A 55183-nucleotide genomic window follows, 5' to 3' on the forward strand; every position below is an offset into this window, starting at 1 on the left:
TCCAACGCGACCACTACCTGCCGCTGAAAGTCATCCGGGAGCAGCTCGACGCGCTCGACCGCGGTGAGCAGATCCGTATCCCGGCCCCCACGACGCCCCGGGACCCGGGAGGCGGGACGGCAACCGGTCCGGCGGCCGTCTACGGCGAGGTGGGTCGGGAGCGGCCGACGGCGACCAGGGTGGGTCGGGCGGAGCTGCTCGCCGCCGCGGAGGTGGACGAGGAGCAGCTGGCCGAGTGGGAGTCGTACGGCCTGCTCGGGGAGACGCCGGACGGTGGGTTCGACGCCGGGGCGGTCACCGTGGCCCGGCTGATCGCCGATCTCGGCCGTTTCGGACTGGAGCCGAGGCACCTGCGGGCGATGAAGGCGGCGGCGGACCGCGAGGCCGGACTGGTGGAGCAGGTCGTCTCCCCCTTGCGCCGGCATCGCAACCCGCAGACCAGGGCCCATGCCGAGGCCACGATGAAGGAGCTGGCGGGGCTTTCCGTACGGCTGCACGAGGCCCTCGTGCAGACCGCTCTCGGGGTCCGTCCGCGTTGACCGGAAAGAGCCCGACTACCCAAACCGGTCGGGCACGTCCTAGGGTTGCTGTGTGAACGAGCTCGACGTTGTGGGTGTCCGGGTGGAAATGCCCTCGAACCAACCGATCGTGCTCCTGCGTGAAGTGGGAGGCGATCGGTACCTCCCCATCTGGATCGGTCCTGGGGAGGCGACCGCCATTGCCTTCGCGCAGCAGGGGATGGCCCCTGCCCGGCCGCTGACGCACGACCTGTTCAAGGACGTGCTGGAGGCGGTCGGTGAGGAGCTCACCGAGGTCCGGATCACGGATCTGCGGGAGGGCGTCTTCTACGCGGAGCTCGTCTTCGCGAGCGGGGTCGAGGTGAGCGCACGGCCTTCAGACGCGATAGCGCTGGCCCTGCGGACGGGAACGCCGATCTACGGCAGCGACGGCGTGCTGGACGACGCCGGCATCGCCATCCCGGACGAGCAGGAGGACGAGGTGGAGAAGTTCCGTGAGTTCCTCGACCAGATCTCGCCCGAGGATTTCGGCACCGGCCCGCAGTGAGCGGCGGACAAGCCGCCCCATCAGGGACATTCAGCCCATTCGGTTAGCCTTTCCCCGATAAGGGGCACGGGAAACCACTCTCAGGGTGATTATCACTCGGCGTGCCGAGTGTGGCGATCGTTGACGCACCCCTGGTGACTGCCTACCTTCGAGGTGGGCAGGTCAAGGACGGAGGGTCGGCGTGAGCATCACGGGCGACGGCATGACCGGGGGCATCCCCGCACGGAGTGGTGGCGGGCCGTACCCGCTGCACGGCGGTGCGGCGGGCAGTGCGCGCCGTCAGCCGGAACCGGCGCCGGCCGCACCGGATCGCGAGGCCCCGGCGCCCGAGCAGGTGGGCTACCGGGGGCCGACCGCGTGCGCGGCCGCCGGCATCACCTACCGGCAGCTCGACTACTGGGCGCGGACGGGTCTGGTGGAGCCGAGCGTGCGCCCCGCCCACGGGTCGGGGACGCAGCGGCTGTACAGCTTCCGCGACGTGGTGGTCCTCAAGATCGTGAAACGCTTCCTGGACACCGGGGTGGCGTTGCAGAACATCCGCACCGCGGTGCAGCACCTGCGCGAGCGCGGTTTCTCGGACCTGGAGCGGATGACGCTGATGAGCGACGGCGCCTCCGTGTACGAGTGCACCACGCCGGACCAGGTCGTGAGCCTGCTCCAGGGAGGACAGGGAGTCTTCGGCATCGCGGTGGGCGTGGTGTGGCGCGACGTCGAGAACGCGCTGTCGCAACTGCACGGGGAACGGATCGACACCGGCGAGACGCTGGTCGGCCACAACCCGAGGGACGAACTGGCCGCGCGCCGCAACCGGGCCGTCTGACGCGCCGCGCGCCGCCCGGGGCCCCGGGCGGCGTTGTCAGTGGCGTAGGGGAGCATCGGAGCCGTGAGATCCGCGCCGACCATCCTCCACCTGGACATGGACGCCTTCTACGCCGCCGTGGAGCAGGCGTCGAAGCCGAGCCTGCGCGGAAAGCCGGTCATCGTCGGCGGCCTCGGACCCCGGGGGGTCGTCGCCACCGCCTCCTACGAGGCCAGGCGCTTCGGGGTGCATTCCGCGATGCCGACGGCGCAGGCCAGGAGGCTGTGCCCGAACGGCGCCTACCTGATCCCCCGCTTCACCCTGTACCGCGCCGTCAGCGACACCGTCATGGCGCTGCTGCGGGAGCTGTCACCGCTGGTGGAGCCGCTCAGCCTCGACGAGGCCTTCGTGGACCTGGAGGCGGGCGGGGTCGCCTTCGACTCGGAGACCGCCCGGGCCACGGGGGAGCGGCTGCGCGCCGACATCATGGCCGCCACCGGGCTCAGCGGCTCCGTGGGCCTGGCCGGGTCGAAGATGCTGGCCAAGATCGCCTCCGAGGAGGCCAAGCCGGCCGGGCTGCTGGTGATCGAGCCGGGAACGGAGCGCGAACTGCTCGCGCCGATGTCGGTACGGACCCTTCCGGGCGTGGGACCGGCCACCGGGGAACACCTGCGGCGGGCCGGGATCACCACGGTCGGGGACCTGGCCGAGGCGGGGGAGGACGAACTGGTCCGGATGGTGGGGCGGGCCCACGGCGCGGGGTTGTACCGGATGGCACTGGGCCTGGACGACCGCCCCGTGGTCGCCGAGCGGGACGCGAAGTCGGTGTCCGTGGAGGACACCTTCGACGTGGACCTCCACGACCGGGTGCGCATCCGGTACGAGGTGCAGCGGCTCGCCGATCGTTGTGTGGGTCGGCTGCGCGGCTCCGGGCACTCCGGGCGCACCATCGTGCTGAAGGTGCGGCGCTACGACTTCTCGACGCTGACCCGCTCGGAGACCCTGCGGGGCCCGACCGACGACCCGGTGGTGGTGCGGGAGGCAGCCGCGCGGCTGCTGGAGGCCGTGGACACCACGGGAGGGGTCCGGCTGCTGGGCGTCGGCGTGACGGGGCTGGCGGACTACACCCAGGAGGACCTGTTCGCGCAGGCGGACGCGCAGGCGGACGAGTCGGCCGACGTGCCGGTCGCGGGGGAGGGGCCGCGGGAGGGCGCGGACGACGGCGCGGTGAGCCAGGCGGTGGGGGACGGCGAGGCCGAGGGACCGGGTGGGGCACATGGGCCGGACGAGGCGGCTGCGGCTGGAGGAGTGGCGGGGACGGCCCGGGCGCTCGCGTCCGTCGTCGGGGGTACGCGGCCGCCCGAGCCGGCCGACGAGCGCCGCTGGCCGGCCGGCAGCGACGTCCGGCACGCGGTGTACGGCCCGGGTTGGGTCCAGGGCAGCGGGGTCGGTCGCGTCACCGTGCGCTTCGAAGGGCCCGGGTCGCCGCCGGGGCGCGTGCGGACCTTCCGGCTGGACGACCCCGACTTGGAGTCGTCCGATCCGCTTCCGCTCGTAGGGGAGCCCGTGGGGAAGCCCGTAGGGCAGGAGGAGCCGTCGGAGGAAGGCCCCGGGGGCAGCGGTTAGCCTTCGCCCGCCAGGCTGCCGAAGTCCCGGGGCTGGTTGGTGGGCGGGCGGTGGAAGTCCGTCGGGAGGGTCACGTCCAACCCGTAGTGGTGGTAGAGCTGGAGTTCCTGCTCCGGGGAGAGGTGCCGGCCGACACCGAAGTCCGGGGCGTCCTTGATCAGGGAGCGCTCGAAGGGCACCCGGAGGGTGTCGTCGACCACCTCGCTGGGCTCCAGGGGGACGAAGGCGTCCCGACTGAACAGGCCGGTCCGGACGGCGGCCCATTCCGGTACGCCGGTGGCATCGTCGAGGTAGACCTCGTCCACGGTGCCGATCTTGGCGCCATTGCGGTCGAACGCCTTGCGGCCGATGAGACTGCGGGGATCGATGTCGGTCTGCACGGTCCGCCTCCGATTGGTCGCAACTCCTCCGTAATGACTACAGAAGGGCATATCCGCACGGGGGGCCACTCGAGGGAGCTTCCAGATCCTCGCTGGTAGGCTGGTGGATGGCTGTTGACCCTGTGCGGGAGAGTCCTCCGAGTGAGTGCGACGGAGGCGCCGAAGGAGCAAATCCTCCCCGGAATCTCTCAGGCATACGTACCGCACGTGACGAGGCCACTCTGGAAAGCAGGGGCGGGTACCGGGCGCGCAGTGCCGGTTCCCCTCCTCACCGACGGTGAAAGCCGGATCTCGTGGGTCATCCCCGCGGCTCCGGTGAAGCTCTCAGGTTGAGATGACAGAGGGGGAGGCCGTCCGGGTGCCCGCGCCGTGGTGCCCCTCGCAGGTCGTACGACCAGGAGGCCTCCGTACATGACCGCCAACCGCATTCCGCTCTCTCAGCTGGAGCGAGGCATCCCCTTCGAGCAGCGCCACATCGGCCCGGATGCCGAGGCGCAGGCCAAGATGCTCGCCCAGGTGGGCTACGGCTCCTTGGACGAACTGACCGCCGCGGCGGTACCGGATGTGATCAAGACGGCCGCCGCGCTGAACCTGCCCGAGGCGCGGACCGAGGCCGAGGTGCTGGCCGAGCTGCGCTCGCTCGCCGACCGCAACCAGGTCCTCTCCTCCATGATCGGCCTCGGCTACTACGGCACCTTCACGCCGCCGGTGATCCTGCGCAACGTCATGGAGAACCCGGCCTGGTACACGGCCTACACGCCGTACCAGCCCGAGATCTCGCAGGGCCGACTGGAGGCGCTGCTGAACTTCCAGACCGTCGTCGCCGACCTGACCGGCCTGCCGACCTCCGGCGCCTCCCTCCTCGACGAGGGCACCGCCGCCGCCGAGGCCATGTCCTTGTCCCGCCGCGTCGGCAAGGTCAAGGGCGGTGTCTTCCTGATCGACGCAGACGCGCTGCCCCAGACCATCGCCGTGATCGAGACCCGCGCCGAGCCGATCGGGGTCGAGGTCGTCGTCGCCGACCTGTCCGAGGGGATCCCGGCCGACATCGCCGAGCGCGGCGTCTTCGGCGTGCTGCTCCAGTACCCCGGTGCCTCCGGCGCGGTGCGCGAGATCAAGCCGGTCATCGACCAGGCGCACGAGCTGGGTGCCATCGTCACCGTCTCCGCGGACCTGCTGGCGCTGACCCTGCTGACCTCCCCCGGCGAGCTGGGCGCCGACATCGCCGTCGGCACCACGCAGCGCTTCGGTGTCCCGATGGGCTTCGGCGGACCGCACGCCGGCTACATGGCCGTCCAGGCCAAGCACGCCCGTTCACTGCCGGGCCGCCTCGTCGGCGTGTCCGTGGACGCGGACGGCAACAAGGCGTACCGCCTCGCGCTCCAGACCCGCGAGCAGCACATCCGCCGGGAGAAGGCCACCAGCAACATCTGTACCGCACAGGTGCTGCTCGCCGTCATGGCCGGCATGTACGCCGTCTACCACGGTCCCGACGGCCTGCGCACGATCGCCCGCCGGACCCACCGCTACGCCGCCCTGCTCGCCGCGGGCCTGACGGCCGGCGGGGTCGAGGTCGTGCACGGCGCGTACTTCGACACCGTCACCGCACGGGTTCCGGGGCGGGCCGCCGAGGTCGTGGCCGCCGCCCGCGAGGGCGGGGTGAACCTCTACCAGGCCGACGCCGACCTCGTCTCCATCGCCTGTGACGAGACGACGCTGCGCGCCGACGTCGAGGCCGTATGGTCCGCCTTCGGCGTCACCGCGGACATCGAGGCGCTGGACGCGAGCGCCGAGGACACGCTGCCCGAGGGACTGCTGCGCTCGGACGCGTACCTGACGCACCCGGTGTTCCACCAGCACCGCAGCGAGACCGCCATGCTGCGCTACCTGCGCAAGCTCGCGGACAAGGACTACGCGCTGGACCGGGGCATGATCCCGCTGGGCTCCTGCACGATGAAGCTCAACGCGACCACCGAGATGGAGCCGGTCACCTGGCCCGAGTTCGGACAGCTGCACCCGTTCGCCCCGGCCGAGCAGGCGGAGGGCTACCTCACGCTCATCACCGAGCTGGAGGAACGTCTCTGCGAGGTCACCGGCTACGACAAGGTCTCGATCCAGCCGAACGCCGGCTCCCAGGGTGAGCTCGCCGGCCTGCTGGCCGTGCGCGCCTACCACCGCGCGAACGGCGACGAGCAGCGCACCATCTGCCTCATCCCGTCCTCCGCGCACGGCACGAACGCCGCCAGCGCCGTGATGGCGGGCATGAAGGTCGTCGTCGTCAAGACCGCCGACGACGGCGAGGTGGACGCGGCCGACCTGCGCGCCAAGATCGAGCAGTACCGCGACGAGCTCGCCGTCCTGATGATCACCTACCCCTCGACGCACGGTGTCTTCGAGGAGCACGTCGCCGACATCTGCGCCCAGGTGCACGAGGCGGGCGGCCAGGTCTACGTGGACGGCGCCAACCTCAACGCCCTGGTGGGTCTGGCCAAGCCGGGCCACTTCGGCGGCGACGTCTCGCACCTGAACCTGCACAAGACCTTCTGCATCCCGCACGGCGGCGGCGGTCCGGGCGTCGGCCCGGTCGGTGTCCGGGCGCACCTCGCCCCGTACCTGCCCAACCACCCGCTCCAGCCGACCGCCGGGCCCGAAACGGGCGTCGGCCCGATCTCGGCGGCGCCCTGGGGTTCGGCGGGCATCCTGCCGATCTCCTGGTCCTACGTCCGCCTGATGGGCGGCGAGGGTCTCAAGCGCGCCACCCAGGTGGCGGTGCTCGGCGCCAACTACATCGCCAAGCGCCTGGAACCGCACTACCCGGTGCTCTACACCGGCCCGGGCAACCTGGTCGCGCACGAGTGCATCATCGACCTGCGTCCGTTGTCGAAGGCGACGGGCGTGAGCGTGGACGACATCGCCAAGCGCCTGATCGACTACGGCTTCCACGCGCCGACGATGTCCTTCCCGGTCGCCGGCACGCTGATGATCGAGCCGACGGAGTCCGAGGACCTGGCCGAGATCGACCGGTTCTGCGACGCGATGATCGCCATCCGCGGCGAGATCGACCGGGTCGTGGGCGGCGAGTGGCCGGTGGACGACAACCCGCTGGCCAACTCCCCGCACACCGCGGCGGCCCTGGGCGGCGAGTGGAACCACCCCTACAGCCGTGACGAGGCCGTCTTCCCGGGCGGGGTCACCGCGGCCGAGAAGTACTGGCCGCCGGTGCGCCGGATCGACGGCGCCTTCGGTGACCGGAACCTGGTGTGCTCCTGCCCGCCGCTGGACGAGTACGACGCCTGAGCCGTCGCCGTAGCCGCATGACGTGACAAGGGGCCGGTCCCGGAGCACACGCTCCGGGACCGGCCTCTGTCGTGCGCGGCGTCGCCTACGCGATCGCGAGCGGGCGGTGCGGGGCGATGATCTGACCGTTCGGCAGCAGCTCGCCGGTGTCCTCGAAGAGCAGGACGCCGTTGCACAGCAGGCTCCAGCCCTGTTCCGGGTGGTTGGCCACCGGGCGCGCGGCCTCCCGGTCGGCGGACTCTGATGACGGGCAGGCAGGCTGGTGCTGGCACATGGATGCGTTCTTTCGCTGCGGTGTGGTCTGCGTGCTACGGCTCGATGCGTGGTTCATGGCCGTCCCCCTGTGTTTCATCCCCGCACAGGCGGGGAGTGTGTCGTCAGTCTTCCCCCATGACGGCTGCTTCGCAGGGATTTCCCGGCAGCAGTCCTCATAGATTGATGACGCATCACTCGTGCGGGCGGTTCAGCCAACTCCCGCGCCAATCGGGGTGGTTCCCCGCCGGCCCAAGCGGGCTACGCCACATGGGCCACTCGGGCCATGCGGGTAGAGCCGTGCAGGTCAGGCCGCCGGAGCGGCCACCGGAGGGGGTGTCGGCGGCGCCGTGCGCCGGAGCCGGTGGGTCAATACGGGAAGCAGTTCGGACACGGGGTGCGGCCGGTAGGCGGCGATCCCGGGCGGGGCCGGAGCCAGGGGCACCAGCAGGTCGGCGGCGGCGGGCAGGCCGGCGGAGGCGTCCGCGTTGACGGCCCCGTGCAGCCACAGGGTCAGCATGTACAGCTCCGGCACGGACAGCAGCCGCGGCTGGTAGGCCTGACCGAGCGACTCCGCCTGACGCAGCGCGCGTTCCGTCGCGGCGACGTACGGGCCCTCGAAGAAGTGCGAGAAGGCCCAGCCGTCCGCGGTGAGGCGGGTGTCGGCGGCCGCGACGAACCGGTCGCCGCTGCGGATCAGGAACCGCCAGGCCGTCAGCCGCGTACGGGGCGGCCTGCCGCCGGATGCCAGCGGCGAGGCGTGCAACCGGTCGAGCACGTGGACCGGGAGCGGGAGTTCCGCGGTGACCGGCCCTTGGAGGGCGCGCAGGGAAGGTGTGTGTGCCTCGTTGACGGCGGTGGGGGAACCGAGTGCCGCGAGGACGCTGCGCAGGGCGGGCGCGGGAGCCGGAGGGACATGCAGCGGCATGGTGGGTCGCCTCTCACTTGGGAGACCGGTGCTACGGGAGAAGGTGCGGACGGCGCTGTCGCATTCTGGGGTCAGAGGTGGGCTGTGGGGCAATGGCCGCGCGCCAACTCTCTGCCTCGTTTGCGGAGTTTATACGACATGTGTTCACGCAATGTTTCGGCTAGCTGTCCCGACTATTGTCGGCAAGGCGTTTACCGGTCCCGTTGAACTGACGTACATGTCGGTTCCGCAGGAACACGCAGCGCTGACCTCGGAGGTTACCGGATGGGGGCTCGGCTGGAAAGCGCCGGTTATCCGGAATGGCAAAGTCGACGCGAAATTTGCTGTAGTGGACTTGCCGGGTGAATGTGCCGAAGCGCCCTTCGCGCCAAACCGGCGCGCGCTCCCCGCCAGGAGCGTCCCCTCGGCGTTAGCGATCACGCCACCGGGGCATCATCGACCGTAACGCGGGCCTGGGTGCTGTGGGCCGGGCCACTTGAGGAGGGACACCTCGATGGGGGAGAAGGTCGTGGCGGGCGGATTCGACCTGTCCGATCGGCAGCGGTATCGCAGGAAGCTGCGCGAGTGCCTGGAGGGTCTGGAGCGACTTCTGGCAGAGCAGAGGTTCGATCGTCCCAAGAACATGATGGGGCTGGAGATCGAATTGAATCTCGCGGGCGCCGACGGCTTGCCGAAAATGGTGAATGCCCAGGTCCTGGAGCGGATAGCGAGCCCCGATTTCCAGACGGAGCTCGGAATGTTCAACCTGGAGGTCAACGTACTCCCGCACCGCTTGGAGGGCCGCGTTTTCGACCAGCTCGCCGAGGAACTGAGCGCGGGACTGCACTACGCCCACCGGCAGGCCGCGGAGATCGACGCCGGCGTCGTGATGATCGGCATCCTGCCGACGATCTCCCGCTCGGACCTGGCCCTGGCCAACCTCTCGGCGGTGGACCGCTACTCGCTGCTGAACGAGCAGATCCTGATGATGAGGGGTGAGGACTTCACCCTCGACATCGAGGGGGTCGAGCGGGTCACCTGGACCACCGGTTCGATCGTGCCGGAAGCGGCTTGCACCTCCGTGCAACTGCACTTGCAGGTGACCCCGGCCCGGTTCGCCGACGTGTGGAACGCGGCTCAGGCCGTGACCGCCGTACAGATAGCCGTCGGCGCCAACTCCCCGTTCCTGTTCGGTCGGGAGCTGTGGCGGGAGTCCAGGCCGCCGCTGTTCACCCAGGCCACCGACACCCGGCCGCCCGAGCTCCAGGCGCAGGGCGTGCGCCCGCGCACCTGGTTCGGGGAAGGGTGGGTGGAGTCGGCGTACGAGCTCTTCGCGCAGAACGTCCGCTACTTCCCCGCACTGCTGCCGATCTGCGACGAGGAGGAACCGCTCCGGGTGCTGGCCGAGGGCGGCGTACCGAGCCTCCAGGAGCTGGTCCTGCACAACGGCACGGTCTACCGGTGGAACCGGCCCGTCTACGGCGTCGCCGAAGGGGTGCCGCACCTGCGGGTGGAGAACCGGGTGCTGCCGGCCGGGCCGACGGTGGTCGACGTCGTCGCCAACGCGGCCTTCTACTACGGCCTGGTGCGAACGCTCGCGGACGAACCGCGTCCGGTGTGGACCCGGCTCCCCTTCGCGGAGGCGGAGGCCAACTTCGACGCGGCCTGCCGGTACGGGATCGACGCCCGACTGCACTGGCCGCGCCGGGGCCGGGGCGCGGGCCTGGCGAGCGTACCCGCTGTGCGCCTCGTACTGGACGAGCTGCTGCCGATGGCGGCGGCGGGCCTCGACGCGTGGGGCATCGCCCCGGCCGACCGGGACCGCTACCTCGGGATCATCGAGGAGCGGTGCCGGCGCCGGGCCAACGGGGCGACCTGGCAGGTCGACACCTACCACCAGGCGCTCGCGGGCGGCCTGGAACGCGAGGCCGCGCTCGCCGCGACGACCCGGCGCTACAGCGAGCTGATGCACCGGGGCGAACCCGTGCACACCTGGCCGGTCGGGCTCCCGGAGCGGGAGGTGGACGCCACGGCGACGATCGGCCGCTGACCCGCCGGGTCCGGTGCGTCCCCGGCCCCGCCCACGAGGCAGTATGGGGGTGGCGGACAACGGGACGGCGGGACGGGAGTCGCACGTGCGGGTGGAGCCGGAGCCGGTGGCCGAGGACCGGCGGGAGGACGGCCGCGGGTACCTGCGGGCCGAGACGCTGCTGGTGCTCGCGCTCTCCCTGGGCGCGAGCGCGGTCTCCGCGCTGATCAGTTTCATCGGCTCGCTCACCAGGCCGGGCGGCCTCAAGCACCAGGCCGCCACGCTCAACGGCTCCTACGCGCCCGGGCGTCCCTGGCTGGACCTGGCGTGGCAGCTGTTCGGGATCGCGACCGCGCTGGTTCCGGTCCTGCTCGTCGCCCACTTGCTGACCCGGGAAGGCGCGCCGGGGCTGCGGGTGCTCGGCTTCGACCTCACCCGCCCCGGCCGCGACCTGGCCCGGGGCGCGCTCGTCGCGGCCGGGATCGGGAGTGCGGGGCTGGCCTTCTACCTCGTGTCGCGCACCGCCGGTTTCAACCTGACGGTGGTGCCCGAGGCGCTGCCCGACGTGTGGTGGAAGTTCCCGGTACTGATCCTCTCCGCCGTGCAGAACGCGGTGGTGGAGGAGGTCATCGTGCTGGCGTACCTGCTGCGGCGGCTGGACGGGCTCGGTTGGTCACCGACGGCGGCGCTGCTGGCCAGCGCGGTGCTGCGCGGCTCCTACCACCTGTACCAGGGCGTCGGCGGCTTCCTCGGCAACGTGGTGATGGGCGTCGTCTTCGTCCTGGCCTACCGCCGCTGGGGCCGGGTGGCCCCGCTGGTCGTCGCCCACGCGCTGCTCGACATCGTGGCCTTCGGCGGGTACGCCCTGCTGGCGGGGCACGTCTCCTGGCTGCCGACGCCCTGAGGGTCAAGGGCGGGCGCGCAACTCCCCGTCCAGGACGGTGACCGCGTCGCCGATCAGGAGCGTGCGCTCACCGGCGAGCCGGACCGTGACGAGGCCCGTGCGGCTCCCGCCCTGGCGGCCCACGAGCTCGGTGCGGCCCAGCCGGGCGGCCCAGAACGGGGCGAGCGCGGTGTGGGCGCTGCCGGTCACCGGGTCCTCGTCGATGCCCACGGCGGGGAAGAAGCCGCGGGAGACGAAGTCGTACCCGCGCGCGGGGTCCTCGGCGGCCGCCGTGACGATCACCCCGCGGCGGGCGTAGGCGCGCAGCGCAGCGTGGTCCGGCGTGAGGTCCCGTACGGTCCGCTCGTCGGCCAGCTCGACCACCAGGTCCCCGATGTGGGCGGAGGTGTCGTGGGCGGACAGTGCCGCGGCGCCGAGGGCGCGCTCGACCTCCGCCGGCGTCTCGACCGGCGTGAGGGGGGACGTGGGGAAGTCCATGGTGATCCGGCCGTCCTCGGCGGCCAGCGCGGTCAGTACGCCGCTGCGCGTGCCGAACCGGATCGGGCCGTTCGCGAGGCCGTTCGTCGCCAGGACGTGGGCCGTGGCCAGGGTGGCGTGGCCGCACATGTCGACCTCGGCGGCCGGGGTGAACCAGCGCAGCGCCCAGTCGGCCTCGCCGCCGGCCGGCAGCGGGCGGGCGAAGGCGGTCTCGGAGAGGTTGACCTCGGCGGCGACCTGCTGGAGCCAGTGGTCGTGGGGGAAGTCGCCGTCCAGGAGCAGTACTCCGGCGGGGTTGCCGGCGAAGGGGCGGTCGGTGAAGGCGTCGACGATTCGGATGCGCATGCCCTTGACCGTAGGGCGGATTCCCAATCGCCCGCCAAGGCCAACTCGGGGTGACTGGCCCTGTCGGTGAAAAGTTTCCGATATATCGTTGACGCATCGCGAGTGGTCGGCGATAGTAGAGGCATCGGAGCCCCGGAAGTGGCTTCGGAAGAAGCGATCAGTAGTGATCGACGCATCGACGTCGAGTCGAACGTCGACGTCAACGACGAAATCCACAGCACCGAATGACGAAAGGAGCGCAGTCATGCGTTCACACGGACAGCACGGACATGACCACGGACACGAGCACGGACGGGGCCACGGCCACTGCGGCCCCGACCGTCGGGAGGAGTTCACGGGGCGGCGCGCCGCCTTCGGCCCGTTCGGACCGCCCTTCGGCGGCGGCCCCTTCGGTGGACGCGGGGGACGGGGCGGGCCGCGGGGCCGCGCCCGGCGCGGTGACGTGCGCGCCTCGATCCTGGCGCTGCTCGCCGACCGGTCGATGCACGGCTACGAGATGATCCAGGAGATCGGCGAGCGCAGTGGCGGGGCGTGGAAGCCCAGCCCCGGCTCGGTCTACCCGACCCTCCAACTGCTGGAGGACGAGGGCCTCATCACCAGTGAGAGCGACGGCGGCAAGAAGCTGTTCACGCTCACCGACGCCGGCCGTACCGAGGCCGAGTCGGGCCCGTCGGCCCCCTGGGCCGAGGCGGGCCGCGGGTTCGACTTCGAGGCGATGCACGAGGTCCGGACGGCCGGCATCGGCCTGATGGAGGCGTTCGGCCAGGTCTTCAAGACCGGCACGCCCGAGCAGCGCGAGAAAGCCCTCGCGGTCATCAACGACGCCCGCAGGAAGCTCTACCTCATCCTGGCCGACGAGCACTGAGTCCGGCCGCCCCTCCCGCGACGCGCCGGCGCGCCCCACGAGTCCGCTCGTGGGGCGCGCCGGCGTGCGTGCGGGGCGTGCCCGTGGGGGCCGTCAGGCGACCAGTGCCGACAGCTTGCGCAGCGACTCGTTCAGCGCGGCGGTCGCGGAGTCCTTGAGCTTGCCCGCCATCAGCGATACGGCGGCGCCGGTGAACTCGCCGTCGACGCGGACGGTGGTGGCGTCGCCGTCGGGGACCAGGCTGTACCGGGTGAGGACGGCCACGCCCATCGGTCCCTTGCCGGTGATGGCGAAGAGGCGCTCGTCCTCCAGCTCCGAGACGGTCCACAACACCTCGGCCGGGAAGCCCATCATCTTCATGTTCTCGGTGAAGGTGGAGCCGAGCGAGAGGGTCGCCGGGCCGCCCTTCGGGAAGTCGGTGTGGGTCATGCTCCACTGGCCGTACGCGTCCCAGTCCGTCAGCTGCGCCCAGACCTTCGCGGCGGGCGCCTCGATGCGTGATTCCGCGGTGACTGCGGCCATGGGGGCCACCCCTTCTCGTCGGGTACGTGCGCGGAACGTAGCCCCGGTAGCCGGAACATTCAATACTGACGACCTGTCAGGAAAAGCCGCGTTCGCCGACCCGGCCCGCGGCCCGCACCCGGCCCGAAACCAAGGCCGTTCCCCAGCCTGTCTCAACAGGTGTCATCCGGGTGATACTCCTGTCCGGCCCTGCCATGATGACCCCATGCAAGCGTCAGGGAAGAACGCCGGACTGGGCCTCGCCCTCGTCTCGGCGTGCGCGTTCGGCGGTTCCGGGGTGGCGGCGAAGCCGCTGATCGAGGCGGGTCTGGACCCGCTCCACATGGTGTGGCTCAGGGTGGCCGGTTCGGCCCTGGTGCTGTCCCCGTTGGCCTGGCGCCACCGCGACCTGATGCGGCGCAAACCCCTCCTGCTGGCCGGCTTCGGGCTCATAGCGGTCGCGGGTGTGCAGGCCTTCTACTTCGCCTCGCTCTCCCGCATCCCCGTCGGTGTGGCCCTGCTGCTGGAGTACCTGGGCCCGTGCCTGCTCCTCGGGTACATCCGCTTCGTGCGGCGCGAGCCGGTGACCCGGGCCGCCGCGGTCGGTGCCGGCGTGGCCGTCGTCGGACTGGCCTGCGTCGTGGAGATCTGGGCCGGGCTCAGCCTGGACCCGCTCGGCGTGCTGCTCGGCCTCGCGGCGGCCTGCTGCCAGGCCTGCTACTTCGTCTTCGCGGACCAAGGCAGCGACGAGGGCGACGTACCCGACCCGCTCGGCGTCATCGCGTTCGGCATGCTCATCGGAACGCTGGTCATGACCGCGGTCGCGCGGCCGTGGCGGATCGACTGGCGGGTGCTGGCGGGCGACGCCGTCATGGGCGACATGTCGGTGCCGGCGCCGGTGCTGCTCGCCTTCGTGGTGCTGATCGCCACCGTGTTCGCGTACATGACCGGTGTCGTCTCCGTGCGCAGGTTGTCGCCGCAGGTCGCGGGTGTGGTGGCCTGCCTGGAGGCGGTCGTCGCGACCGTGCTCGCCTGGGTGCTCCTGGGGGAGCGCCTCTCCACCTGGCAGACGCTGGGCGGCGCGCTCGTCCTGGGCGGGGCCTTCATCGCGCAGTCCTCCCGGCCCACACCGCCGGGCGCGGCCGATCCGGCCGTGCTGGACCGCGAGACGACGAACGCCTAGGCTGCGATCATGCCTTCGACCGTGCTTCCGCCTCCCGCCGCCTAGCGCGGGCGGCCCACACGCAGACAGTCCCGGCCCGGGAGTGATCCGGGCGGGTTCGCGCTGCCCGCGAAGCGATGACCTGCCTTTCTCATCCTTCACGCATGCGCGGAGACACCTGTGTCGAACCATTCGCCCGCTGCCGGGCGCAGTCTGCTGTACCTCGTCGTCGCCGGAGCCGCCTGGGGCACCGCCGGGGCGGCCGCCTCACTCCTCTTCCTGGCCAGTGATCTCGGCCCGCTCGCCCTGTCGTTCTGGCGGAGCGCGGGCGGTCTCGTGGTCCTGGCCGGGGTGCTCGCCGTACGCCGCGGGCCCCGTCCGGCGCCCCGACCCTCCGTCCGGTCCCTGGTCGGTACCGGCCTGATGTTCACCCTCTTCCAGGCCGCGTACTTCGGCGCCGTACGGGAAACGGGCCTGGCGGTCGCCACCGTGGTCACCCTGGGCGCCGGGCCCGTGCTGATCGCGCTCGGCGCGCGGTACTGGATGGGCGAGCGGCTCGGTCGGGGCGGGGCCGCCGCGGTCGGCGGGGCGCTGGCCGGCCTGGCCGTGCTGGTCCTGGGCAGCGGCGGCGGTGAGGTGCGGCCGCTCGGCGTCGGCTGGGCGCTGCTCTCGGCGGCGGGCTACGCGGGAATGACCCTGCGCGCCCGGTGGCTGGGGCAGCGCGGGGCCGGCGGGGACCCGCTGGTCACCACCGCCTGGTCGGTCGGGGTGGGCGCGGTGTGCCTGCTGCCGCCCGCCGTGGTGGAGGGGCTGCTCCCGCACACCGCCGATCCGGCCCGGGTGGGGTGGCTGCTCGTCTACGTCGCCGTGGTGCCGACGGCCCTGGCGTACGTCCTGTACTTCACCGGAGCCGCGGCGGTGCGTTCCGCCACGGTGTCCGTGATCATGCTGATCGAGCCGGTGAGCGCCGCGGTGATCGCCGTCCTGTTGCTCGGGGAGCGGCTGACCGGCGCCGTGGTGCTGGGCACCGTACTGCTGCTGACGGCGGTCGGTGCGCTGATCGCCGCCGAGGCGCGACGGCCCGCGGGCGGGCCGGCCGAGGTCCGGCCCGCCCCGGTGGCTCAGAGCGCGGCGAGGTAGCCCGGGACGGCGATGCCGGGGGCCAGGTCGGCGGCCGGGACCGGGGCTCCGTACGCCGGGGCGACCGGGACCACACCCGACCAGAAGGGCAGGCTCAGGTCCTCGGCGTCGTCGTTCGGGCCACCGGTGCGGAGCTTCGCCGACACCTCGTCGAGGTCCAGGCGGATCACCGCCGTGGCCGCGAGTTCCTTGGCGTTGGCCGGGCGGGAGTCGGCGGAGCGGCCCGGGACGACGTGGTCGACCAGGGCGTCGAGCGCCATGCGGCGCTCTTCCTCGTCGGTGACCTGGTAGGCGGTGCCGTGCACGACGACGGAGCGGTAGTTGATGGAGTGGTGGAAGGCGGAGCGGGCCAGCACCAGGCCGTCGACGTGCGTGACGGTCACGCACACGGGCAGTCCGGGGTCGGTCGTGCCCGCCGCGAGCAGCGGGCGGGAGCCGGTCGAGCCGTGGAGGTAGAGCCGCTCGCCCACGCGGCCGAAGAGCGTCGGCAGTACCACCGGTGCGCCGTCGCGGACGAAGCCGAGGTGGCAGACGTACGCCTGGTCGAGTATCGAGTGGACCGTCTCGCGGTCGTAGCGCGCCCGTTCCTTGGAGCGGGTCGGGACGGTGCGCGAGGTGGGCGCGTACGAGTCGGCCGGTGCGGCGTCCGTGGTCGCCGGGTCGGTCGGCTGGTCGGTCGGCTCGGTGACGGGCGTGACGCTCATGGTGCGAACTCCGTTGTACTAGTGCATAATGACGTTTGTGCTAGGAGAGTATCGGATCACGGGGCGTCGCGCATCGGACATCGCGGCCAGCGTCGAAGCGGGCATCGGGTCGGGCGCGCTCGCGCCCGGCGCGCTGCTGCCACCCATGCGGGAGTTGGCCGGGGTGCTGGGGGTGAACCCCAACACCGTCGCCGCCGCGTACCGGACGCTGCGCGAGCGCGGGGTCATCGAGACGGACGGACGGCGGGGCAGCCGCGTACGGGCCCGGCCCGCGAGCGCGCCGCGCGACGAGCTGCGCGCGGTGGTTCCGGACGGCGTACGTGACGTCGCCTCGGGCAATCCCGACGTGTCGCTGCTGCCGGCACTGGACGAGGCCCTCGCCGCCGCGGCCGACCGGTACGCCAAGGCGCCCACCCTGTACGGGGACGACCCGGTGGCGCCGGAGCTCGCCCGCCTGGCCCGGGCCGGTTTCGACGCCGACGCGGTGCCGCCCGGCGCCATGGCGGTGACCTCGGGCGCGCTGGACGGCGTCGAGCGGGTGCTGGCCGCGCACCTGCGGCCCGGGGACGCGGTGGCGGTGGAGGACCCGGGCTGGGGCAGTGTGCTGGACCTCACGGCTGCCCTGGGCCTACGGGTGCTGCCGGTAGAGGTCGACGACGAGGGTCCGCGACCGGAGGCGGTGGCGCGGACGCTGGCCGCGGGAGCCCGGGCGCTGGTGGTGACGTCGCGCGCGCAGAACCCCACGGGCGCCGCGGTCGGCGGGGCGCGGGCGGCGGAGCTGTGCGAACTGCTCGGCCGCCATCCCGAAGTGCTGGTCGTGGACGACGACCACGGCCACGGCATCGTGGACCTGCCGTTGCGCTGCCTGGGCGGGGTGACCCGGCACTGGGCGCTGATCCGCTCGACGGCGAAGGCGTACGGCCCGGACCTGCGGCTCGCGGTGCTCACCGGCGACGCGGTGACGATGGACCGGGTGCGCGGCAGGCAGCGGCTGGGGCCCGGGTGGGTGAGCCGGCTGCTGCAGTACGCGGTGGTCGAGCTGTGGACTTCCGGCGCGGTGGACACGGCGGCGGTGGCCCGGTCCTACGGAGAACGGCGGGACGGACTGGTCGCGGCGCTCGCGGAGCGCGGGGTGCGGGCGCGGGGACGCAGCGGGATGAACGTGTGGGTGCCCGTCGCCGACGAGACGGGGACGGTGACGCGGCTGCTGGGCGCCGGGTGGGCCGTCGCGCCGGGCGCGCGGTTCCGGGTGGACAGCGGCCCGGGGGTGCGGGTGACGGTGTCCGGGGTGGCGCCGGACGAACTGCCGGGCCTCGCGGACGCGGTGGCCGCGGCGGTGCGGCCGGGGCCACCGGTCGTGCGCTACGGCTGAGGGACCCCGGCGGCCCGCCCGGCCGCCGTGGGGCGCGTCAGACGAGGAGTTCCAGCAGCCCGCCCGGAATGAGGACCCCCCGCCCAGCCCGATCACCGTGCCGAAAGGGGCGGAAGAGGGGGAAGAGGCGGGCCGAGATGCGCCGTCCCGCCGGGCCGAGGTTGCCCCGGGCGTGCATGCGCGGCTCGGCGTCGGCATCGCTCCAGCGCTCGAGTGAGGCGGCGGAGCCACGCGGGTTCAGCGCGATCCGGATTCCGGGCAGGGCGCCGGCCGGGCCCAGTGCCATGAGGAAGGTGGCGGGGCTCACGTGATACTCCCGGAGTGGTGATGATCACCGGGACCGCGGCAGCCGTCAGGCGGCCTCGCGGACGGAGGGTCGGGCCTGGGTGAGGGCGGCGCCCGCCAGGACGATCGCCGCGCCCACCGGGGTGTTCCAGTGGAGCTGCTCGCCGAGGACCAGCACGCCCGCCGTGGTGGCGATGACCGGGACGAAGTACGTGACCATCTGCGCGGTGGTCGGGCCGATCTCCGACACCAGGCCGTACTGCATCTGCAGGGCCGTGCCTGTCCCGAGCGCGCCCAGGGCGATCACCGCGAGGGTGGGCCAGAGCGGCAGATCGGTGGGCGCCGAGGTGAACAGCGTGCTGACCAGGAGCAACTGGAACGTCGAGACGATGAGTTGGGCCCCGGTCATCGCCACCGGCGAGCCCGGCGTGCCCGCCAGGGTACGGCGTACGTAGATCCAGCCGATCGGGTAGCAGAGCGAGGCAAGCAGGGCGAGTACGGCGCCCTTCGCGTCGACCCCGGAGAAGCCCTGCCAGGCGCCGAGCACCGTGAGGACCCCGAGGAAGCCCAGCCCCAGCCCCGCGAAGCGGCGCCGGGTCGGACGGTCCTCCGACAGCGCGACCAGCGAGAGCACCATGCCCCACAGCGGTGACGTGGCGTTGCAGATGCCGGCCAGGCTGGAGGGGATGCTCTGCTCGGCGAAGGCGAAGAGGGAGAACGGGGCGGTGTTGAGCAGCAGCGCGCTTACGCCCAGGTGGGCCCAGGTGCGCCGGCCGCGGGGGAGGGGCTCGCGGCGGACCAGCAGCACGGCGAGCAGGGTCAGCGCCCCGAACGCGACCCGTCCGAGGGCGACCTGGAACGGGGCGAAGCCCTGTGTGCCGACCTTGATCAGGAGGAAGCTGAAGCCCCAGATCACCGAGAGGATGGCGAACCGCACGCGCCAGTCGAGGGCGCGGCGGCGGGTGGGGGAGACGGTGTCGGTCGTGGCGTTCGTCGGGACGGACCGGGCGGTGGCGGGTGCGCTCATGGGTTCACTCTGGTATGCGCGAAGCATTAGAACAAGCGATAATTCCTCGTGGCAACGTCGTAGCATTGCTTACATGTTGAACCTGGAGCGCCTGCGCACCCTCGACGCCCTCGCCCGCCACGGTTCGGTGAGCGGCGCGGCGGACGGCCTGCACGTCACCACCTCCGCCGTCTCCCAGCAGATGGCCAAGCTGGAGCGCGAGGTCGGGGAGCCCCTGTTGACCAAGAACGGCCGAGGGGTCCGGCTCACCGACGCGGGACGGCTGCTCGCCGGTCACGCGGCGCGGATCATCTCGCAGGTGGAGCTCGCGCAGGCCGATGTCGAGGCCCGGCGCGGGTGCGCGGTCGGGGAACTGGGCATCGGCGCCTTCCCGACCGCGATGCGCGGTCTGCTGCCGCCCGCCCTGTCCGCGCTGCGCGTCGACCACCCCGAACTGCGCCCGCGGGTACGGGAGCAGGAGCCCGAGGAGGCGATGGCGGCCGTGGTGCGCGGTGATCTCGACCTGGCGCTGGCCATCGACTGGTACAACAAGCGGATGCCGGTGCCCGCCGAACTGACCCGCGCGCACCTGCTCGACGACTCCTGCGACGTCGCCGTGCCGGCCGGGCACCGGCTGGCCGGGCGAAGCGAGGTCTCCCTCGCCGAGTTCGCCGCCGACGAGTGGATCTCCTGGAACGAGGGCCAGTTCTGCCACGAGTGGCTGGTGTTCACCCTGCGTGACATGGGCATCGAGCCCCGCGTGGCGCACATCGCCGAGGAGCACCACACCCAACTGGCCTTCGTGGAAGCCGGTCTCGGGGTGTGCGTGACACCGAGGCTCGGGCGCGGGCCGATGCCGGAGGGGGTCCGACTGCTGCCCGTCCGCGACGCCGTCCAGCGCCACGTCTACGTCGTCTGGCGGGCCGACGCCGACCGGCGGCCCTCGATCCGGGCCGCCGTCGAGGCCCTGCGGGCGGCCGCCCTCGGTCTCTGAGCGCCGCCGGCCCGAGTACCCCCCCCGCCTACAGCTTGCGGAAGTCCCAGGAGACGACCGAGTCGGGGGTCAGTCGGATCCAGGCGTGCCGGCCGTCGTGCGGCATCTCCGCGATGCCGAAGTTCTTGGCCGGGAACAGGCGCTCCGGCTCGTCCAGTTCCGGACAGTGCCCGCCGGTGCGGGGAGCCTCGCCCACGAAGACGGCGTTTCCCGAGAGCTCGACCCCGCGCAACTCGTCGTAGGCCTCGCCCGCGTCCACGACCACCGAGATCCGCGGGTCCTCGCGCAGGTCCGACCAGCGGCGACTGCGCGTGATCGAGTACAGCCACAGCGACCGGCCGTCCCAGGCGAACCACAGGGCGCCCACGTGCGGACGCCCGTCGGGGGAGACCGTGGCCACCCGACAGGTGCGCCGCTCTCGCAGGAAGGCGTCCACTTCCTCGTCGGTCATCATGATGCGCCGGCCCCGCCGCTGTGTCCCGTCCATGCGTCCCGCACCCCTTCACATCTGACTATGTGTCAGGAATCATGGGGGCTCTTCGGCCGTCACGCCAGGGGGAGCCATGTCGGAACCCGCACCCGATGCCGCCACCACCGCACTCCTCACCGTCGAATGCCAAAACGGCGTGGTCGGAGACGAGAGCGTCCTGCCCGAACTGGCGCGAGAGGCCAGGGACTCGGGGATGCTGGACCGGGTGGCCGCCCTGGTCGCCGCCGCGCACCGGGCCGGCGTGCAGGTACTGCACGCGGTCGCCGAACGGAGGCCGGACGGTCTGGGGGCCAACACCAACGCCCGGCTCTTCCGCGCCGCCGGGAAACTGCCGGTGCGCCAGCTGTCCGGAACCCTGGCGGTACGGGTGGCCCCGCCCATCGAGGTCGCCGAGCGGGACCTGATCGTGCGCCGCCTCCACGGCCTGTCGCCGATGGCCGGAACCGACCTCGACCCCCTGCTGCGCAACCTGGGCGTCCGCACCCTGGTCGTCACCGGGGTCTCCTCCAACATCGCGATCCCCAACACCGTCTTCGACGCCGTGAACCTCGGCTACCGGGTCGTGGTGCCCTCGGACGCCGTCTGCGGAGTGCCGGCCGCCTACACGGACGAGGTGATCCGCCACTCGCTCTCCCTCGTCGCGGCCGTCACCACCACCGAGGCGCTGCTTAAACGGTGGGGCCCCGCGCGCTGACCCCCGTAACCTGGCCGGATGCTGTCCGAAGTGATCGCGACCCGTTACGTCACGCCCCTGCGTGAGGGCGGCTCGCTCCCGGGGATCGTCGAGGCCGACGATCTCGGTACCTACGTCATGAAATTCACCGGAGCCGGTCAGGGGCGCAAGACCCTGGTCGCCGAGGTCGTCTGCGGGCTCCTGGCCCAGCGGCTGGGGCTGCGGGTCCCGAGGCTGGTGCGGATGCAGCTGGACCCCGTCATCGGGCTCGGCGAGCCCGACCAGGAGGTGCAGGAGCTGCTCAAGGCCAGCGGCGGACTCAACCTGGGCATGGACTACCTGCCAGGCTCGATCGGCTTCGACCCGCTCGCCTACCAGGTGGACCCGGTCGAGGCGGGACGCGTGGTGTGGTTCGACGCCCTCGTCAACAACGTCGACCGGTCCTGGCGCAACCCCAACATGCTGGTCTGGCACGGGGACGTCTGGCTCATCGACCACGGCGCCACCATGATCTGGCACCACAACTGGCCCACCGCCGAGAGCGCCGCCGCCAAGCCCTACAACGCCTCCGAGCACGTGCTGGCGTCCTTCGGCCCGGACATCGCGGCAGCCGCCGAGGCGCTCGCGCCCCTGGTCACGCGGGAGCTGCTCACCGAGGTCGCCTCCGACGTTCCCGACGAGTGGCTGGTGGACGAGCCCGGCTTCGACTCGACCGACGAGCTGCGCATGGCCTACGTGGAGGCGTTGCTGACGCGCGCGCCCACGATCCACGAGAGGATCTCGATGGAGGCAGAGGTGAGGGCCCCGTCCAAGCCGCCGGGCTGGCTGACCGACCACCTGCCCGAATGGCCCCACGAGACCAAGAAGAAGAGCGACAGCGAGTGATCAAGCGGGACGTGTTCGAGTACGCGCTGGTACGTGTGGTGCCCCGCGTGGAGCGCGGCGAGTGTTTCAACGCCGGCGTGATCGTGTACTGCCGGGCGAAGTCCTACGTCGCCGCGCGCACCCACCTGGACGAGGCCAAGCTCCGCGCCCTGGACCCCGGCGCCGACGTGGCGGGGGTGCGGGCCGCCCTGCACGCCGTCGAGGGGTTGTGCCGGGGCGGCGAGCGTGCCGGTCAGGCGGCGGGGGACGATCCGGGGCGCCGGTTCCGGTGGCTGATCGCGCCGCGCAGCACCGTCGTGCAGCCGGGCCCCGTCCACACGGGGCTGACGGCCGACCCGGAGGCCGAGGTGGAGCGGCTGCTCGACCTGTTGGTGCGCTGACCCGGAGGAAGATCCGTACGACCTGGGGCCCTGGGGCCCGGTGCCGTTGACACCGGGTGCCAGGGCTCCTAGCGTCTCCTCAGCTGAAGCTACTAAGCGGTTGCTCACCCGTGGGCGACCGCTCCAGAGGATTCCGAGCGCGAGGAGACCCAGCATGTCCACCACCGAGCAGCGTGTAGCGATCGTGACCGGGGCGGCCCGGGGCATCGGCGCGGCCACCGCCGTGCGCCTGGCCGCCGAAGGCCGCGCGGTCGCCGTGCTGGACCTCGACGAGGCCGCCTGCAAGGACACCGTGGAGGCGATCACGGCGGCGGGCGGCACGGCCCTCGCGGTCGGCTGCGACGTCTCGGACAGCGCGCAGGTGGAGGCCGCGGTCGAGCGCGTCGCGAGCGCGCTGGGCGCCCCGACCATCCTCGTCAACAACGCGGGTGTGCTCCGGGACAACCTGCTCTTCAAGATGAGCGACAGCGACTGGGACACCGTCATGAACGTGCACCTGCGGGGGGCGTTCCTGATGGCCCGGGCCTGTCAGAAGTACATGGTGGAGGCCAAGTTCGGTCGGATCGTCAACCTGTCCAGCAGCTCGGCGCTGGGCAACCGCGGCCAGGCCAACTACTCCGCGGCCAAGGCCGGTCTCCAGGGCTTCACCAAGACGCTGGCCGTCGAGCTCGGCAAGTTCGGCGTCACCGCCAACGCCGTCGCCCCCGGTTTCATCGTCACCGAGATGACCGCGCAGACCGCCGCCCGCGTCGGCATGGGCTTCGAGGAGTTCCAGGCCGCCGCCGCCACCCAGATCCCGGTCCAGCGCGTGGGCCGCCCCGACGACATCGCGGGCGCCATCGCCTTCTTCACCGGCGAGGCCGCCGGGTTCGTCTCCGGCCAGGTCCTCTACGTGGCCGGCGGCCCGCTCGACTGACCGCACGGGAGCGACACGAGGCACGGCAACCGACGCGGGGCACCGCAACCGACGCGGGGCACCGCAACCGACGCGGGGCACCGCAACCGAGGAGAGGCACGGCGCAATGACGACGACGTACGAAGGAACGGACAGCGGCAAGGTCGCGCTGATCACCGGGGCGAGCCGGGGCATCGGCTACGGCATCGCCGAGGCGCTGGTCGCCCGCGGCGACCGGGTCTGCATCACGGGACGCAACGAGGACGCCCTGAAGGAGGCCGTGGAGGCCCTCGGGGCGGACCGGGTGATCGGCGTCCCCGGCAAGGCGCACGACGAGGCCCACCAGGCCCTCGCCGTGGAGCGCACGATGGAAGCCTTCGGGCGGGTGGACTTCCTGGTCAACAACGCGGGAACCAATCCCGTCTTCGGGCCGATCGCGGACCTCGACCTCGGTGTGGCGCGAAAGGTCTTCGAGACGAACGTGATCTCGGCACTGGGCTTCGCCCAGCGCACCTGGCACGCCTGGCAGAAGGACAACGGCGGCGCGATCGTCAACATCGCCTCGATCGCCGGGATCTCCGCCTCGCCCTTCATCGGCGCGTACGGGATGAGCAAGGCCGCCATGGTCAACCTCACCCTCCAGCTCGCGCACGAGATGGCGCCGGGGGTCCGGGTCAACGCGATCGCGCCGGCGGTGGTCAAGACCAAATTCGCCCAGGCACTGTACGAGGGGCGCGAGCAGGAGGCGTCGGCCGCCTATCCGCTCGGCCGGCTCGGCGTCCCCGAGGACATCGGAGGGGCGGCGGCGTTTCTTACATCTGCACAAGCGGAATGGATCACGGGGCAAACTCTCGTCATCGACGGAGGAATGTTTCTCAATGCCGGAGTGCACTGACCGATAACCGGACGCATTTGCCTCCAAAAGGGAGGCAAATGCGTACCGAATGCGCATGAAATCGGTCAAGTGCCTCACCAAACCTGCCCATTGGATTTGTGAGGCACTGCGGTAGGGTCTGCCGCACCCCTGGCTGATCGAGGAGCGTGCACGTGTTCAACCGGACCAGATGCCTGCAGATCACTGCAGCCCTTGCGTCCATATCCCTGCTCGCCGGATGCGGTCTGCTTTCCGATGACAGCGGTGCCGACAACAAGCCGATCGTGGTCGGTACGACGAGCAAGCCGAGCACCCTCGACCCCGCGGCGGCCTGGGACGGCTCCTGGGAGCTGTACCGGAACATCTACCAGACCCTGCTGGCCTTTCCCACCGGCAGCACCAAGCCCGAGCCGGACGCCGCGCAGGGGTGCGAGTTCACCGACTCCGCCAACGAGTCCTACCGCTGCACGCTGCGCAAGGGGCTGAAGTTCTCCAACGGCGAGGCGCTCGACGCCAAGGCCGTCAAGCACTCCCTGGACCGCATCCAGACGATCGCCGCCAAGACCGGCCCGAAAGACCTCTTCGGCAGCCTGGACAAGATCGAGACCCCGGACCCGCTGACCGTCGTCTTCCACCTGAAGACCCCTGACGCGACCTTCCCCTACGTCCTCGGCTCGCCCGCCGCCTCGCTGGTGCCGCCCGGCGAGTACCCCGCCGACAAGATCCGCAAGGACGGCAAGACCACCGGTTCCGGTCCCTACGTCCTGACGTCGTACAAGGACGGCGAAGCCGTGCTCGGCCGCAACGACGGCTACGTGGGCTTCGCGAACCGGCGCAACGACTCCGTGACGATCCGCTACTTCACGGACTCCAAGAAGATGGTGGCGGCGCTCAAGGGCAAGGAGATCGACGCCACCTACCGAGGCCTGTCCGCCGCGGAGATCAAGGACCTCCAGACCCCCGCCTCGCACGACAAGGGCGTCCAGGTCGTCGACAACGTCGGCTCCGAGATCCGCTACCTGGTCTTCAACCCCAAGGACCCGCAGGTCGCCAAGCCGGCCGTGCGCCAGGCGATCGCCCAGACCATCGACCGCGGCGCCCTCGTCAGCAAGGTCTACCAGGGCACGGCGGAGCCGCTGTACTCGATGGTCCCCAAGGGCGTCCTGGGCCACAAGACGCCGTTCTACGACATGTACGGCCAGCCGAGCGTCGACAAGGCCAAGAAGACCCTCCGGGACGCGGGGATAACCCAGCCCGTGGAGCTGACCTTCTGGTACACCACCGACCGCTACGGTTCCTCCACGGCGGACGAGTTCACCGAACTCAAGCGTCAGCTGGACGAGAGCGGTCTCTTCAAGATCACCCTGCGCAGCAAGCCCTGGGTCGAGTTCCAGGACGGCTACAAGAACGGCGAGTTCCCCGTCTTCGGGCGAGGCTGGTTCCCCGACTTCCCCGACCCGGACAACTTCATCGCGCCGTTCGTCGGCAAGGAGAACGCGGTCGGCACTCCGTACGAGCCGGCCGACATCCTGAACGACCTGCTGCCCAAGTCCCGGCGCGAGAGCGACCGCTCGGCCGGCGTCAAGGAGTTCGAGCAGGCCCAGCAGACCTTCGCCCAGGACGTCCGTCTGCTGCCGCTGTGGCAGGGCAAGCTCTACGTGGCCGCGCGCGACGACGTCGCGGGCGCCGAGCGGGCGCTGGACCCGCAGACCGTCATGCAGATGTGGGAGCTGTACCGCAAGACCAGCTGGTAGCCCCGCTCCCGGCCACGGGTGGATGAGGCGTTGTCAGTGCCTGCGGGTAGGTTCGGGTCAAGTCACACCAAGCAGTCGCACGGACCTGTACGGAGGATGTAGACGTGAGCCAGATGCTGCCCGAGTCCTGGCTCCCCGCGATCGGCGGGGAGCAGGACCAGCCCTACTTCAAAGAGCTCCTGGAGTTCGTCGAGAAGGAGCGGGCCAACGGGCCGGTCTACCCGCCCCACGAGCAGGTCTTCGCGGCCTTGGACGCCACGCCGTTCGACAAGGTGAAGGTCCTGGTCCTCGGCCAGGACCCCTACCACGGCGCGGGCCAGGGCCACGGCCTGTGCTTCTCCGTGCGGCCCGGGGTCAAGACCCCGCCCTCGCTGCGCAACATCTACAAGGAGATGAAGGAGGAGCTCGGCCTCCCCGTCCCCGACAACGGGTACCTGATGCCCTGGGCCGAGCAGGGCGTCCTCCTGCTCAACGCGGTGCTCACCGTCCGTGAGGCCGAGCCCAACTCCCACAAGGGCAAGGGCTGGGAGAAGTTCACCGACGCGGTGATCCGCGCCGTCTCCGCCCGCCCCGACCCGGTCGTCTTCGTCCTCTGGGGCGCCTACGCCCAGAAGAAGATCCCGCTGATCGACGAGGAGCGGCACGTGATCGTCAAGGGTGCCCACCCCTCCCCGCTGTCGGCCAAGAAGTTCTTCGGCTCCCGGCCCTTCACCCAGATCAACGAGGCCGTCGCCGCTCAGGGCCATGAGCCGATCGACTGGCGCATTCCGGACCTGGGCTGACGCCACACCGCGCCTCGGTGCCTGAGCCGGTTGCTCCGGTTAGCGTCTTGACGATCAGACCGGGGCAGGTCTGGCGGAGCAGTCGGAGGTCGCGTTGACGGAGCAGCGGGAGGCGTCGGAGGACGCCGTCATGACCAGGATCGGCCAGGCGGTCATCCTGCTGCACGCCGGCGACCGCGAGGAGGCCCGCAACCGGCTCGGCGAGATCTGGTCCGAGATCCGGGAGGGCGGCGACCTGCTCCACCGCTGCACCCTCGCGCATTACATGGCCGACGCCCAGGACGACCCCGCCGACGAACTGGCGTGGGACCTGCGGGCCCTGAGCGCCGCCGAGGGGATCGCGGACGGACCGCCCGCGCGGCGGGAGCCGCGCCAGGCGGTCCGGGTGTTCTACCCGTCGCTGCACCTGAGCCTGGCCGCCGACTACGTGAAGCTGCGCCGTCCCGAAGCGGCCCGGGCCCACCTCGCGCGGGCCCGGGCCGCCACGGCCGCGTTGGCCGACGACGGCTACGGCAACGGGGTGCGGGCCGCCATCGCCCGGCTGGAGCGGCGGCTCGACGCGGACCGGGGCGACCGGGCCGGGCCGTTCCCCGAGCAGGGCCCGTAGCCCCGTATCCGGCTGCCCCGTGCCCCCCGTGCCCCCGTGCCCCCGTGCCCCGTGCCCTCGTAGCCGCAGGCGGGGGGTGCCGTACGACGTCAGCCGCCGTGGACGCCCGCGCAGATCCGGGCTTCCGGGCTGTCCGGATGCCAGCGCCCGTGGCGCCGTCCGAGGGCGCACACGTCGGCCGGGCGGACCGGCAGCTCCCGCGTCAGCTCGCGGCCGACCGCCGCCTCGCGCCCGGACGGGTCGGGCAGGCCCCCGGGGCGCCCCGCGACCGCCTTCGCGGGCCTGCGGGGCTCCGGGATGTCGATGACCGGCGGCGCGGCCTCCTCCGGCCCCCTGGGGGGCCGGTCCGACGAGTGCGCGGCGGGCCGCCGGGAGTCCCCCGAAGCCGCCGGACGCGTGGACCCCTGCGGTCCCGCCTTCAGCGCCTCCAAGGCGGGAGCCTGGACGACCACCGGCAGGGCCCCCGGGCCGCCGCGCGGCTCGTGCCGGGGCGGCAGCCCGCTGGAGGTGCCCGGCGCGGGCTGCGTCGCGGTGGGGCTCACGTTCACACAGCCGGAGACGGCCGAGACGGCACAGGCCACTCCGAGCAGCAGTTTTGTCGTGGTTCGGGTTGGATGCACCCGCGCAACTCTGCTGTGCGGGGACCCCGTTGCGAAAACCCGGAGCGGATATTGCCCCCGCACGAGTGACGGCCGGCCGCCGGCGCGCGCCGGGTTGACGCCGCCACGGCTCCCCGCGACCCCCGGCGCCGCCTGCCGAACCCCGACGACTAGTCGCCCGTGGCGCCGTCGATGTGCTCGCGCAGCAGGTCCGCGTGGCCGTTGTGGCGCGCGTACTCCTCGATCATGTGGGTGTAGACCCAGCGCAGGCTGAACACCTCGCCGCGGTGATGGCTCTCGGGCTCCGAGAGCAGGTCCAGGGAACGGCCCGCGGCGGCCTGTCGGGCCAGCTCGACCTCCGTCCGCCAGACCTCCTCGGACTCCGCCCAGGTGTCGTCGGCGGTGAAGTGGAAGTCACCGTCGGGGTCTTCGCGCGTGGAGTACAGCTCAGGCAGGTCCGCGCCCAGCATGATCTCCCGGAACCAGTACCGCTCCACCTCCGCCATGTGGCGCACCAGGCCCAGCAGGCTCAGCTCGGACGGCGCGAGCGGAGTGCCGCGCAGCTGCTCCTCCTTGAGGCCCTCGCACTTCCAGGCGAGCGTGGAACGGTGGTAGTCGAGCCAGCCGTCCAGCATCTCCCGCTCGTTCGCGGTGGTGGACGGCTCGTCACGGTGTGATCCAGAACTGGTCATGCCGCCCATCTTCGGCGAACACCGCCCCTGCCACCAGGGATTAAGCTGCGAGCGTCCCACAAGGCAGCAACCAGGAGGTACCCGGTGAAGGTCGGCGTCATCGGACTCGGCGACATCGCCCGGAAGGCGTACCTGCCCGTCCTCACCACCCGCCCCGAAGTCGAGCTGCACCTACAGACCCGGACCCCCGCGACCCTGCGACGGATCGGCGACGTCCACCACGTCCCCGCCGAACGCCGGCACACCACCCTCGACGCGCTCATCGCCCAGGGGCCCGACGCCGCCTTCGTCCACGCGCCCACCACCGCGCACCCCGAGATCGTGACCCGGCTGCTGGAGGCGGGGGTACCGACCTACGTGGACAAGCCCCTTGCCTACGAGCTGGAGGATTCGCGGGCGCTCGTCGAACTGGCCGGTGCGCGCGGGGTCTCGCTCGCCGTCGGCTTCAACCGCCGACACGCTCCCGGCTACGCCCAGTGCGCCGACCACCCGCGCGAACTGATCATCATGCAGAAGAACCGGGTCGGCCTGCCCGAGGACCCGCGCACCCTCGTCCTGGACGACTTCATCCACGTCGTCGACACCCTGCGCTTCCTGCTGCCCGGGGCGGCCGACCACATCGACGTCCGGTCCGTGGTCCGAGAAGGGCTGATGCACCAGGTGGTCCTCCAGATGTCCGGCGCCGGGTTCACCGCCCTCGGCGTCATGAACCGCCTCTCCGGCTCCACGGAAGAGATCCTGGAGGTGTCCGGGCAGGACACCAAGCGCCAGGTCGTCAACCTCGCAGAGGTCATCGACCACCGCGGCCAGCCGACCGTGCGCCGGCGCGGCGACTGGGTGTCGGTCGCCCGCCAGCGCGGGATCGAGCAGGTGGTCGACGCCTTCCTGGAGGCCGTCGGCGCGGGCCGGGTCCTCAGTGCCCGCGACGCCCTGCTCACCCATGAGCTGTGCGAGCGGGTGGTGCGCTCGGCTCTGGAGCAGGCTTCCTGAGCGAACGCGCCGCCTGCGCCGCGCAGTAGGCGGCCAGGGCGGACAGGGCCGCGCCCACCGGCCAGTCCCCGAAGCGCACGTAGAGCGTCGTGCCCCGGGCGAGCGGAACCTCGTACACGGCCGCCGCGCTCGCCGACGTGGGCAGCGCCGACCCGATCCGCTCCCCGGACGGGCCGTGCACCTCGCTGATCCCGGTCAGGGTGGCGTGCACCACCGGGCGGCCGTCCTCGGCGGCCCGCAGGGCGGCGAGCGAAGCGTGCTGCGCCGGGGCCCAGCCGTCCTGGAAGCTGGAGGTCGACGACTGGACGACGAGCAGCGCGGCCCCGTCGCGGGTGAGGTTCCGGCTTATGTCGGGAAAGGCGGACTCGAAGCAGATCAGCGGGCCCAGCCGCACCCCGGGCCGGTCCGGCAGCTTCATCAGGGCCGGCGCGCTCCCGCGCATCCGGTCCTCGTCCGCCGCCTTGCCGACCGAGGTGACCCAGCCGAGCAGGGCCCGTGCCGGTATGTACTCGCCGAACGGCACCAGACGCATCTTGTCGTACCGGTCTCCCGTCGGCCCGTCCGGTCCGATCAGTACGGAGCTCTTGTATATACCGGGCCGGTCACTGCGTCGCCCGTCGACGTTGACCAGCAGCGGAGCTCCCACCCGCGCGGACAGCGCCGCCAGCCGCCGGGCCAGGTCCGGCCGGTCCGCCAGGTCCTCCCCGACGCTGCTCTCGCCCCAGACCACCAGATCGGGACGCCGGTCGGACGGCGCCCCGACCAGTTCCCGGGTCAGCCGCTCACCGGCCGCGAACCGCCGCTCCGTGCTGTCCGGACCGTCCGCGACCGGACCCGGCTGTACGACGGCCACGCGCAGCCCGCCCGACACCTCCGGACGCGGCACCCACAGCCACACCGCCCCGGTCAGCAGCGCGCACCCCGTCACCCCCGCCAGCGCGGGCACCCGCGCCCCCGGCACCGCGACCAGCAGGGCCAGCGCACAGTTCACCGCCACCACCAGCAGGCTCACCAGCCACACGCCCCCCACCGACGCCAGCACCAGCGCGGCCGGGACCTGCCACTGGCTCGCCCCCAGGAGCCCCCACGGCCCGCCCAACCCCTGCCAGGACCGCACAAGCTCCGGCAGCAGCCACCCCGCCGGTACGAGCACCAGCGCGGCGCCCGCCCGGCCGGGCGTCGCGACCCCGCCGAGCAGCTCCCGTACGAGCAGCGCCCAGGGAATCCAGAGCGCTCCGAGCAGGGCCGCCAGCAGGAACAGGAACACGTGAAGGCTGGGCAACAGCCAGTGGTGGACGGCGAAGACGAATCCGGTCCCGCCGAGCCAGCCCTCCAGGGCCGCCCGCCTGCCGGACGGGGCGGACCTCAGCAACAGCATCCAGGGCACGAGGGCGACGTAGGCGAACCACCAGAGCGCGGGAGCGGGAAAGGCGAGCGCGGGCAGCGCCCCCGCGGCGACCGCGGCGGCCGCACGCCACCACCCTGTGTGCTCCGGGACCATGAGGCGCCTCCACTTCCAGTGTGGGACGGCCGGGCCGCGTCAGCCCGCCGGGTGCCGCCACTTCTCGTGCACGGTTACCCCGGAGAGCCGCCAGCCATCGCGCGTGCGGGCCAGGGAGAAGTCGTAGCGGCCCGCCGCGACGAAGTTGGGGGCGGTGACGGTGGGGTCGGACCCGGCGTGGGCCAGCCGCATGGGGTTGAGGAAGTCGGCCCTCACCCGCGCCGTGTCACCGGGCGCGCCGTCGGTGACCTCCAGCCGGACGAGCCGGTTGACGATCAGGTGCTGGCGTACGGGGAACAGCGTCATGGTCCGCGCCAGCCACCCCGCGACCTCCGCGGCCGGGCCCTCCACCCCGCCGGCGGACCGGTAGTCCGCGCGCCCGTCCGGGGTGAACAGAGCCCGGTAGGCGTCCCAGTCGCCGTCGTCCACGGCCACCGCGTACCCCGAGACCACCTCGTCGATCGCCAGCCGGTCCATCACCGTCGCGAGGTCCACACGCTGCGTCATCGGGTCAGTGTGCGGGCGCCCGGCCGCGACGCCAAGAGGCGTGGCGCGACTTGGTCCCGGCCGGTCCGTCAGCGACCGGAACGCGCCTCCCGCCGGCGCACGACGACCAGGAAGGCGTCACTGTCGAGGTCCATCACCACCTCGGCCGGCACGCCCTCCCGCATCCGCTGGGCCGCGTACTCCTCGGCCGGCCAGCTTCCCCTGGGACTTCCGGCCGGAAAACGCTCCAGAACCACTCGACGCATGGGGCACCCCCTGCTGTTCGCTCTCAGGTCTCTCGTCTCTTTACAGGCACAACGACGCGGAGGCCGTCCGGGAACGTTCCCGGACGGCCTGCGGTTCACGCGAAACGGTGATTCAGCCCGCCGATTCGCCCGCGTGCGGGCTCAGCACGTCCATACTGATCAGGACGATCAGGGCGATGCCGAGCAGGATGCGGTAGACCACGAAGGGCATGAAGCTCTTGCTGGAGATGAACTTCATGAACCAGGCGATCACGACGTAACCGACGAAGAAGGCGATGACCGTGGCGAAGACCGTCGGGCCCCAGGACACCTGGCCCTCGCCCAGCTTCGTCAACTCCATGCCGCCCGAGGCCAGGACAGCGGGGATGGCGAGGAGGAAGGAGTAACGTGCCGCGGCCTCGCGCGTGAAGCCCATCAGCAGACCGCCGGAGATCGTCGCACCGGAACGGGAGACCCCGGGAACCAGCGCCATCGCCTGGCATATGCCGAAGATCAGACCGTCCTTGACACCGAGCTCCTTGAGCGTCTTGCGCTCGCGGACCGCGCGGTGCCTACCGCCCTCCTCGTCGCGCGCCGCCAACCGGTCGGCGATGCCGAGCACGACGCCCATCACGATGAGGGTGGTCGCGGTCAGCCGCAGATCACGGAAGGGGCCCTCGATCGCGTCCTTGAGCGTGACGCCCAGCACACCGATCGGGATCGAACCGACGATCACCAGCCAGCCCATCTTCGCGTCCTGGTCCCCGCGCAACGACTTGTCGAAGAGCGAACGGAACCAAGCGGACACGATCCGCGCGATGTCCTTGCGGAAGTAGATCAGCACGGCGGCCTCGGTGCCGATCTGCGTGATCGCGGTGAAGGCCGCGCCCGGGTCCTGCCAGCCGGCGAACGCCGCGGTCAGCCGGAGGTGGGCGCTGGAGGAGATCGGGAGGAACTCCGTAAGCCCCTGGACGAGACCGAGGATTAGGGATTCGAACCAGCTCATGTCGGGGTGCGCTCGTCCTTGTGATCGTCGGGAGGGTCGCGTCCGATGCTAGGGCCCGTGGGGAACGCCGGTGACCACAGGGGGGTGCCGGGGCGTGAGCCCGCACGCCGCCACCGGTTGGGGCCGGGGCAGGAGGCGGTGCCGCTCGCGCCAGGCGACCGCGGCGGCGACCACCCCCGACACCGCGATGAATCCGAAGGACACGAGGAACGCGGGCGAATCCGGGGAGGCGGCGCTCGCCCCGGCGATCACGTAGGCGGCGGTGTTGGGCACGGTGCCCAGCGCGGTCGCGCACAGGAAGGGCAGCCAACCGCAGCGGGACACCGCCGCGCAGTAGTTGGCTGCCGCGAACGGAACCCCCGGGAACAGGCGGATCGCGAGCATCGAGCGGAAGCCGTGCCGGTCGAGCTGCCCGTCGGCCGCGCGCAGCCAGCGGCCGCGCACCAGGGGCCGCAGCGCGCTACGGCCCAACGCCCGGCCCAGGGCGAAGGAGATCCCGGCGCCGAGGACCGTGCCGGCGACCGCCGCGAACAACCCGAGGACGGACCCGAACACCGCCCCGGCCGCCAGGTTCAGCAACGGCCTCGGGACGAACGCCGCCGTGCACAGGCCGTACACCGTCGCGAACGCCAGTGTCGCCACGCCGACCGGGAGTCCCGGCGGCAGCCCCTGAGACAGCAGCCGCTGGGGCTGGTACAGCAGCACGCCCGCGCCCCCGCCCGCGAGCAGCAGGACGAGCAGCGACAGCCGGGCCCACGGCGAGAGGAGAGGGGGCATCCGGGGAGACTAGCCGAAGGGTCCGCCGCGGCGCCGTCCTCCATCCCAAGCGCGGACGAACGGCAGCCGACGCCCACGAGGCCACGGGGCCGTGCCCCGCGCCGACAGTGACGAAGACCACGTCGCGCCACGGGCCGATCCGCCTCCGCGAAAACCGTTCGACGGCCGGGGCGCCCTGAGGCAGGATCAGGCACATGTCCCGGTACGCCTTCCCCGCAGCGCCGTCCGCAGTCGCGGACGCGCCGAAGGCTGCCGTCCTCGCAGAGGCACTTCCCTTCGCCGCGTTCGACGGCGCACGAAGCTGACCCTTCCCGGATCGTCCGGCGGACCCCGCAGGGGGAGGGTCGGTTCGCTCCGGGGGTCCCGTTTCCAGCTTCACGACACACGGGAAGACATCATGGCCAAGACGGCCTTCGTGCGCACCAAGCCGCACCTCAACATCGGCACCATGGGACACGTCGACCACGGCAAGACGACCCTCACCGCAGCCATCACCAAGGTCCTCGCCGAGCGCGGCGGAGCCTCCTTCGTCCCCTTCGACCGCATCGACCGGGCCCCCGAGGAGGCCCGGCGCGGGATCACCATCAACCTCACCCACGTCGAGTACGAGACCGACACCCGCCACTACGCCCACGTCGACATGCCCGGCCACGCCGATTACGTCAAGAACATGGTGACCGGCGCGGCCCAGCTCGACGGCGCGATCCTCGTCGTCTCCGCGCTCGACGGGGTCATGCCCCAGACCGCCGAGCACGTGCTGCTCGCCCGCCAAGTGGGCGTGAACCACATCGTGGTGGCCCTCAACAAGGCCGACGCCGGGGACCCCGAGCTCACCGACCTGGTCGAGTTGGAGGTCCGCGAGCTACTCACCGCCCACGGTTACGGCGGCGACGACGCGCCCGTCGTACGGGTCTCCGGGCTCGGGGCGCTGGAAGGCGACCCGCGCTGGACCGCGGCCGTCGAGGCGTTGCTGGACGCGGTGGACACGTACGTGCCGATGCCCGTGCGGTACACGGACGCGCCGTTCCTGCTGCCGGTGGAGAACGTCCTCACCATCACCGGACGCGGGACGGTCGTCACCGGCGCCGTCGAGCGCGGCACCGTGCGCACGGGCGACCGGGTGAGCGTGCTCGGTGGCGACGGGGAGCCCGTCGAGACCGTCGTCACCGGCCTGGAGACCTTCGGCAAGCCGATGGAGTCCGCCGAGGCCGGGGACAACGTCGCGCTGCTGTTGCGCGGGGTGCCGCGCGACGGGGTGCGCCGAGGGCAGGTGGTGGCGGCCCCGGGCAGCGTCGTGCCCAGCCGCCGCTTCACGGCCCGGGTGTACGTGCTCTCCGCCCGGGAGGGCGGCCGGACGACGCCGGTGGCCTCCGGCTACCGTCCGCAGTTCTACATCCGCACCGCCGACGTGGTCGGGGACGTGGACCTGGGGGCGGCGACGGTGGCCCGGCCGGGGGAGACGGTCACCATGACCGTCGAACTGGGCCGGGACGTTCCCCTGGAGGCCGGCCTCGGCTTCGCGATCCGCGAGGGCGGACGCACGGTCGGCGCTGGGACGATCACCTCGGTCGGCTGAAGGCCGGGATCGGAGAAGCACCCGGTGTGGTGGCGGCGGTCGGGCTGCGTCAGACTGCCGTCACCACACGGGTGCGACACGACGAGGGGCGGGCGACGATGGGCGGCAGGACGGCACTGGTGCTCGGCGGCGGCGGACTGACCGGAATCGGCTGGGAGACCGGCATCCTGTGCGGGCTGGCCGCGGCGGGCACGGACCTGACCACCGCCGACCTCGTCGTCGGCACCTCGGCCGGTTCCGTGGTCGGCGCCCAGCTCACCTCCGGGCTCCTCACGCCGACAGAGCTGTACGAGCGTCAGCTCGGGGACGCGACCGGCGAGGCGTCGGCGAGGCTGGGCGCCGCCATGTTCGCGCGGTACGCCGTCACGATGCTGCGCTCCCGGGACGCCGCGAGCTACCGGCGGCGGGTCGGCGCCTTCGCGCTGGCCGCCGACACCGGGCCCGAGGCGGTGCGCCGCGAGGTGCTCAAAGCCCGGCTCGTCTCGTACGAATGGCCCGAGCGGCGGCTGGTCGTGACCGCCGTCGACGCGCTGACCGGAGAACTGGCCGCCTTCGACCGGCAGAGCGGCGCCGGGCTGCTGGACGCGGTCTCGGCGAGCTGCGCGGTGCCCGGGGTGTGGCCGCCGGTGACCGTGGACGGCCGGCGGTTCATCGACGGCGGCGTCCGCTCCGCGACCAACGCCGACCTGGCCGAGGGCTACGAGCGGGTGGTGATCGTCGCGCCGATGTCGCTCGGGTCGAAGCTGATCCCCTCGCCCGCCGCGCAGGCCGAGCGGCTGCGCAAGGCCGGGGCGGAGGTCCTGCTGATCACCCCGTCCGCGGAGGCCCGCAAGACGTTCGGGCGCAACGTCCTGGACCCGGCGCGGCGGGACCCGGCCGCCCGGGCCGGGCTGGCCCAGGCGGCGGCGCACGCGCGGGAGGCGGCGCGCGTCTGGGGGGCCTGACAATGGTGGGGTGAACGACGAGCAGATCCCGGTGATCCGGGACGTGGGCCAGGGAACGGCCAAGCTGATGCCGGACGTGGACCGGGAGCGGGCCTGGCTGCTGACCGTCGACGGGGCGCCGCAGTCGTACGTCGACCTCGACGACCCGGAGCACCTGGAATTCGAGTACGTACGTCGCCTCGCCCACGTACTGGACTGCGCGGCGGAGCCGGGTGCGCCGCTGGACCTGCTGCACCTCGGCGGGGGCGCGCTGACGCTCCCGCGGTACGCCGCCGCGACCCGGCCGGGGTCCCGGCAGCAGGTGGTGGAGTTCGACGCGGGGCTGGTGGACCTGGTGGCCGAGCACCTGCCGTGGGGCCGGGATCGCGGGATCACGGTGCACGCCGCCGACGCCCGGGCCTGGCTGGAGGGCGCGCCGGCGGCGAGCGCCGATGTGCTGGTGGCGGACGTCTTCGGGGGCTCCCGGGTCCCGGCGCGGCTGACCTCGTCGGAGTACGCGCGGGAGGCGGCGCGGGTGCTGCGGCCCGGTGGACTGTACGTGGCCAACCTGGCGGACGGGGCGCCGTTCGCCTTCCTGCGGGGGCAGTTGGCGAACTTCGGGGCGGCGTTCGCGGAGCTGGCGCTGGTCGCGGAGCCGGGGGTGCTGCGGGGGCGGAGGTTCGGCAACGCGGTGCTCGTGGCGTCGGATCGGGAGATCCCGGTGGCCGCCCTGGCCCGGCGTTGCGCGGGCGACGCGTTCCCGGCCCGGGTGGAGGCGGGGGCGGCCCTCGCCCGGTTCGTGCGGGGCGCGGCTACGGTGGCGGACGCCCAGGCGGTTGCCTCGCCGGAGCCACCGGCGGGGGCGTTCAGCGTGGGGTAGTCCCCGGGCGCACCGACCCGGGCTTCACCGGACGACGGGCTCTGACGACGGGACGGGCTCCGGTGACCGGGCGGGCTCGGGCGAGGCGGCCGGGGCCGGGATCCGGGCGGCGGCCGGGCGGCGGGTGAGGCGGCGGACGTCCGGGACGGCGAGGACCAGGGCGGTGGCCACGATCACGAGCGTCGCACAGCCCCACAGGGCCGGCGTACGCCCGAAGAGCGTCTCGGCCGGGCCGGCCAGGGCGGTGGCCAGTGGGAGCATCGAAACGGAGCCGAACCAGTCGTAGGCCGAGACGCGGGAGAACTTCTCCTCCGGTATCTCCTGGTGCAGGGTCGTCATCCAGCTGACGCCGAACACCTCGATGGCCACCCCACTGACCAGCATCACCGCGCACAGCCCCCAGATCGGCAGCGGCACCGCGAGCGCCGCCGACGGCAAGGCCATGGGAAAGACGCAGAGCGTGCCGACCAGCAGCAGCCGGCGCGGCTTCCACACCGTCATCAGGAGCGCCCCGCCGATCGTGCCGAGGCCGAAAAAGGCCAGGGCCGCGCCCCAGGGAGCGGGCCCGCCCAGCCGGTCCCGGGCGACGAGGGGCCCGTACACCGCCTCCGCCGCGCCCACGACGGCGACGACCACGGAGAACTGGAGCACGATCCCCCAGAGCCAGGAGCGGCTCCTGAACTCGTCCCAACCCTCGCGCAGATCGGCCCACAGACCGCCGCCGGGAGCCCGGTCGGCGATGTGGCCGACCCTCAGGAAGGCCCGTAGCGCGCCCGCGAGGGCGAAGGCCGCGGCGTCCACCGCCAGGACCCAGCCGGGGCCGATCGCGGCGATCATCGCCCCGCCCAGAGCCGCGCCGCCGATGCCCGCGCCGTTCATCGCCATCCGGAACAGGGCGAAGGCGCGGTTGGCGTGCTCGCCCGAGACGCTGGACAACAGCATGCCCTCGGCCGCGGGGTTGAAGAAGGCGGTGCCCGTGCCGCAGAGCGCGGTGAGCAGCATCATCTGCCACAGCTTCGGGTCACCGGCGAGGACGAGCGCGGCGAAGGCGGCCTGCGAGAGGCAGTTGAGGGCGTTGGCCGCCACCATCACCCGGTGCCGCGGCAGCCGGTCGGCCAGCGCACCGCCTATCAGCAGGAAGAGGACGAGTGGCAGGGTGCGGGCCGCCGCCACCAGGCCGACGTCGCCCGTGCTCCCGCCGGCGTCGAGGACGGCGAAGGCGGCGGCGATCAGTGCCCCGTGGCTGCCGAGGTTGGTGACGACGGCGGCGCCCGTCAGCAGGCTGTAGTTGCGGCCGGCCCACGCGGGCCGGCGGCGGGAGGGCGTGCGGGAAGGGGCGGCGGGAGGAGGACTCACCCCGGGACTATCACCCGCCCCGGACCGAGAATCCAAACGGATTGTCGGCCCGGGGGCGGTGGACGGCAGATCAGCTTCCGGTGAGGCGGACCGAGCTCATGATCTTCTCGTAGGTCTCCTTGGAGACCTCGCCGGGGACGCCCGAGGCCGCGTAGAGCACCCAGACGGCGAAGTCACCGTTCGCGATCTTGTACGCGAAGGCGATGCTCTTGCCGTCCGAGGAGCACTTGTTCTTCTTCGGCAGGCCGGTGGCGGTCGCTGTGGAGAAGCTGCCCTTGAGACCGGAGAGGGTCGTGAAGTCCTTGGAGTCCGTGGACTTGACCGTCTCCTTCGGGTTCGGCGAGTCCTGGGCGTAGGCGGCGTACACCCAGTTCTCGGCGGCGATCCGCGCGGCCTCGGCGGTGTCCTTGGCGCCTTGGGCGCCCTTGGCGCCGGTGCCTGCCAGCTCGGTGGTCTCCTCCTTGCCGTCCTTGTTGGAGTCGACCTTGCACCAGTCCTGCTTGTAGAAGGCGGGCGCCGTCATCATGACGAGCGCGGAGCCGTCGCCCTTCTTGGAGTCCTCGAAGCCGCTGCTCAGGCCGGAGCTCGCGACGGTCCAGTCCGCCGGTACGTCGAAGGCGGTGCCGTGCAACGGGTTGATGACGACCTTCCAGCCCGGGATCACCGGCTTGACCTCGCCGCCGGCGCGCGGGTTCCCGCTCGGGGCGGGCGGGGTGGCCGAACTGGCGGGAGGCGAGGAGACGGCGACGGGCTTGTCGTTGGCCTGGACGGTCTTCTTGTCCCGGGTGAGGACGAACGTCCCGGTGACGGCCGCGGTCACGACCACCGCGGCGGCGGCGACGATGGCCACCGTCTTCGTGGAGTACGGGCTCCTGCCGCGAGCCGGTGGCTGCGGCGCCGACTGGGGCCGGCCCCACGGCTGGACGGGCGGGGGCGTCTGGTAACCCGCCTGCGGGTATCCGTAGCCGGGCTGCGGCTCACCGAATCCCGGTTGCGGCTGCTGCTGGTACGGGTTCGGCTGTCCCTGCTGCTGCTGGTACGGGTTCTGTCGCGCGTCCTGGGGGTCGGGCTGTCCCCCGGGCGGCTGCTGCTGTCCTGGCCACATGGCCGGTAACGATAGTGGGAGGGGCGGACAGTGGCCACGGCCGCCCCCTCGTCCGGTCTGGCCAACCGCCCTTACTCGTGGGTAACATCGCGTGTCATGAGCGCAGAACAGATGAACGTGGGCGAACTGCTCGCCGCGACCGTGCCGATGGCCCGCACCCTGAACCTCCAGTTCCTGGAGACGACCCCCGAGCGCGCCGTCGTCCGGCTGCCCGACCAGCCCGACTTCCACAACCACGTCGGCGGTCCGCACGCCGGCGCGATGTTCACCCTCGCCGAGTCCGCGAGCGGCGCCATCGTCCTCGCCGCGTTCGGGGACCAGCTCTCGCGCGCCGTACCGCTCGCCGTCAAGGCCGAGATCGGCTACAAGAAGCTGGCCAAGGGCGTCGTCACAGCCACCGCCACCCTCGGCCGCCCGGCCGCCGAGGTCGTCGCGGAACTCGACGCGGGCGGCCGCCCCGAATTCCCCGTCACCATCGCCATCCAGCGCGAGGACGAGGCCGTGACCGGGGAGATGACCGTGGTCTGGACCCTGCGTCCCAACGCGTAGCTCCCCTCAGCGGCCCGCGCGGGCGCGGGGCACGGCGGCCGGCCGCCGCAGGGCTGAACCTGGGGTCTCCGGTGGCGCGTCCGGGCACGGGCCGGCGGGGCGCGGGCCGACAGTGGGCGCGGGAGCGGTCCGGCGCGGGCCGCTCCCGTCCGCGCCGACGCCGCAGGGAGCCCCATGAGCGAGCCCGTGTCCAGACGTTCCGCGATGCGGATGTTGGGGGCGGCGGGCGCCGTCCTGGGAGTGACCGGCTGCGCGTCCGCGGCGCCGACCGGCGCCGCGCCCCGTACCGAGGCGCCCCCGCCGGCCGCCGGGAAGACGCTGGGCGCGGCCGGGATCGACGCCCTCATCGCCGAACTCACCCTCGACGAGAAGACCGCCCTCCTGCACGGCGCCCAGGACCCCGCCCCGCTCGGTCAGGCCGGCTACGTGCCCGGCGTACCCCGCCTCGGGATTCCCGCGCTGCGCCTCGCGGACGGACCGGCCGGCATCAGGGTCGCCCGGCCCGCCACCGCACTGCCCGCCCCCGTCCTCATGGCCTGCGCCTTCGACCCGGAACTGGCCCGCGAGTACGGCCGCGTCATCGGCCGCGAGGGCCGGGCGCTCGGCCAGGACGTGCTGCTCTCGCCGATGGTCAACCTGATCCGCACGCCCTACGCCGGGCGGAACTTCGAGACGTTCGCCGAGGACCCGCGGCTGACGGCCGACCTCGTGACCGCGGTCGTACGAGGCATCCAGGACGAGGGGCTGATCGCCACCGTCAAGCACTTCGCCCTCAACAACCAGGAGCAGGGGCGGGACACCGTCGACGTGATCGCCGGCGAACAGACCCTGCACGAGACGGAGCTTCGGGGTTTCGAGGCCGCCGTCGCCGCCGGAGCCGGCGCGGTCATGGGCGCGTACAACAAGGTCAACGGCGTCCACGCCTGCGAGAACAAGGCGCTGCTCGACGAAGTGTTGCGCGCCCGCTGGGGATTCGACGGCTGGGTGATGTCCGACTGGGACGCCACCCACAGCACCGTCGCCTCCCTCACGGCCGGCCTCGACATGGAAATGCCCGGCGGCGCCCACTTCGGCCCGCCGCTGCGCGAGGCGGTACGCGCCGGCACCGTCCCGCGCGGCGCCGTGGACCTCGCCGTACGCCGCGTCCTGACCACGATGGACCGCTTCGGGCTGCTGTCCCCGCACCCACCGGCCCGACCGGTGCGCGACCCCTTCGCCGGCGCCCGGACCGCGCGCAAGGTGGCCGCCGCGGGAGCGGTGCTGCTGCGCAACGAGCACGGCACGCTGCCGCTGGTCGGTGCCTCGGCCCGCTCCCTCGCGGTGATCGGGCCCACCGGCCGGGTGCCCTTCGTCAGCGGCGGCGGAAGCGCGCACGTCCTCCCGGAGCGGGCGCCCTCCCCGCTCACCGCGATCACACGGCGCGCCGGCAACGGGGCCGCCGTCCGCTACGCCCTCGGCGAGGACCTGTACGGCCGGGCCCTCCCGCCGACGCTGCTGACCCCGGCCGCGGACCTGGACGACCGGGGCGTGGACGCCGGACGCACCTGGAGCCACGAGGGGGAGTTCACCCTGGGCGCCGACGACGAGTGGACCCTGCTCGTCCACTACACCGGCAAGCGGCCCTCCGTACGCCTCGACGGGCAGGAACTGTTCCCGGTGCGGCAGGGCGTGGCCGAGTACTTCGCGGGCGGACTGCTCGCCGCCGCCCCCGACGGGCTCACCGTCCGCCGCCACACCCTCCTCCTGAAGGCCGGCACCCACCGGCTCGCGGTGACCGCCGAGGGCGGGGAGAAGGGGCAGCGGTTCCGCCTCCGGCACACCACGAGCGCGAGCCGGGCCGCGGACGTCGCCGAGGCGGTGAAGGCGGCCAAGGAGGCCGCCGCCGTGGTGCTGTTCGCCTACGAGGACGCCACCGAGGGCAGCGACCGCCGCTCCCTCGCCCTGCCCGGCGGCCAGGAGGCCCTCATCGAGGCCGTCACCGCCGTCAACCCGCGCACCACGGTGGTGCTGAACACCTCCTCCAGTACGACCATGCCCTGGCTCGCCCGTACCGGGGCCGTCCTCCAGATGTACTACCCGGGGCAGGAGGGCGCGGCGGCCACGGCCGACGTCCTCTTCGGCGATGTCGACCCGGGCGGCCGGCTCACCCAGACGTTCCCGGCCGACGAGCGGGCGACCCCGGTCGGCGGTGACCCGCTGCGCTACCCGGGCGTGGGCGGGCGCCAGGAGTACTCCGAGGGCGTCCACGTCGGCCACCGCTGGTACGACGCGCAGCACGTCGAGCCGCTGTTCCCGTTCGGGCACGGCCTCTCGTACACGACGTGGGAGTATACGAAAGCGGCGGTGCGGCCGCTGCGCGGCGGACTGCGCGTGGAGTTCACCGTCCGCAACACCGGCCGCCGCAAGGGCATCGACGTGGCGCAGGTGTACGTCGGCCCGTCCGGTGAGCTGAAACCGGACCAGCCGGTGCGCGCGCTCGTCGGCTACCGGCGGCTGACCTTGAGCGCGGGGGAGGAGCGGCGGGTCACCGTTGACGTGGACGCGCGGGCGCTCTCGTCCTGGGACCCGGAGCGGCACGCGTGGGTGCGTGGCACCGGTCCCCGTGAGGTGTACATCGGCCGTTCGTCCCGCGAACTGCCGCTGAGAGGGAAGGCTGTCGTGGCGAGCGGATAGGCTGCCTGTTCGGCGTGTCACAGGGGGCGCGCCGGGGACGACTCTGGAGGACGTACCGGTGCACATCCAGGAATGGCTGGAGACGATCCCGGCGATCAGCGTCTATCTCCTGGTGGGGCTGGTCATCGGCCTGGAGAGCCTGGGCGTTCCGCTGCCCGGCGAGATCATCCTGGTCAGCGCGGCCCTGCTGGCCTCACAGCAGGGGCACATCGATCCGGTGGTGCTGGGACTGTGCGCCATCGCGGGCGCCATCGTCGGCGACTCCATCGGCTACGCGATCGGACGCCGGGGCGGCAAGCCGCTGCTTGAGCGGCTGGGCCGGCGCTTCCCCAAGCACTTCGGGCCGCGGCACGTCGCCCTGGCGGAACGCTCCTTCGAGAAGTGGGGCATGTGGGCCGTCTTCTTCGGGCGGTTCGTGGCCCTGCTGCGGATCTTCGCCGGACCGCTGGCGGGCGTGCTGCGCATGCCGTACTGGAAGTTCCTCATCGCGAACGTGCTCGGCGGGATCATCTGGGCCGGCGGTACGACCGCCGTGATCTACACCGTCGGCATCGTCGCCGAGCCGTGGCTCAAGCGGTTCTCGTGGCTGGCGCTGGTGGCGGCCCTGCTGATCGGGCTCTCGGTGACCTTGGTGCTGCGCTACCGGATGCGCAAGGCGGCGGCCGCGGAGCACCTCGTCGAGGACGAGCCCGCGGCCCAGGCGCCGGCGTCGATCTCGGACTGAGAGCGGCGCCGGACACCCGCCGGCCCCGGGTCCCGATCAGTCCCGCGGGCCCACGGACGCGCGGTGCCGCTCGGCCAGCCCCGTGTACATCAGGGCGTTGACGCGGATGCCCTCGCGCTCCTCCTCCGTGAGCTCCCGCCGCACCTTGGCCGGAACGCCCGCGACCAGAGAGCCGGGCGGCACCACCATGCCCTGGGGGACCAGTGCCTGCGCCGCGACGAGCGAACCGGCGCCGATCACCGCGCCGTTGAGGACGGTCGCGCCCATCCCGATCAGGCAGTCGTCCTCGACGGTGCAGCCGTGCACGACGGCGTTGTGGCCGATGGATACGCGCTCCCCGACGCTGACCGGGAACCCGGGGTCCACGTGGATGGTGCAGTTGTCCTGCACGTTGCTGTCGGCGCCCAGGGTGATCGGCCCGCAGTCGGCGCGCAGCACCGCCGAGTACCAGACGCTGGAGCCGGCGCCGAGCGTGACGTCGCCGACCACCACGGAGGTGGGCGCCGTGAAGGCGGACGGGTCGATGACGGGCTGCTTCCCGCCCACGGCCGCCACGAGTGCCTGGGCCGCCTGCTGTGTCATGTTCTCTTCCCTCGGTTCTCTGTGCTCCGCCGGTGCCGCGCTCACAGCACGGTAGGACACGGGGGCGAGGTCTCGGGCGATGGGGTGAAGATCACGGCGCGGTACCGGCACCCGGCGCGCTACGGTGACCCGGTGCCGAAGAACCAGAACACGTTCTCATCCCTGCGCCGTCGCGTGGCCAACCGCGCCGTCCAGGCCGGGTGGCGTTGGATGCAGCGGGCCGGGGCCGTGACCGCCGAGACGCCCGGACCGCTGCGCTTCGGCGCCATCGGCCACGGCACGCGCCTGGCCTTCCCGCAGGGCACCGTCTTCGGCGAACAGTGGATCCGGCTCGGCGACCACTGCATCATCGCCGAGCAGGTCACCCTGACGGCCGGGATGATGCCCGATCTGGACCTCGGCCCGGACCCCGTGCTCGTGCTGGGCAACGGGGTGGTCCTCGGTCGCGGCAGCCACGTCATAGCCGACACCCGGATCAGCATCGGGGACGACACCTTCTGCGGGCCGGGCGTGTACATCACCTCCACCAACCACAGCTACGACGACCCGCACGAGCCGGTCGGCAGGCAGTGGCCGCGCAGCGAGCCGGTGGAGATCGGCCCGGGCTGCTGGCTGGGTACCGGCGCGGTGATCCTGCCGGGGGCGCGGCTGGGTCGCAACGTGGTCGTGGCGGCGGGAGCCGTCGTACGGGGCGAGGTGCCCGACCACGCGGTGGTGGCGGGGGCCCCGGCGCGCGTCGTGCGGCGATGGGAACCCGAGACGGGCTGGCAACCACCGCTGCGCACCCCGGCGCCGATCCCGATCGCCGACGGCATCACGCCGGAACAACTGCGCGGTCTGGCCGCCTTGGCGGAGGCGCAGGCGGACGCGAAGGCGACGGCCCGAGGGAGCGGCGCGGGCGCGGGCGAGGTCGTGTCGCCCGGCGTGGGGTAGGTCCGCGAGCCGGCCCGGTCTCGAAGAGGCCTCCTAACCGGCGGCCAGCAGGACGGTGCCGGCGAGGGCGAGGCCCGCGCCGGCCGCCTGGACCGGCCGCAGGCGCTCCTTGAGCACGGCGAAGGCGGCGAGTGCGGTGATCACCGGATAGAGCGAGGAGAGCACGGCGGCCACCGTGACCGGGCCGCTCTGGGCGGCGACGGAGTACGTGCCGTTCGCCGCGACGTCCGCGAGACCGACGAAGGCCAGCGCCGGCAGGAGTCGCCACAGCAGGCGCGGGCCGTCGGCCGCCGGCAGGGCGGGCGCGCCCCGCCGCACCTGTACGGCCAAGGCGGCGCCGCCCACGGCCACATTGGTCACGCGCTGCACGAACAGGGCCAGGAAAAGACCGATGACGGTGTGGGAGGCCTCCGAGATGAGGGCCATCACCGCGCCGAAGCCGAACGCGGCGAGCAGGGTGAGCAGCACGGCCCGACGCTGTACCGGCGCTCCGCGCAGTTCCGGGCCGCCGGCCAGGATGATGCCGACGACGGCCACCGCGATCCCGGCGAACTGGCCCGGTCCGGGGCGTTCGCCCAGCGCCAGTCCGGCTCCGACGGGGACGACCACGCCGAGCGACCCGAGCGGGGACACCACGCCCATGGGGCCGAGGGCCAGCGCCTTGTAGAAGCTCAGCATCGCGACCGGCCCGACGAAGCCGGCGGCGACCGCGAACCACAGTTGCGCTCCCGCCTCCCGCCAGGCGCCGGTGGCGAGCACGACGGCGCCGAGCACGGCGACGGCGACGACCTGCGAGACCACCACCACCGTCAGCGCTGGGACGCGGCGCGTCAGCAGCCCGCCGCCGAAGTCGGCGAGTCCCCACAGCAGGGCTGTCGCCAGGGCGAAGAGGACGGTCATGCGGGGGCCTCGCAGTACAGTGTGGTGAACGGTGGGGTGCAGCGTCGAGTACACCACACCGTAGTTCAGTCTGCTGGACTGCGTCATCCAAAATGTTGGACGCGAAGCTGGGGGAACCCGTGTCGGACCTGGAGCAGCTCACTCAAGCGCTCGCGCGCAACCTCAGGCGCTGGCGTAGCGAGCGCGGATTCACCCTGGAGGCGCTGGCGGCGCGGGCGGGCGTGAGCCGCGGGATGATCATCCAGATCGAGCAGGCCCGGACGAACCCCAGCGTCGGCACCACCGTGAAGCTGGCCGACGCCCTCGGCGTGAGCATCACCACCCTCCTGGACCGCGACCGCGGCCCGCGGGTCCACCTCGTGCCGCCCGGCCAGGGAGTACGGATGTGGTCCACGGACGGGGGCAGCGGCGCGACCATGCTGCTCGGCGACGACCGGCGCGGGCCCCTGGAGGTGTGGGCGTACCGGTTGCAGCCGGGCGAGGGCACGGCGTCGGACCCGCACCCGGCGGGAACCCTGGAGATGCTGCACGTCACGGCCGGGCGGCTCACCCTCACCGTCGACGGCGAACCGTACGAGGTGCCGCCGGGCGGGGCGGTCTCCTTCGAGGCGAACGTCCCGCACGAGTACCGCAACGACGGCCCGGAGCCGATGCACATGACCATGGCCGTCTCGATCCCGCCGGTCAGCGGGCACGAGCCGGCGCTCGCGCCCTGACGGGCCCCGCTACAGGGCGCGTTACAGGGTGGGGATCTCGATCGCGGGACACCGGTCCATGACCATCAGCAGGCCCGCCTCCCGCGTCCGCTCGCAGGCGGCCTCGTCGATCACGCCGAGCTGGAACCAGACGGCGCGCGCGCCGATCGCCACCGCCTCGTCGGCGACCGGACCCGCGAGGTCGCTGTTGACGAAGACGTCGACCACATCCACCTCGAACGGGATGTCCCCCAGCGTCGCGTACCCGGGCTCCCCGTGCACCGTCTCCGCCTTGGGGTGTACGGGAACCACCCGCTTCCCGAACCTCTGCAGCACGCGCGCCACCCCGTAGGCCGCCCGCCTCTCGTTGTTCGACAGGCCCACCACGGCCCAGGTGTCCCCGACTTCGGTGAGGATCCTGCGGATGGTCTCCTGGTCGCCGTACACGCGCACCGCCTCCTGCTCGCCCGTCGGACCGGCTCCTGCCGGCCCGTACGGGGGGATCAACGGAAAGGGCGCGTATCGGATTCCCCGACAGGGCCTAGGGGACCGGAACTCCCGTCCGCAGGAAGAACAGGCCCACGATCTGTCCATCCGAATTGAAGGTGACGCGGAAATTGCCGGGCCGCTTCGCCATGTGCAGCGGGACGTCGACCACATTCCCATTGCCGGACGCGACCTGTTTCGGGGCCCCGTGCGACTCGAAGCGACCGAACGCCGTCTGGTAGTCGTTCCAGGACTTCGCGAGGAACTCCGGAGTGGCCTGTCCGCGAAGGACCTCGTCGAAGCGGGCGGAGACGGCCGTGAAGTCGCCCCGTGTCACCTCGTCGAGAGTGGCGAGGGCGAGCCGCTCGTAATCGGGCCGAGCCGGAACCGTCATGGCGGTGGGGATCGCGACGTCCTCGGCGGCGTGGGCCTGTGTCACACCCGGGACGAAACCGCCGATCGGCATTACCGCCTGGGAGGCCAGTAGGGCCGCGGGCGCGACCATGAGGAGCCGCCGCCGCATTCCGTCGCGCGTCATGTCCTTGCCGGGCAGCGAAAACATGGATTTCCCCTTCCCGCGTTCGAGAGGGCCGGATGCGTTCACCGTAGGTCGCCCCAATGGCGGGCGCATTTCGGCCGGCGGTCGGAAGCCCGCGTCACCCGGCCGGCCGGATCGTTCCCGACCACCGCTTAGGGTGGAGCGGTGAAGGCGGACCAGTACGTGACGGTGGCCCGGAAGGGCGTGCACGAGGCGGAGATCAACCGCTCGCGGTTCCTGTGCTCGCTCGCGCCCGCCGCGACGGAGCAGGAGGCTCAGGAGTTCATCGCGCGCGTCCGCAAGGAGCACCCCACCGCCACCCACAACTGCTTCGCCTACGTGATCGGCGCCGACGCCTCCGTCCAGAAGGCCAGTGACGACGGCGAGCCCGGGGGCACCGCCGGGGTCCCCATGCTGCAGATGCTGACGCGGCGCGACGTCCGGTACGCGGTCGCCGTCGTCACCCGGTACTACGGCGGCGTCAAGCTCGGAGCCGGCGGCCTGATCAGGGCCTACGGAGGGGTCGTCGGAGAAGCGCTCGACGCGCTCGGCACCGTCACCCGCCGCCGCTACCGGCTGGCCACCGTCACCGTCGACCACCAGCGGGCCGGCAAGACCCAGAACGACCTGCGCTCCACCGGCCGGACCGTCGTCGACCTGCGCTACGGCTCCGCCGTGGAGATCGAGGTCGCCCTCCCCGAAGCCGACCTCCCCGCCTTCGAGGCCTGGTTGGCCGACAACACCGCGGGCAGCGCCACCCTCACCCTGGGCGGGGAGACGTACGCGCCCTGAGCGCGCGGGTCCCGAGGGGCCCGGGGTGCCGGAGCGGCCGTGGCGCCCCCGGCGACGGGTTAGCGTAGTGGGGGCAACGTGCCGGAGGACGAGCAGGGGGACGGGCATGCGCGGCGAGGCCGGCGAGTGAAGTTTCTGCACACCTCCGACTGGCACCTCGGACGGTCCTTCCACCGCGTCAACATGCTCGGTGCCCAGGCCGCCTTCATCGACCACCTCGTCGCGACCGTCGAGGAGCACCGGGTGGACGCCGTCCTCGTCGCCGGCGACATCTACGACCGGGCCGTGCCCCCGCTGCCCGCCGTCGAGCTGTACGACCGGGCCCTGCACCGGCTCGCCGGGCTCGGCGTGCCCACGGTGATGATCTCCGGGAACCACGACTCCGCCCGCCGACTGGGCGTCGGGGCAGGGCTGATCGAGGGGGCCGGGATATACCTCAGGACCGACCCGGCCGGCTGCTCCGACCCCGTTGTGCTGGCCGACGTACACGGTGACGTGGCGTTGTACGGGCTGCCCTACCTGGAGCCCGCCCTGGTGAAGGAGACCCTCGGCGCGCCGAAGGTCAGCCACGAGGCGGTCCTGGGCGCGGCGATGGACCGGGTGCGCGCAGACCTCGCCGGCCGGGCTCCCGGGACCCGCTCCGTCGTCCTCGCCCACGCCTTCGTCACCGGCGGGCAGCCCAGCGACAGCGAGCGCGACATCACGGTCGGTGGGGTGGAAGCCGTGCCCGCCCGCGTCTTCGACGGGGTCGACTACGTGGCCCTCGGCCACCTCCACGGCTGCCAGAAGATCGACGAACGGGTCCGCTACTCGGGTTCCCCGCTGGCCTACTCCTTCTCCGAGGCCGACCACCGCAAGACGATGTGGCTGATCGAACTGGGCGCGGCAGGGCAACTCGTCACCGCCGAGCGGATCGACACACCCGTACCGCGCGCCCTCGGCCGGCTCCGCGGACGGCTGGAGGAACTGTTGCGGGACCCGGCCCTCGACGCCCACGAGGACCGCTGGATCGAGGCCACCCTCACCGACGCCGTCCGCCCCCAGGACCCCATGGCCCGTCTCGCCGCCCGCTTCCCGCACGTCCTCAGCCTCGCCTTCGAACCCGAGGGCCGCGAGAAGGAAGGCGCGGCCTCCTACGCGCAGCGGCTGAAGGGCCGCACCGACCAGGAGATCGCCGAGGACTTCGTCGCGCACGTCCGCGGCGGCGGCCGGGCCGACGACGCCGAACGGGCCGTGCTGCGCGGCGCCTTCGACGACGTACGCACCCAGGCCGTGGGCGAGGAGACCCTCCTATGAGGCTGCACCGGCTCAAGGTCACCGCCTTCGGGCCGTTCGCCGAGCCCCAGGAGATCGACTTCGACGCCCTCTCCGGCGCCGGGATCTTCCTGCTCCACGGACCCACCGGCGCGGGCAAGACCTCCGTCCTCGACGCGGTCTGCTTCGCGCTCTACGGGGCGGTGCCCGGCTCCCGCCTCCCCCACCTCACCAGCCTGCGCAGCGACCACGCCGCTCCCGACACCGTGACGGAGGTCACCCTCGAACTGACCGCCGCCGGCCGCCGCCTGGAGATCACGCGGCGACCCGAGCAGGACCGGCCCAAGAAACGCGGCACCGGCACGACCAGGGACCGCGCCCAAAGCCTGCTGCGCGAACGCCTCGACGGGTCCTGGCAGGGGCTCAGCCGCTCCCACCAGGAGATCGGCGAGGAGATCGAGCAACTGCTCGGCATGAGCCGCGAACAGTTCTGCCAGGTGGTGCTGCTGCCGCAGGGGGAGTTCGCCCAGTTCCTGCGGGCCGGCGCCGAAGCGCGCGGCCGGCTCCTGGGGCGGCTCTTCGACACCCGCCGCTTCGCCGCGGTCGAGACCCTGCTCGCCGAGCGGCGCCGTACGGCCGAGGCCAAGGTGCGCGCGGGCGACGAGCGCGTCCTCGGCGTGGCCCAGCGCATCGCCCAGGCCGCCGGGGACTGCGCCGACCTGCGGGCCTGGCCGCTGCCCCGTCACCAGCCCGGCGACCCCGGACTCGCCGAGGCCGTCCGTGCCTGGGCCGCGGTCGCCCGCTGCGCCGCCCGGGAGCGGCTCACCGTCGCCGAGTACGCGCTGGCCGCCGTCGAGAGCCGGTACGCGGCCGCCCGGCGGGCCGCCGAGGAGGCACGGGAACTCGACCGGTTGCAAAGCCGCCACACGGAGACCCTGCGCCGGGCCGCCCTGCTCGACGCCGCCGGGCCCGAGCGGGAGCGGGTGCGCGCCCTGCTCGACCGGGCCCGCCGCGGCGCCCTCGTCGCGCCCGCACTGGAACTGCGCGGGGCCGCCGCCGCCGCGCACCTGACCGCCGCCCACGCGCAGACGCTCGCCCTCGCCGAACTCCCGCCCAACCTGGCCGAAGCGGGAGCCGAACAGCTCGCCGCCTTCGAGCAGCGGCTGCGGGAAGAGCTCGGAGCGGTCGGGGCGGCCCGGCGGGCCGAGCAGCGCAGTGCCGAGATCGGCCGCGAGCGGGCCACGCTGGACCGGGAGTCCCGGGACGCCGAGGAGCAGCGCCAGGAGTCCGCCGAGTGGCTCGCCCGCTGGGAGGACACCCGCGCCGAGCTGGCCGGGCGCGTCGAAGCCGCCCAGCAGGCCGCCACCCTCGTCGAGCAGCTCGCCGCCCGGCTGGAGCCTGCCCGGCTGCACCTGAACGCCGCCCGGCGGCGCGACGCCCTCGCCGCCGACGCCGAGGTCGCGGACGCCGCGCTGCTGCGGCTGCGCGAGGAGTCCGCCGCCGCGCGGGAGAGCTGGCTGGAGCTGAAGGAGGCCCGGCTCAGCGGGATCGCCGCCGAACTGGCCGCCGCCCTGGTGGCGGGGGAGCCCTGCAAGGTGTGCGGATCGGCGGAGCACCCGCTTCCCGCGCGTCCCGCGCCCGGGCACGTCGACCGGGCCGCCGAAGACGCCGCCCACGCCCGCTTCGAGCAGGCCGAGGAACGGCGCGGCGCCGCCGAGCGGAAGCTGGCCGCCGTCCGGGAGGCCGAGGCCGAAGCCGCGGCCGCCGCCGGGGAGGCCACCACCGCCGAACTCCTGGAACTCACCGGCGACCTGAGCGCCCGGCACGCCGCCGCCCACGCGGAGGCGGCCGGCCTGCACACCGCCCGCGAGCGCCTGGCCCGCGCCGAGCGCGAGTACGCCGCGCGCAGCGCCGACCGGCTCGAGGCCGAGCGCCGGGCCGCCGCCAGGGCCTCGCGACGGGAGGCCCTGGACCGGGAGCAAGGCGCGCTGGAGGCCGAGCTGGCCCTCGTACGGGGCGACGCGCCCAGTGTCGCGGCCCGCGCCCGCGTCCTGGAGGAGCGGGTCCGGATCGTCACCGGGGCCGCGGCCGCGCTGCGCCGCGCCGAGGCGACCGCCGCTCGACTCAAGGAGGCCGACGACCAACTGGCCGACGCCTCGTTCAAGGCCGGGTTCGACACCACGGGAGAGGCGGCCGACGCCGTACTGCCGGAATACGAACGCACCGCCCTCCAACGCCGGTTGGACGCCTGGCAGGCCGAGGAGGCCATGCTGGCCGACCGGCACGCCGAACAGGACACCGCTGCGGCAGCGGCCCTGCCGGCCGCCGACCCGCGGGGCGCCGAGGAGTACGCGGCCGCCGCGGCGGCGAAGTTGCGGGCGGCCGGTTCGGCCGTCGACGCCGCCCGCGTGAGCTGCGCCGAGCTGGACCGGCTCTCGCGGCAGGCGGAGTCGGAACTGCGGGCCCTGGGTCCGTTGCGCGAGGAGTACGACCGGGTGGCCCGGATGGCCGGGCTCACCGCCGGCACCTCCGCCGACAACGAGCGCAGGATGCGGCTGGAATCGTACGTCCTCGCGGCGCGCCTGGAGCAGGTCGCGGCGGCGGCGACGGTACGGCTGCTGCGCATGTCCGGCGGCCGCTACACGCTGGTCCACTCCGACGCGCGGGCGAGCGGACGGGGCCGTTCCGGCCTCGGACTGCACGTCGTGGACGCGTGGACGGGCAGCGAGCGGGACACCGCCACCCTGTCCGGCGGCGAGACCTTCTTCGCCTCGCTCGCCCTGGCGCTGGGGCTGGCCGACGTGGTCACCGACGAGGCGGGCGGCATGCGCCTCGACACCCTCTTCATCGACGAGGGCTTCGGCAGCCTCGACGACCAGGCACTGGACGAGGTGCTCGACGTACTGGACTCCCTGCGCGAACGCGACCGCAGCGTCGGCATCGTGAGCCACGTCGCCGACCTGCGCAGCCGGGTCCAGGCCCAGCTGGAGATCGTCAAGCAGCGCGGCGGCTCGGTGGTGCGCCACCGTCTGGCCGGGCAGGCGGGCTGACCGGCGGCCCTCCCTCACGGACTCGGCGGCCGGCGGGGGAGCGGCGAGGAGCCCGCCTGGGCCACCAGGTCAAGGAGACGCTCGGCGGAAGCGACGGGCCGCTCGTCCCTCGCGGGCGGCGAGCGGCCCGTGCGCGTCGCTCGGCTCAGTTCACAATTTCGACAGCTCGTCCACCAGGTCGTCCAGACCCAGCGAGCCCTGGGACAGCGCCGCCATGTGCCACGCCTTCAAGTCGAAGGAGTCGCCGTGCGCGGCGCGGGCGTTGTCCCGGCCCAGCAGCCAGGCGCGTTCGCCCAGCTTGTAGCCGATCGCCTGCCCCGGCATCGACAGGTAGCGCGTCACCTCGCTCTCGATGAAGTCCTCCGGCCGGCCGCTGTGCAGGCCGAAGAACTCCTGGGCCAGCGCCACCGTCCACCGCTCGCCCGGGTGGAACGGCGAGTCCGCCGGGATCTCCAGGCCCAGGTGCATGCCGATGTCGACGATGACCCGAGCGGCGCGCATCATCTGGCAGTCCAGGTAGCCCAACCGCTGCTCGGCGTCGCGCAGGTAGCCGAGTTCGTCCATCAGGCGCTCCGCGTACAGGGCCCAGCCCTCGACGTTCGCGCTGACCATGCCGACGCCGGCCTGGTAGCGGGAGAGCCGGTCCGCGACGTGCGTCCACTGCGCGAGCTGGAGGTGGTGGCCGGGAACACCCTCGTGGTACCAGGTGGACACCAGGTCGTACAGCGGGAACCGGGTCTGGCCCATGGTCGGCAGCCAGGTGCGACCCGGGCGAGAGAAGTCCTCGGAGGGGCTGGTGTAGTACGGAGCCGCCGCGCCGCCCGCGGGCGCGATCATGGACTCCACCTTCTTGACCCGCTCGGCGAGGTCGAAGTGGGTTCCGTCGAGGTTCTCGATGGCCTCGTCCATGATGCCCTGCAGCCAGGCACGCACCTCGTCGACGCCCTCGATGTGGGTGCCGTGCTCGTCGAGGTGCCTGAGCACCTCCCAGGGACCCGCACCCGGGAGGATCTTCGCCGCCTCCGTCTTCATCTCGGCCAGCAGCCGGTGGTATTCGGCCCAGCCGTACGCGTAGGCCTCGTCCAGGTCCAGGTCGGTGCCGTTGTAGTACCGAGCCCAACGGGCGTACCGCTCGCGGCCCACGGTGTCCGGGCGACCCTCGACGGCCGGGGCGTACACGTCGCGCATCCAGTCGCGCAGCTCCACGACGGAGGCGGTCGCACCGGCCGCGGCCTTGTCCAGTTCCGTGCGCAGTGACTCGGGGCCGGCCGCCGCGAACCCGCCGAAGAAGTCCCCGTCCGCGTCGGTGTCCTGGCCCGCCCAGGTGGTGAGCTGACCGACGAAGGTGGCGGTGGCGCGGGGGCCGGCGTACAGGCCGCGCTCCAGACCCGACCGGAGGCTCTCGCGGTAGCCGGTCAAGGCCTCGGGAACCGCGCGCAGCCGCCGGGCGATCGCCGCCCAGTCGTCCTCGGTCGCGGCCGGGGTGAGGGTGAAGACCTCGCGGACCGCGTGCGCCGGGGAGTGGATGTTGCTGACCGAGCGCAGGTCCTCATCGGCCTCGTACACGGCGATCTCAGCCGTCAGCCGCTCGCGCAGCAGGCGCCCGCAGCGCCGCTCGACGTCGGTGTCCGCGCCGGGCAGCCGCTCGGCGACGTCGAGCCGCGCGAGGGTGACGCGGGCGAGCTCGGCGACGGCGGCGCGGCCGGCCGGGGAGAAGTCGGGGAGCTTGTCGGAGCTGGAGGTGTCGCCGAGGTAGGTGCCCATGATCGGATCGATGGCGATCAAGTCGTCGACGTAGGCGTCTGCGACCTGGCGGGGAAGCCGGGAGGCGCTGTCATTGTGGAGGGTGTCTGACATGCGGCCATCTTCGTACGGGGCACCTCCCCGCGTCATCACCGTTCGCTCTCGGCCTGCTTACAGGTCCTGCTCGCATGTTCGCGGGGCCTGTTCGCGGGGCCGGCCGGTCAGTTCCGGTGGCGCCGGGCCTCGTGCGCGGGACGCCCGCGAGGGACCTCGTACGGGACCCGCGAGGTGACCGGAGTCGCGCCCAGCCGGGCCGTGATCACGAGCGTGCCCTCCTCGATCTGGTAGTCCAGCGGGAGGCCGAGGCCGCGCATGGCGGCGACCATGCCGGTGTTGGAGGCCTGGGTGACGGCGTAGACGCTGTCGCAACCGGCCTCGACGGCCATCGCGATGAGGCGGCGCAGCAGCTCGGAACCGATGCCGCGCCGCTGCCAGTCGTCCTCGATGAGCAGCGCCACCTCGGTCTCGTCGCCGTCCCACAGCAGGTGGCCGAGGGCGACGAGCTTGCCCGAGGCGGTGGTCGCGGCCAGGGTGCGGCCGAAGCGGGGGCTCAGCAGGTGCCCGAGGTAGCGGTCGGCGTCGGCGACCGGGCCGTGGTAGCGCAGGCCCAGGGTCCGC

The 55183-nt window shown here is 72.7% G+C and carries 56 protein-coding genes and 1 riboswitch (2 of these 57 only partly in view); of the genes, 32 read left to right on the forward strand and 24 right to left on the reverse strand.

What is annotated here, in order from left to right; translation table 11 throughout:
* The 4 genes from ftsR to ACV7NM_RS26915 form a co-directional block, all read left to right on the forward strand.
* A protein-coding gene (gene ftsR, locus ACV7NM_RS26900) for a transcriptional regulator FtsR (RefSeq protein ID WP_463412682.1) crosses the window boundary here: on the forward strand, positions 1–539 show its 3' portion. 232 nt of this gene lie to the left of the window's left edge; the window shows 539 of its 771 coding nt (coding positions 233–771); its start codon lies beyond the left edge, outside the window; it ends in the stop codon at positions 537–539.
* 52 nt (positions 540–591) lie between these two features.
* Entirely contained in the window at positions 592–1065 is a 474-nt protein-coding gene (locus ACV7NM_RS26905; RefSeq protein ID WP_007262890.1) for a bifunctional nuclease family protein, read from the forward strand.
* A gap of 202 nt (positions 1066–1267) precedes the next feature.
* Complete coding sequence (locus ACV7NM_RS26910; protein WP_463414081.1) at positions 1268–1885, forward strand: MerR family transcriptional regulator; 618 nt, start codon at positions 1268–1270, stop codon at positions 1883–1885.
* Between the two features lie 63 nt (positions 1886–1948).
* Positions 1949–3490, forward strand: coding sequence for a DNA polymerase IV (locus ACV7NM_RS26915; protein ID WP_463412683.1), 1542 nt, complete (start codon positions 1949–1951; stop codon positions 3488–3490).
* Here ACV7NM_RS26915 and ACV7NM_RS26920 read toward each other — a convergent pair.
* Entirely contained in the window at positions 3487–3870 is a 384-nt protein-coding gene (locus ACV7NM_RS26920) for a PRC-barrel domain-containing protein (protein WP_463412684.1), read from the reverse strand. The two genes, ACV7NM_RS26915 and ACV7NM_RS26920, sit on opposite strands and share 4 nt — an antisense overlap.
* A gap of 115 nt (positions 3871–3985) precedes the next feature.
* Positions 3986–4084: riboswitch (glycine riboswitch) on the forward strand.
* Positions 4085–4281: 197 nt separating this feature from the next.
* Here ACV7NM_RS26920 and gcvP point away from each other — a divergent pair.
* Positions 4282–7167 carry an aminomethyl-transferring glycine dehydrogenase gene (gene gcvP, locus ACV7NM_RS26925; RefSeq protein WP_463412685.1) on the forward strand — a complete coding sequence of 962 codons (2886 nt, stop codon included), beginning with the start codon at positions 4282–4284 and terminating at the stop codon, positions 7165–7167.
* 85 nt (positions 7168–7252) lie between these two features.
* Here the strand turns inward: gcvP and ACV7NM_RS26930 are convergent, their stop codons facing one another.
* Positions 7253–7441: a DUF5999 family protein gene (locus tag ACV7NM_RS26930; protein ID WP_463412686.1), complete on the reverse strand. Its 189-nt coding sequence runs from the start codon at positions 7439–7441 to the stop codon at positions 7253–7255.
* Between the two features lie 285 nt (positions 7442–7726).
* Positions 7727–8347, reverse strand: a complete 621-nt coding sequence (locus ACV7NM_RS26935; RefSeq protein WP_463412687.1) for a hypothetical protein — start codon at positions 8345–8347, stop codon at positions 7727–7729.
* Positions 8348–8840: 493 nt separating this feature from the next.
* Between ACV7NM_RS26935 and ACV7NM_RS26940 the strand changes: the two genes are divergently transcribed.
* A complete protein-coding gene (locus tag ACV7NM_RS26940) occupies positions 8841–10376 on the forward strand; it encodes a glutamate-cysteine ligase family protein (protein ID WP_463412688.1) in 1536 nt (511 codons plus the stop codon).
* A gap of 43 nt (positions 10377–10419) precedes the next feature.
* The gene (locus ACV7NM_RS26945) at positions 10420–11259 is read left to right on the forward strand and encodes a CPBP family intramembrane glutamic endopeptidase (RefSeq protein ID WP_463412689.1); all 840 of its coding nucleotides are present in this window, start codon (positions 10420–10422) and stop codon (positions 11257–11259) included.
* A gap of 3 nt (positions 11260–11262) precedes the next feature.
* Here the strand turns inward: ACV7NM_RS26945 and ACV7NM_RS26950 are convergent, their stop codons facing one another.
* Positions 11263–12081: a PhzF family phenazine biosynthesis protein gene (locus tag ACV7NM_RS26950; protein WP_463412690.1), complete on the reverse strand. Its 819-nt coding sequence runs from the start codon at positions 12079–12081 to the stop codon at positions 11263–11265.
* Between the two features lie 244 nt (positions 12082–12325).
* On the opposite strand from ACV7NM_RS26950, the gene ACV7NM_RS26955 reads away from it, so the two are divergent.
* Positions 12326–12946, forward strand: coding sequence for a PadR family transcriptional regulator (locus ACV7NM_RS26955; RefSeq protein ID WP_463412691.1), 621 nt, complete (start codon positions 12326–12328; stop codon positions 12944–12946).
* A 93-nt stretch (positions 12947–13039) separates the two neighbouring features.
* Here ACV7NM_RS26955 and ACV7NM_RS26960 read toward each other — a convergent pair whose 3' ends face one another.
* On the reverse strand, positions 13040–13468 hold the full coding sequence (locus ACV7NM_RS26960) for a type II toxin-antitoxin system Rv0910 family toxin (protein WP_463412692.1): 429 nt from the start codon (positions 13466–13468) through the stop codon (positions 13040–13042).
* 205 nt (positions 13469–13673) lie between these two features.
* Between ACV7NM_RS26960 and ACV7NM_RS26965 the strand changes: the two genes are divergently transcribed.
* Both ACV7NM_RS26965 and ACV7NM_RS26970 read left to right on the forward strand, forming a co-directional pair.
* Positions 13674–14630: an EamA family transporter gene (locus ACV7NM_RS26965; RefSeq protein ID WP_463412693.1), complete on the forward strand. Its 957-nt coding sequence runs from the start codon at positions 13674–13676 to the stop codon at positions 14628–14630.
* A 159-nt stretch (positions 14631–14789) separates the two neighbouring features.
* Positions 14790–15749, forward strand: a complete 960-nt coding sequence (locus tag ACV7NM_RS26970; protein WP_463412694.1) for a DMT family transporter — start codon at positions 14790–14792, stop codon at positions 15747–15749.
* Here the strand turns inward: ACV7NM_RS26970 and ACV7NM_RS26975 are convergent.
* Positions 15731–16453, reverse strand: a complete 723-nt coding sequence (locus tag ACV7NM_RS26975) for a pyridoxamine 5'-phosphate oxidase family protein (RefSeq protein WP_463412695.1) — start codon at positions 16451–16453, stop codon at positions 15731–15733. The two genes, ACV7NM_RS26970 and ACV7NM_RS26975, sit on opposite strands and share 19 nt — an antisense overlap.
* Before the next feature lie 37 nt (positions 16454–16490).
* Between ACV7NM_RS26975 and ACV7NM_RS26980 the strand changes: the two genes are divergently transcribed.
* Positions 16491–17825, forward strand: coding sequence for an aminotransferase class I/II-fold pyridoxal phosphate-dependent enzyme (locus tag ACV7NM_RS26980; RefSeq protein WP_463412696.1), 1335 nt, complete (start codon positions 16491–16493; stop codon positions 17823–17825).
* Positions 17826–17862: 37 nt separating this feature from the next.
* Here ACV7NM_RS26980 and ACV7NM_RS26985 read toward each other — a convergent pair whose 3' ends face one another.
* Positions 17863–18132 (reverse strand): hypothetical protein, encoded by a 270-nt coding sequence (locus ACV7NM_RS26985; RefSeq protein WP_463412697.1) that lies wholly within the window; start codon positions 18130–18132, stop codon positions 17863–17865.
* 45 nt (positions 18133–18177) lie between these two features.
* Complete coding sequence (locus ACV7NM_RS26990) at positions 18178–19137, reverse strand: DMT family transporter (RefSeq protein WP_463412698.1); 960 nt, start codon at positions 19135–19137, stop codon at positions 18178–18180.
* Positions 19138–19210: 73 nt separating this feature from the next.
* Between ACV7NM_RS26990 and ACV7NM_RS26995 the strand changes: the two genes are divergently transcribed.
* Complete coding sequence (locus ACV7NM_RS26995; RefSeq protein WP_463412699.1) at positions 19211–20110, forward strand: LysR family transcriptional regulator; 900 nt, start codon at positions 19211–19213, stop codon at positions 20108–20110.
* A gap of 28 nt (positions 20111–20138) precedes the next feature.
* On the opposite strand, the gene ACV7NM_RS27000 is transcribed toward ACV7NM_RS26995, so the two are convergent.
* Complete coding sequence (locus tag ACV7NM_RS27000; RefSeq protein WP_463412700.1) at positions 20139–20597, reverse strand: pyridoxamine 5'-phosphate oxidase family protein; 459 nt, start codon at positions 20595–20597, stop codon at positions 20139–20141.
* Between the two features lie 76 nt (positions 20598–20673).
* On the opposite strand from ACV7NM_RS27000, the gene ACV7NM_RS27005 reads away from it, so the two are divergent.
* The 8 genes from ACV7NM_RS27005 (at position 20674) to ACV7NM_RS27040 (ending at position 27450) form a co-directional block, all read left to right on the forward strand.
* Positions 20674–21294 (forward strand): cysteine hydrolase family protein, encoded by a 621-nt coding sequence (locus tag ACV7NM_RS27005; protein WP_463412701.1) that lies wholly within the window; start codon positions 20674–20676, stop codon positions 21292–21294.
* 18 nt (positions 21295–21312) lie between these two features.
* Positions 21313–22158 carry a HipA family kinase gene (locus ACV7NM_RS27010; RefSeq protein ID WP_463412702.1) on the forward strand — a complete coding sequence of 282 codons (846 nt, stop codon included), beginning with the start codon at positions 21313–21315 and terminating at the stop codon, positions 22156–22158.
* Positions 22155–22538 carry a DUF3037 domain-containing protein gene (locus ACV7NM_RS27015; protein ID WP_389658440.1) on the forward strand — a complete coding sequence of 128 codons (384 nt, stop codon included), beginning with the start codon at positions 22155–22157 and terminating at the stop codon, positions 22536–22538. The genes ACV7NM_RS27010 and ACV7NM_RS27015 overlap by 4 nt, the downstream gene beginning before the upstream one ends.
* A gap of 154 nt (positions 22539–22692) precedes the next feature.
* Positions 22693–23454 carry a 3-oxoacyl-ACP reductase FabG gene (gene fabG, locus ACV7NM_RS27020; protein WP_463412703.1) on the forward strand — a complete coding sequence of 254 codons (762 nt, stop codon included), beginning with the start codon at positions 22693–22695 and terminating at the stop codon, positions 23452–23454.
* A gap of 106 nt (positions 23455–23560) precedes the next feature.
* A complete protein-coding gene (locus tag ACV7NM_RS27025) occupies positions 23561–24328 on the forward strand; it encodes an SDR family oxidoreductase (RefSeq protein ID WP_463412704.1) in 768 nt (255 codons plus the stop codon).
* 152 nt (positions 24329–24480) lie between these two features.
* A complete protein-coding gene (locus ACV7NM_RS27030) occupies positions 24481–26061 on the forward strand; it encodes an ABC transporter substrate-binding protein (RefSeq protein WP_463412705.1) in 1581 nt (526 codons plus the stop codon).
* 113 nt (positions 26062–26174) lie between these two features.
* Entirely contained in the window at positions 26175–26843 is a 669-nt protein-coding gene (gene ung / locus ACV7NM_RS27035) for a uracil-DNA glycosylase (protein WP_463414083.1), read from the forward strand.
* A gap of 94 nt (positions 26844–26937) precedes the next feature.
* Positions 26938–27450 (forward strand): hypothetical protein, encoded by a 513-nt coding sequence (locus ACV7NM_RS27040; protein WP_463412706.1) that lies wholly within the window; start codon positions 26938–26940, stop codon positions 27448–27450.
* Positions 27451–27539: 89 nt separating this feature from the next.
* On the opposite strand, the gene ACV7NM_RS27045 is transcribed toward ACV7NM_RS27040, so the two are convergent.
* Positions 27540–28070: a hypothetical protein gene (locus ACV7NM_RS27045; RefSeq protein WP_463412707.1), complete on the reverse strand. Its 531-nt coding sequence runs from the start codon at positions 28068–28070 to the stop codon at positions 27540–27542.
* Between the two features lie 149 nt (positions 28071–28219).
* Positions 28220–28741, reverse strand: a complete 522-nt coding sequence (locus tag ACV7NM_RS27050) for a DinB family protein (protein ID WP_463412708.1) — start codon at positions 28739–28741, stop codon at positions 28220–28222.
* A gap of 84 nt (positions 28742–28825) precedes the next feature.
* Here ACV7NM_RS27050 and ACV7NM_RS27055 point away from each other — a divergent pair, with 84 nt between their 5' ends.
* A complete protein-coding gene (locus tag ACV7NM_RS27055) occupies positions 28826–29731 on the forward strand; it encodes a Gfo/Idh/MocA family protein (protein WP_463412709.1) in 906 nt (301 codons plus the stop codon).
* Here ACV7NM_RS27055 and lnt read toward each other — a convergent pair.
* The 5 genes from lnt to ACV7NM_RS27080 form a co-directional block, all read right to left on the reverse strand.
* Positions 29676–31232 (reverse strand): apolipoprotein N-acyltransferase, encoded by a 1557-nt coding sequence (lnt, locus tag ACV7NM_RS27060; protein ID WP_463412710.1) that lies wholly within the window; start codon positions 31230–31232, stop codon positions 29676–29678. The two genes, ACV7NM_RS27055 and lnt, sit on opposite strands and share 56 nt — an antisense overlap.
* Positions 31233–31271: 39 nt before the next feature.
* Positions 31272–31739, reverse strand: a complete 468-nt coding sequence (locus tag ACV7NM_RS27065) for a nuclear transport factor 2 family protein (protein ID WP_463412711.1) — start codon at positions 31737–31739, stop codon at positions 31272–31274.
* Positions 31740–31807: 68 nt separating this feature from the next.
* A complete protein-coding gene (locus ACV7NM_RS27070; RefSeq protein WP_463412712.1) occupies positions 31808–31984 on the reverse strand; it encodes a hypothetical protein in 177 nt (58 codons plus the stop codon).
* Between the two features lie 112 nt (positions 31985–32096).
* Positions 32097–32969, reverse strand: a complete 873-nt coding sequence (locus ACV7NM_RS27075; RefSeq protein WP_463412713.1) for an undecaprenyl-diphosphate phosphatase — start codon at positions 32967–32969, stop codon at positions 32097–32099.
* A 48-nt stretch (positions 32970–33017) separates the two neighbouring features.
* Positions 33018–33746, reverse strand: a complete 729-nt coding sequence (locus ACV7NM_RS27080) for a TVP38/TMEM64 family protein (RefSeq protein WP_463412714.1) — start codon at positions 33744–33746, stop codon at positions 33018–33020.
* A gap of 397 nt (positions 33747–34143) precedes the next feature.
* On the opposite strand from ACV7NM_RS27080, the gene tuf reads away from it, so the two are divergent.
* From tuf to ACV7NM_RS27095, 3 genes are all read left to right on the forward strand, one after another.
* Complete coding sequence (gene tuf, locus ACV7NM_RS27085; RefSeq protein WP_463412715.1) at positions 34144–35322, forward strand: elongation factor Tu; 1179 nt, start codon at positions 34144–34146, stop codon at positions 35320–35322.
* 98 nt (positions 35323–35420) lie between these two features.
* Positions 35421–36266 carry a patatin-like phospholipase family protein gene (locus ACV7NM_RS27090; RefSeq protein ID WP_463414084.1) on the forward strand — a complete coding sequence of 282 codons (846 nt, stop codon included), beginning with the start codon at positions 35421–35423 and terminating at the stop codon, positions 36264–36266.
* Positions 36267–36333: 67 nt separating this feature from the next.
* On the forward strand, positions 36334–37125 hold the full coding sequence (locus ACV7NM_RS27095) for a spermidine synthase (protein ID WP_463414085.1): 792 nt from the start codon (positions 36334–36336) through the stop codon (positions 37123–37125).
* A gap of 24 nt (positions 37126–37149) precedes the next feature.
* On the opposite strand, the gene ACV7NM_RS27100 is transcribed toward ACV7NM_RS27095, so the two are convergent.
* Positions 37150–38481, reverse strand: a complete 1332-nt coding sequence (locus ACV7NM_RS27100; RefSeq protein ID WP_463412716.1) for an MFS transporter — start codon at positions 38479–38481, stop codon at positions 37150–37152.
* A gap of 70 nt (positions 38482–38551) precedes the next feature.
* Complete coding sequence (locus ACV7NM_RS27105; protein WP_463412717.1) at positions 38552–39586, reverse strand: hypothetical protein; 1035 nt, start codon at positions 39584–39586, stop codon at positions 38552–38554.
* Positions 39587–39682: 96 nt separating this feature from the next.
* On the opposite strand from ACV7NM_RS27105, the gene ACV7NM_RS27110 reads away from it, so the two are divergent.
* The 3 genes from ACV7NM_RS27110 to ACV7NM_RS27120 all read left to right on the forward strand — a co-directional run bounded on the left by ACV7NM_RS27110 (position 39683) and on the right by ACV7NM_RS27120 (position 43532).
* Positions 39683–40135 carry a DUF4442 domain-containing protein gene (locus ACV7NM_RS27110; protein WP_366080101.1) on the forward strand — a complete coding sequence of 151 codons (453 nt, stop codon included), beginning with the start codon at positions 39683–39685 and terminating at the stop codon, positions 40133–40135.
* Positions 40136–40309: 174 nt separating this feature from the next.
* Positions 40310–42808 (forward strand): beta-glucosidase, encoded by a 2499-nt coding sequence (locus ACV7NM_RS27115; RefSeq protein ID WP_463412718.1) that lies wholly within the window; start codon positions 40310–40312, stop codon positions 42806–42808.
* Positions 42809–42866: 58 nt separating this feature from the next.
* Entirely contained in the window at positions 42867–43532 is a 666-nt protein-coding gene (locus tag ACV7NM_RS27120) for a DedA family protein (RefSeq protein ID WP_463412719.1), read from the forward strand.
* Positions 43533–43568: 36 nt separating this feature from the next.
* On the opposite strand, the gene ACV7NM_RS27125 is transcribed toward ACV7NM_RS27120, so the two are convergent.
* Positions 43569–44114 carry a gamma carbonic anhydrase family protein gene (locus ACV7NM_RS27125; RefSeq protein WP_463412720.1) on the reverse strand — a complete coding sequence of 182 codons (546 nt, stop codon included), beginning with the start codon at positions 44112–44114 and terminating at the stop codon, positions 43569–43571.
* Between the two features lie 132 nt (positions 44115–44246).
* Here ACV7NM_RS27125 and ACV7NM_RS27130 point away from each other — a divergent pair, with 132 nt between their 5' ends.
* Positions 44247–45047 carry an acyltransferase gene (locus ACV7NM_RS27130; protein ID WP_463412721.1) on the forward strand — a complete coding sequence of 267 codons (801 nt, stop codon included), beginning with the start codon at positions 44247–44249 and terminating at the stop codon, positions 45045–45047.
* Between the two features lie 33 nt (positions 45048–45080).
* On the opposite strand, the gene ACV7NM_RS27135 is transcribed toward ACV7NM_RS27130, so the two are convergent.
* Positions 45081–45947 (reverse strand): EamA family transporter, encoded by an 867-nt coding sequence (locus ACV7NM_RS27135; RefSeq protein ID WP_463414086.1) that lies wholly within the window; start codon positions 45945–45947, stop codon positions 45081–45083.
* 119 nt (positions 45948–46066) lie between these two features.
* Here ACV7NM_RS27135 and ACV7NM_RS27140 point away from each other — a divergent pair, with 119 nt between their 5' ends.
* Positions 46067–46663, forward strand: a complete 597-nt coding sequence (locus tag ACV7NM_RS27140) for an XRE family transcriptional regulator (protein ID WP_463414087.1) — start codon at positions 46067–46069, stop codon at positions 46661–46663.
* A gap of 21 nt (positions 46664–46684) precedes the next feature.
* On the opposite strand, the gene ACV7NM_RS27145 is transcribed toward ACV7NM_RS27140, so the two are convergent.
* Both ACV7NM_RS27145 and ACV7NM_RS27150 read right to left on the reverse strand, forming a co-directional pair.
* Complete coding sequence (locus tag ACV7NM_RS27145; RefSeq protein ID WP_463412722.1) at positions 46685–47089, reverse strand: CoA-binding protein; 405 nt, start codon at positions 47087–47089, stop codon at positions 46685–46687.
* Positions 47090–47183: 94 nt separating this feature from the next.
* Entirely contained in the window at positions 47184–47690 is a 507-nt protein-coding gene (locus ACV7NM_RS27150) for a DUF3887 domain-containing protein (RefSeq protein ID WP_463412723.1), read from the reverse strand.
* 141 nt (positions 47691–47831) lie between these two features.
* Here ACV7NM_RS27150 and ACV7NM_RS27155 point away from each other — a divergent pair, with 141 nt between their 5' ends.
* From ACV7NM_RS27155 to ACV7NM_RS27165, 3 genes are all read left to right on the forward strand, one after another.
* Positions 47832–48458 carry a YigZ family protein gene (locus ACV7NM_RS27155; protein WP_463412724.1) on the forward strand — a complete coding sequence of 209 codons (627 nt, stop codon included), beginning with the start codon at positions 47832–47834 and terminating at the stop codon, positions 48456–48458.
* Between the two features lie 126 nt (positions 48459–48584).
* Positions 48585–49754 carry an exonuclease SbcCD subunit D gene (locus ACV7NM_RS27160; RefSeq protein ID WP_463412725.1) on the forward strand — a complete coding sequence of 390 codons (1170 nt, stop codon included), beginning with the start codon at positions 48585–48587 and terminating at the stop codon, positions 49752–49754.
* Positions 49751–52762, forward strand: coding sequence for an AAA family ATPase (locus tag ACV7NM_RS27165; RefSeq protein ID WP_463412726.1), 3012 nt, complete (start codon positions 49751–49753; stop codon positions 52760–52762). Before ACV7NM_RS27160 ends, ACV7NM_RS27165 begins: the two co-directional genes overlap by 4 nt.
* A 150-nt stretch (positions 52763–52912) precedes the next feature.
* On the opposite strand, the gene ACV7NM_RS27170 is transcribed toward ACV7NM_RS27165, so the two are convergent.
* Positions 52913–54619 carry a DUF885 domain-containing protein gene (locus ACV7NM_RS27170; protein ID WP_463412727.1) on the reverse strand — a complete coding sequence of 569 codons (1707 nt, stop codon included), beginning with the start codon at positions 54617–54619 and terminating at the stop codon, positions 52913–52915.
* 107 nt (positions 54620–54726) lie between these two features.
* A protein-coding gene (locus ACV7NM_RS27175; protein ID WP_463412728.1) for a GNAT family N-acetyltransferase crosses the window boundary here: on the reverse strand, positions 54727–55183 show its final stretch. Its footprint extends 980 nt past the window's final position; the window shows 457 of its 1437 coding nt (coding positions 981–1437); its start codon lies beyond the right edge, outside the window; its stop codon occupies positions 54727–54729.

The sequence above is a fragment of the Streptomyces sp. Tek67B01 genome, assembly GCF_055231995.1.

Bases quoted from the DNA above. Each gene is read 5' to 3' on its own strand.
- ACV7NM_RS27025 (WP_463412704.1), top strand. From the start codon at position 23,561: ATGACGACGACGTACGAAGGAACGGACAGCGGCAAGGTCGCGCTGATC.
- ACV7NM_RS27070 (WP_463412712.1), bottom strand. From the start codon at position 31,984: ATGCGTCGAGTGGTTCTGGAGCGTTTTCCGGCCGGAAGTCCCAGGGGA.
- ACV7NM_RS26930 (WP_463412686.1), bottom strand. From the start codon at position 7,441: ATGTGCCAGCACCAGCCTGCCTGCCCGTCATCAGAGTCCGCCGACCGG.
- ACV7NM_RS27005 (WP_463412701.1), top strand. From the start codon at position 20,674: ATGTCGGAACCCGCACCCGATGCCGCCACCACCGCACTCCTCACCGTC.
- ACV7NM_RS27050 (WP_463412708.1), bottom strand. From the start codon at position 28,741: ATGACCAGTTCTGGATCACACCGTGACGAGCCGTCCACCACCGCGAAC.
- ACV7NM_RS26975 (WP_463412695.1), bottom strand. From the start codon at position 16,453: ATGAGCGTCACGCCCGTCACCGAGCCGACCGACCAGCCGACCGACCCG.
- ACV7NM_RS27110 (WP_366080101.1), top strand. From the start codon at position 39,683: ATGAGCGCAGAACAGATGAACGTGGGCGAACTGCTCGCCGCGACCGTG.
- ACV7NM_RS27105 (WP_463412717.1), bottom strand. From the start codon at position 39,586: ATGTGGCCAGGACAGCAGCAGCCGCCCGGGGGACAGCCCGACCCCCAG.
- lnt (WP_463412710.1), bottom strand. From the start codon at position 31,232: ATGGTCCCGGAGCACACAGGGTGGTGGCGTGCGGCCGCCGCGGTCGCC.
- ACV7NM_RS26990 (WP_463412698.1), bottom strand. From the start codon at position 19,137: ATGAGCGCACCCGCCACCGCCCGGTCCGTCCCGACGAACGCCACGACC.
- ACV7NM_RS26965 (WP_463412693.1), top strand. From the start codon at position 13,674: ATGCAAGCGTCAGGGAAGAACGCCGGACTGGGCCTCGCCCTCGTCTCG.
- ACV7NM_RS26995 (WP_463412699.1), top strand. From the start codon at position 19,211: ATGTTGAACCTGGAGCGCCTGCGCACCCTCGACGCCCTCGCCCGCCAC.
- ACV7NM_RS26910 (WP_463414081.1), top strand. From the start codon at position 1,268: ATGACCGGGGGCATCCCCGCACGGAGTGGTGGCGGGCCGTACCCGCTG.
- ACV7NM_RS26955 (WP_463412691.1), top strand. From the start codon at position 12,326: ATGCGTTCACACGGACAGCACGGACATGACCACGGACACGAGCACGGA.
- ACV7NM_RS27080 (WP_463412714.1), bottom strand. From the start codon at position 33,746: ATGCCCCCTCTCCTCTCGCCGTGGGCCCGGCTGTCGCTGCTCGTCCTG.
- ACV7NM_RS27000 (WP_463412700.1), bottom strand. From the start codon at position 20,597: ATGGACGGGACACAGCGGCGGGGCCGGCGCATCATGATGACCGACGAG.
- ACV7NM_RS27095 (WP_463414085.1), top strand. From the start codon at position 36,334: ATGCCGGACGTGGACCGGGAGCGGGCCTGGCTGCTGACCGTCGACGGG.
- ACV7NM_RS26935 (WP_463412687.1), bottom strand. From the start codon at position 8,347: ATGCCGCTGCATGTCCCTCCGGCTCCCGCGCCCGCCCTGCGCAGCGTC.
- ACV7NM_RS26940 (WP_463412688.1), top strand. From the start codon at position 8,841: ATGGGGGAGAAGGTCGTGGCGGGCGGATTCGACCTGTCCGATCGGCAG.
- fabG (WP_463412703.1), top strand. From the start codon at position 22,693: ATGTCCACCACCGAGCAGCGTGTAGCGATCGTGACCGGGGCGGCCCGG.
- ACV7NM_RS26960 (WP_463412692.1), bottom strand. From the start codon at position 13,468: ATGGCCGCAGTCACCGCGGAATCACGCATCGAGGCGCCCGCCGCGAAG.
- tuf (WP_463412715.1), top strand. From the start codon at position 34,144: ATGGCCAAGACGGCCTTCGTGCGCACCAAGCCGCACCTCAACATCGGC.
- ACV7NM_RS26950 (WP_463412690.1), bottom strand. From the start codon at position 12,081: ATGCGCATCCGAATCGTCGACGCCTTCACCGACCGCCCCTTCGCCGGC.
- ACV7NM_RS27115 (WP_463412718.1), top strand. From the start codon at position 40,310: ATGAGCGAGCCCGTGTCCAGACGTTCCGCGATGCGGATGTTGGGGGCG.
- ACV7NM_RS27170 (WP_463412727.1), bottom strand. From the start codon at position 54,619: ATGTCAGACACCCTCCACAATGACAGCGCCTCCCGGCTTCCCCGCCAG.
- ung (WP_463414083.1), top strand. From the start codon at position 26,175: ATGCTGCCCGAGTCCTGGCTCCCCGCGATCGGCGGGGAGCAGGACCAG.
- gcvP (WP_463412685.1), top strand. From the start codon at position 4,282: ATGACCGCCAACCGCATTCCGCTCTCTCAGCTGGAGCGAGGCATCCCC.
- ACV7NM_RS27075 (WP_463412713.1), bottom strand. From the start codon at position 32,969: ATGAGCTGGTTCGAATCCCTAATCCTCGGTCTCGTCCAGGGGCTTACG.
- ACV7NM_RS27065 (WP_463412711.1), bottom strand. From the start codon at position 31,739: ATGACGCAGCGTGTGGACCTCGCGACGGTGATGGACCGGCTGGCGATC.
- ACV7NM_RS27090 (WP_463414084.1), top strand. From the start codon at position 35,421: ATGGGCGGCAGGACGGCACTGGTGCTCGGCGGCGGCGGACTGACCGGA.
- ACV7NM_RS27010 (WP_463412702.1), top strand. From the start codon at position 21,313: ATGCTGTCCGAAGTGATCGCGACCCGTTACGTCACGCCCCTGCGTGAG.
- ACV7NM_RS27125 (WP_463412720.1), bottom strand. From the start codon at position 44,114: ATGACACAGCAGGCGGCCCAGGCACTCGTGGCGGCCGTGGGCGGGAAG.
- ACV7NM_RS27165 (WP_463412726.1), top strand. From the start codon at position 49,751: ATGAGGCTGCACCGGCTCAAGGTCACCGCCTTCGGGCCGTTCGCCGAG.
- ACV7NM_RS27135 (WP_463414086.1), bottom strand. From the start codon at position 45,947: ATGACCGTCCTCTTCGCCCTGGCGACAGCCCTGCTGTGGGGACTCGCC.
- ACV7NM_RS27150 (WP_463412723.1), bottom strand. From the start codon at position 47,690: ATGTTTTCGCTGCCCGGCAAGGACATGACGCGCGACGGAATGCGGCGG.
- ACV7NM_RS26945 (WP_463412689.1), top strand. From the start codon at position 10,420: ATGGGGGTGGCGGACAACGGGACGGCGGGACGGGAGTCGCACGTGCGG.